The organism is Pseudoruegeria sp. HB172150 (assembly GCF_013184805.1).
Lineage (GTDB): Bacteria > Pseudomonadota > Alphaproteobacteria > Rhodobacterales > Rhodobacteraceae > Psychromarinibacter.
Window position 1 is genome coordinate 54265 of record NZ_JAATNG010000005.1, and the last position, 56129, is coordinate 110393.

General features: G+C 61.1%; 56 protein-coding genes and 1 tRNA gene (2 of these 57 only partly in view). 36 read left to right on the forward strand and 21 right to left on the reverse strand.

The window, feature by feature from the left end; translation table 11 throughout:
- From HCO70_RS18920 to pheT, 4 genes are all read left to right on the forward strand, one after another.
- Positions 1 to 321, forward strand: the 3' portion of a protein-coding gene (locus HCO70_RS18920; protein ID WP_172299109.1) for a DUF2513 domain-containing protein. 42 nt of this gene lie to the left of the window's left edge; the window shows 321 of its 363 coding nt (coding positions 43-363); its start codon lies off the left edge, out of view; its stop codon occupies positions 319 to 321.
- Between the two features lie 145 nt (positions 322 to 466).
- The gene (locus HCO70_RS18925; RefSeq protein ID WP_172299111.1) at positions 467 to 871 is read left to right on the forward strand and encodes a cupin domain-containing protein; all 405 of its coding nucleotides are present in this window, start codon (positions 467 to 469) and stop codon (positions 869 to 871) included.
- A gap of 66 nt (positions 872 to 937) precedes the next feature.
- Positions 938 to 1219, forward strand: a complete 282-nt coding sequence (locus HCO70_RS18930) for a YrhK family protein (protein WP_172299113.1) — start codon at positions 938 to 940, stop codon at positions 1217 to 1219.
- 70 nt (positions 1220 to 1289) lie between these two features.
- A complete protein-coding gene (pheT, locus tag HCO70_RS18935; RefSeq protein ID WP_172299115.1) occupies positions 1290 to 3689 on the forward strand; it encodes a phenylalanine--tRNA ligase subunit beta in 2400 nt (799 codons plus the stop codon).
- A 166-nt stretch (positions 3690 to 3855) separates the two neighbouring features.
- On the opposite strand, the gene HCO70_RS18940 is transcribed toward pheT, so the two are convergent.
- Both HCO70_RS18940 and HCO70_RS18945 read right to left on the reverse strand, forming a co-directional pair.
- Positions 3856 to 5940 (reverse strand): methyl-accepting chemotaxis protein, encoded by a 2085-nt coding sequence (locus HCO70_RS18940; protein ID WP_172299117.1) that lies wholly within the window; start codon positions 5938 to 5940, stop codon positions 3856 to 3858.
- 16 nt (positions 5941 to 5956) lie between these two features.
- Positions 5957 to 6874 carry a hypothetical protein gene (locus HCO70_RS18945; protein ID WP_172299119.1) on the reverse strand — a complete coding sequence of 306 codons (918 nt, stop codon included), beginning with the start codon at positions 6872 to 6874 and terminating at the stop codon, positions 5957 to 5959.
- 634 nt (positions 6875 to 7508) lie between these two features.
- On the opposite strand from HCO70_RS18945, the gene HCO70_RS18950 reads away from it, so the two are divergent.
- Complete coding sequence (locus HCO70_RS18950) at positions 7509 to 7991, forward strand: hypothetical protein (RefSeq protein ID WP_172299121.1); 483 nt, start codon at positions 7509 to 7511, stop codon at positions 7989 to 7991.
- Positions 7992 to 8489: 498 nt separating this feature from the next.
- Here HCO70_RS18950 and HCO70_RS18955 read toward each other — a convergent pair whose 3' ends face one another.
- A complete protein-coding gene (locus HCO70_RS18955; RefSeq protein WP_172299123.1) occupies positions 8490 to 8921 on the reverse strand; it encodes a MucR family transcriptional regulator in 432 nt (143 codons plus the stop codon).
- A 438-nt stretch (positions 8922 to 9359) separates the two neighbouring features.
- Between HCO70_RS18955 and HCO70_RS18960 the strand changes: the two genes are divergently transcribed.
- The 17 genes from HCO70_RS18960 (at position 9360) to HCO70_RS19040 (ending at position 23516) form a co-directional block, all read left to right on the forward strand.
- Positions 9360 to 10004: a phosphoribosyltransferase gene (locus tag HCO70_RS18960; protein ID WP_172299125.1), complete on the forward strand. Its 645-nt coding sequence runs from the start codon at positions 9360 to 9362 to the stop codon at positions 10002 to 10004.
- Between the two features lie 16 nt (positions 10005 to 10020).
- Entirely contained in the window at positions 10021 to 10470 is a 450-nt protein-coding gene (locus tag HCO70_RS18965; RefSeq protein ID WP_172299127.1) for a YtoQ family protein, read from the forward strand.
- A gap of 290 nt (positions 10471 to 10760) precedes the next feature.
- The gene (gene rpsM, locus HCO70_RS18970; protein WP_172299129.1) at positions 10761 to 11129 is read left to right on the forward strand and encodes a 30S ribosomal protein S13; all 369 of its coding nucleotides are present in this window, start codon (positions 10761 to 10763) and stop codon (positions 11127 to 11129) included.
- 15 nt (positions 11130 to 11144) lie between these two features.
- The gene (gene rpsK / locus HCO70_RS18975) at positions 11145 to 11534 is read left to right on the forward strand and encodes a 30S ribosomal protein S11 (protein WP_172299131.1); all 390 of its coding nucleotides are present in this window, start codon (positions 11145 to 11147) and stop codon (positions 11532 to 11534) included.
- 119 nt (positions 11535 to 11653) lie between these two features.
- Positions 11654 to 12670 carry a DNA-directed RNA polymerase subunit alpha gene (locus tag HCO70_RS18980; protein WP_172299133.1) on the forward strand — a complete coding sequence of 339 codons (1017 nt, stop codon included), beginning with the start codon at positions 11654 to 11656 and terminating at the stop codon, positions 12668 to 12670.
- Between the two features lie 156 nt (positions 12671 to 12826).
- Positions 12827 to 13252 carry a 50S ribosomal protein L17 gene (gene rplQ, locus HCO70_RS18985; protein WP_172299135.1) on the forward strand — a complete coding sequence of 142 codons (426 nt, stop codon included), beginning with the start codon at positions 12827 to 12829 and terminating at the stop codon, positions 13250 to 13252.
- Between the two features lie 130 nt (positions 13253 to 13382).
- Positions 13383 to 13787: a DUF3052 domain-containing protein gene (locus tag HCO70_RS18990; protein WP_172299137.1), complete on the forward strand. Its 405-nt coding sequence runs from the start codon at positions 13383 to 13385 to the stop codon at positions 13785 to 13787.
- Positions 13787 to 15100 (forward strand): replication-associated recombination protein A, encoded by a 1314-nt coding sequence (locus tag HCO70_RS18995; RefSeq protein WP_172299138.1) that lies wholly within the window; start codon positions 13787 to 13789, stop codon positions 15098 to 15100. Before HCO70_RS18990 ends, HCO70_RS18995 begins: the two co-directional genes overlap by 1 nt.
- Positions 15101 to 15131: 31 nt before the next feature.
- On the forward strand, positions 15132 to 15509 hold the full coding sequence (crcB, locus tag HCO70_RS19000; protein ID WP_172299140.1) for a fluoride efflux transporter CrcB: 378 nt from the start codon (positions 15132 to 15134) through the stop codon (positions 15507 to 15509).
- The gene (locus HCO70_RS19005) at positions 15506 to 16555 is read left to right on the forward strand and encodes an RluA family pseudouridine synthase (protein WP_172299142.1); all 1050 of its coding nucleotides are present in this window, start codon (positions 15506 to 15508) and stop codon (positions 16553 to 16555) included. The genes crcB and HCO70_RS19005 overlap by 4 nt, the downstream gene beginning before the upstream one ends.
- On the forward strand, positions 16552 to 17232 hold the full coding sequence (locus tag HCO70_RS19010) for an HAD-IA family hydrolase (RefSeq protein WP_371742269.1): 681 nt from the start codon (positions 16552 to 16554) through the stop codon (positions 17230 to 17232). Before HCO70_RS19005 ends, HCO70_RS19010 begins: the two co-directional genes overlap by 4 nt.
- Positions 17229 to 17936, forward strand: coding sequence for an ATP12 family chaperone protein (locus HCO70_RS19015; RefSeq protein WP_172299146.1), 708 nt, complete (start codon positions 17229 to 17231; stop codon positions 17934 to 17936). Before HCO70_RS19010 ends, HCO70_RS19015 begins: the two co-directional genes overlap by 4 nt.
- A 210-nt stretch (positions 17937 to 18146) precedes the next feature.
- Complete coding sequence (locus tag HCO70_RS19020; protein ID WP_172299148.1) at positions 18147 to 19166, forward strand: amino acid ABC transporter substrate-binding protein; 1020 nt, start codon at positions 18147 to 18149, stop codon at positions 19164 to 19166.
- 142 nt (positions 19167 to 19308) lie between these two features.
- A complete protein-coding gene (locus HCO70_RS19025) occupies positions 19309 to 20577 on the forward strand; it encodes an amino acid ABC transporter permease (RefSeq protein WP_172299150.1) in 1269 nt (422 codons plus the stop codon).
- 1 nt (position 20578) lies between these two features.
- Complete coding sequence (locus tag HCO70_RS19030) at positions 20579 to 21895, forward strand: amino acid ABC transporter permease (protein ID WP_172299152.1); 1317 nt, start codon at positions 20579 to 20581, stop codon at positions 21893 to 21895.
- A gap of 12 nt (positions 21896 to 21907) precedes the next feature.
- Positions 21908 to 22711, forward strand: coding sequence for an amino acid ABC transporter ATP-binding protein (locus HCO70_RS19035; RefSeq protein ID WP_172299154.1), 804 nt, complete (start codon positions 21908 to 21910; stop codon positions 22709 to 22711).
- A gap of 370 nt (positions 22712 to 23081) precedes the next feature.
- Entirely contained in the window at positions 23082 to 23516 is a 435-nt protein-coding gene (locus HCO70_RS19040) for a hypothetical protein (protein ID WP_172299156.1), read from the forward strand.
- A gap of 205 nt (positions 23517 to 23721) precedes the next feature.
- Here the strand turns inward: HCO70_RS19040 and HCO70_RS19045 are convergent, their stop codons facing one another.
- The 13 genes from HCO70_RS19045 to HCO70_RS19105 form a co-directional block, all read right to left on the reverse strand.
- The gene (locus tag HCO70_RS19045) at positions 23722 to 24228 is read right to left on the reverse strand and encodes a histidine phosphatase family protein (protein ID WP_172299158.1); all 507 of its coding nucleotides are present in this window, start codon (positions 24226 to 24228) and stop codon (positions 23722 to 23724) included.
- Positions 24225 to 24881, reverse strand: a complete 657-nt coding sequence (locus HCO70_RS19050) for a ferredoxin (protein ID WP_172299160.1) — start codon at positions 24879 to 24881, stop codon at positions 24225 to 24227. The genes HCO70_RS19045 and HCO70_RS19050 overlap by 4 nt, the downstream gene beginning before the upstream one ends.
- 3 nt (positions 24882 to 24884) lie before the next feature.
- Complete coding sequence (gene argB / locus HCO70_RS19055; protein WP_172299162.1) at positions 24885 to 25745, reverse strand: acetylglutamate kinase; 861 nt, start codon at positions 25743 to 25745, stop codon at positions 24885 to 24887.
- Between the two features lie 130 nt (positions 25746 to 25875).
- On the reverse strand, positions 25876 to 27180 hold the full coding sequence (locus tag HCO70_RS19060) for a TRAP transporter large permease (RefSeq protein ID WP_172299164.1): 1305 nt from the start codon (positions 27178 to 27180) through the stop codon (positions 25876 to 25878).
- 1 nt (position 27181) lies between these two features.
- Positions 27182 to 27733: a TRAP transporter small permease gene (locus HCO70_RS19065; RefSeq protein ID WP_172299166.1), complete on the reverse strand. Its 552-nt coding sequence runs from the start codon at positions 27731 to 27733 to the stop codon at positions 27182 to 27184.
- 49 nt (positions 27734 to 27782) lie between these two features.
- Entirely contained in the window at positions 27783 to 28766 is a 984-nt protein-coding gene (locus HCO70_RS19070) for a TRAP transporter substrate-binding protein (RefSeq protein ID WP_253913385.1), read from the reverse strand.
- A gap of 317 nt (positions 28767 to 29083) precedes the next feature.
- Positions 29084 to 30649, reverse strand: coding sequence for a bifunctional UDP-sugar hydrolase/5'-nucleotidase (locus tag HCO70_RS19075; protein WP_172299168.1), 1566 nt, complete (start codon positions 30647 to 30649; stop codon positions 29084 to 29086).
- Positions 30650 to 30762: 113 nt separating this feature from the next.
- Positions 30763 to 31560, reverse strand: a complete 798-nt coding sequence (locus tag HCO70_RS19080; RefSeq protein ID WP_172299170.1) for a class I SAM-dependent methyltransferase — start codon at positions 31558 to 31560, stop codon at positions 30763 to 30765.
- Positions 31561 to 31624: 64 nt separating this feature from the next.
- Positions 31625 to 32731: a GTP-binding protein gene (locus HCO70_RS19085; protein WP_172299172.1), complete on the reverse strand. Its 1107-nt coding sequence runs from the start codon at positions 32729 to 32731 to the stop codon at positions 31625 to 31627.
- A gap of 175 nt (positions 32732 to 32906) precedes the next feature.
- Positions 32907 to 32983 (reverse strand) — tRNA-Arg (locus tag HCO70_RS19090).
- Positions 32984 to 33036: 53 nt separating this feature from the next.
- Complete coding sequence (locus HCO70_RS19095; protein WP_172299174.1) at positions 33037 to 34440, reverse strand: HAMP domain-containing sensor histidine kinase; 1404 nt, start codon at positions 34438 to 34440, stop codon at positions 33037 to 33039.
- Between the two features lie 20 nt (positions 34441 to 34460).
- Positions 34461 to 35876, reverse strand: a complete 1416-nt coding sequence (locus HCO70_RS19100) for an NAD(P)/FAD-dependent oxidoreductase (protein WP_172299176.1) — start codon at positions 35874 to 35876, stop codon at positions 34461 to 34463.
- Positions 35876 to 36610, reverse strand: a complete 735-nt coding sequence (locus HCO70_RS19105) for a TVP38/TMEM64 family protein (RefSeq protein WP_172299178.1) — start codon at positions 36608 to 36610, stop codon at positions 35876 to 35878. Before HCO70_RS19105 ends, HCO70_RS19100 begins: the two co-directional genes overlap by 1 nt.
- A gap of 293 nt (positions 36611 to 36903) precedes the next feature.
- Between HCO70_RS19105 and rpmH the strand changes: the two genes are divergently transcribed.
- Genes rpmH through yidD form a run of 3 tightly spaced genes read left to right on the forward strand, consistent with a single transcriptional unit; the run spans position 36904 to position 37672 of the window.
- Complete coding sequence (gene rpmH, locus HCO70_RS19110; RefSeq protein WP_005980833.1) at positions 36904 to 37038, forward strand: 50S ribosomal protein L34; 135 nt, start codon at positions 36904 to 36906, stop codon at positions 37036 to 37038.
- A gap of 23 nt (positions 37039 to 37061) precedes the next feature.
- Complete coding sequence (gene rnpA / locus HCO70_RS19115) at positions 37062 to 37454, forward strand: ribonuclease P protein component (RefSeq protein WP_172299180.1); 393 nt, start codon at positions 37062 to 37064, stop codon at positions 37452 to 37454.
- A complete protein-coding gene (gene yidD, locus HCO70_RS19120) occupies positions 37451 to 37672 on the forward strand; it encodes a membrane protein insertion efficiency factor YidD (RefSeq protein WP_172299182.1) in 222 nt (73 codons plus the stop codon). Before rnpA ends, yidD begins: the two co-directional genes overlap by 4 nt.
- A 10-nt stretch (positions 37673 to 37682) precedes the next feature.
- Here yidD and yihA read toward each other — a convergent pair whose 3' ends face one another.
- The 3 genes from yihA to yidC are packed head-to-tail and all read right to left on the reverse strand — an operon-like array spanning position 37683 to position 40911.
- Positions 37683 to 38330 carry a ribosome biogenesis GTP-binding protein YihA/YsxC gene (yihA, locus tag HCO70_RS19125; protein ID WP_172299184.1) on the reverse strand — a complete coding sequence of 216 codons (648 nt, stop codon included), beginning with the start codon at positions 38328 to 38330 and terminating at the stop codon, positions 37683 to 37685.
- Complete coding sequence (locus HCO70_RS19130) at positions 38330 to 39073, reverse strand: MOSC domain-containing protein (protein ID WP_172299186.1); 744 nt, start codon at positions 39071 to 39073, stop codon at positions 38330 to 38332. Before HCO70_RS19130 ends, yihA begins: the two co-directional genes overlap by 1 nt.
- Positions 39070 to 40911, reverse strand: a complete 1842-nt coding sequence (yidC, locus tag HCO70_RS19135; protein ID WP_172299188.1) for a membrane protein insertase YidC — start codon at positions 40909 to 40911, stop codon at positions 39070 to 39072. Before yidC ends, HCO70_RS19130 begins: the two co-directional genes overlap by 4 nt.
- A 103-nt stretch (positions 40912 to 41014) precedes the next feature.
- Between yidC and HCO70_RS19140 the strand changes: the two genes are divergently transcribed.
- Positions 41015 to 41164, forward strand: coding sequence for a hypothetical protein (locus HCO70_RS19140; protein ID WP_172299190.1), 150 nt, complete (start codon positions 41015 to 41017; stop codon positions 41162 to 41164).
- On the opposite strand, the gene HCO70_RS19145 is transcribed toward HCO70_RS19140, so the two are convergent.
- Both HCO70_RS19145 and ttcA read right to left on the reverse strand, forming a co-directional pair.
- Positions 41145 to 42680 (reverse strand): putative bifunctional diguanylate cyclase/phosphodiesterase, encoded by a 1536-nt coding sequence (locus HCO70_RS19145; protein WP_371742270.1) that lies wholly within the window; start codon positions 42678 to 42680, stop codon positions 41145 to 41147. The genes HCO70_RS19140 and HCO70_RS19145 overlap by 20 nt on opposite strands.
- Before the next feature lie 123 nt (positions 42681 to 42803).
- Positions 42804 to 43652: a tRNA 2-thiocytidine(32) synthetase TtcA gene (ttcA, locus tag HCO70_RS19150; protein ID WP_172299194.1), complete on the reverse strand. Its 849-nt coding sequence runs from the start codon at positions 43650 to 43652 to the stop codon at positions 42804 to 42806.
- Positions 43653 to 43728: 76 nt separating this feature from the next.
- Between ttcA and HCO70_RS19155 the strand changes: the two genes are divergently transcribed.
- The 10 genes from HCO70_RS19155 to HCO70_RS19200 all read left to right on the forward strand — a co-directional run.
- Entirely contained in the window at positions 43729 to 45453 is a 1725-nt protein-coding gene (locus HCO70_RS19155) for a pentapeptide repeat-containing protein (protein WP_172299196.1), read from the forward strand.
- A gap of 538 nt (positions 45454 to 45991) precedes the next feature.
- Entirely contained in the window at positions 45992 to 47806 is a 1815-nt protein-coding gene (locus tag HCO70_RS19160; RefSeq protein WP_256373021.1) for an ABC transporter ATP-binding protein, read from the forward strand.
- On the forward strand, positions 47803 to 49695 hold the full coding sequence (locus HCO70_RS19165) for an ABC transporter ATP-binding protein (protein WP_172299200.1): 1893 nt from the start codon (positions 47803 to 47805) through the stop codon (positions 49693 to 49695). Before HCO70_RS19160 ends, HCO70_RS19165 begins: the two co-directional genes overlap by 4 nt.
- 300 nt (positions 49696 to 49995) lie before the next feature.
- Entirely contained in the window at positions 49996 to 51147 is a 1152-nt protein-coding gene (locus HCO70_RS19170; RefSeq protein WP_172299202.1) for an isopenicillin N synthase family oxygenase, read from the forward strand.
- A gap of 98 nt (positions 51148 to 51245) precedes the next feature.
- Positions 51246 to 52325, forward strand: a complete 1080-nt coding sequence (locus HCO70_RS19175; protein WP_172299204.1) for a PotD/PotF family extracellular solute-binding protein — start codon at positions 51246 to 51248, stop codon at positions 52323 to 52325.
- Between the two features lie 3 nt (positions 52326 to 52328).
- On the forward strand, positions 52329 to 53438 hold the full coding sequence (locus HCO70_RS19180) for an ATP-binding cassette domain-containing protein (RefSeq protein ID WP_172299206.1): 1110 nt from the start codon (positions 52329 to 52331) through the stop codon (positions 53436 to 53438).
- Positions 53435 to 54412 (forward strand): ABC transporter permease, encoded by a 978-nt coding sequence (locus HCO70_RS19185; protein WP_172299208.1) that lies wholly within the window; start codon positions 53435 to 53437, stop codon positions 54410 to 54412. The genes HCO70_RS19180 and HCO70_RS19185 overlap by 4 nt, the downstream gene beginning before the upstream one ends.
- A complete protein-coding gene (locus HCO70_RS19190; RefSeq protein WP_172299210.1) occupies positions 54409 to 55212 on the forward strand; it encodes an ABC transporter permease in 804 nt (267 codons plus the stop codon). Before HCO70_RS19185 ends, HCO70_RS19190 begins: the two co-directional genes overlap by 4 nt.
- An 8-nt stretch (positions 55213 to 55220) precedes the next feature.
- Positions 55221 to 55835, forward strand: coding sequence for a cysteine hydrolase family protein (locus HCO70_RS19195; protein WP_172299212.1), 615 nt, complete (start codon positions 55221 to 55223; stop codon positions 55833 to 55835).
- On the forward strand, positions 55832 to 56129 hold the start of the coding sequence (locus HCO70_RS19200; protein WP_172299214.1) for a hypothetical protein. It continues 440 nt past the right edge of the window; the window shows 298 of its 738 coding nt (coding positions 1-298); its start codon is at positions 55832 to 55834; its stop codon lies beyond the right edge, outside the window. The genes HCO70_RS19195 and HCO70_RS19200 overlap by 4 nt, the downstream gene beginning before the upstream one ends.

Below are 56129 nucleotides of genomic sequence, written 5' to 3' on the forward strand. Positions count from 1 at the left end.
GTCGAAGCCAAGGACGACGGGAAGGCAAAGCAGTACGACTTCAAACAGTTGGGTCCCGAAAAGGCCCACCATGTAAACTTGTTGATACAGGCCGGGCTACTGAATTGGGTGGGAGCTGTACGCTCTCAAGAGCGGAAAAAGGTTCACCTAACTTGGGAAGGTCACGATTTTCTCGATTCCGTTCGCGATGTCGGAATTTGGGAGAAGACAAAGGAAACGGTTGCAGAGACCGGTGGAAGTGCGGCGATTGAGATCATCAAAGCGGTTGCCATTGGCTTTGCGAAAAAGAAAATCGAACAGCACACCGGGATAGACATCTGACAGGAGTTCATTAGGCCAACTCTTTTCAGGTCCAAGTCCTAGTGTCTCACCTAACAAGACAGCAAGACACCACTTCGGGTCTTACCACTTGACCCCACGTCGCTCTGCCGCGACCCTGCGCCGGCCCCCAAAATCAGGAGCCCCTATGCGCACCGCTTTCTTACTTTCCGCCCTTCTCCTGGCCGGTCCTGCTTTCGCCAAGGACACGTATCCGCCGGTCGAGACGCTGTTGTCCTCAAAGGAAACGGTGATCGGGCAGGATTTCACCTATCCAGAGGGCGACGCCAAGATCACCGCGGCCATCGTCACGATGCAGCCTGGCGCCTCTACCGGCTGGCATGTGCATGACGCGCCGCTTTTCGCCTATATCCTCGAGGGCGAGATCACCGTGGATTATGGGCCGGACGGCAAGAACACCTATCGCGAGGGCGACAGCCTGATCGAGGCGTTCGAGACTCGTCACAACGGCACCAATACCGGCGACGGTATCGTGCGGATCCTGGCGGTCTTTGCCGGGGCGGAGAACACGCCGAACACCGTCTCGGAATGACGCCGCGGTTTGCCTGACGGCGCTGGGCCTCTAGAACGTGGCGCGACGCCACAGAAAGGAGAGCCCATGCGCCTGTTCCGCCACGAGAACCGCGACCGCAACGAAGACACGCGCCGGATCTATGCCGCGTTCGAGCTGGTTCATACCTTCGTCGATTTCTCGGCGGCGGTCTGCTTTACCATCGGCTCGGTGCTGTTCTTCTGGGACAGTACCCAGACGCCCGCGACCTGGCTGTTTCTGATCGGTTCGATCCTGTTCGCCGCCAAACCGTCGCTGCGCCTGGCGCGGGAGATTAAGCTGGCGCGGATGGGAGAGCTGGACAAGCTGGCAAAGCGCGCCGAAGCCTAACCCCTTCCGGTCCCGCGGTCATTGGGCTAGAGAGCCCCGGCGACCGAAGACGAGGCAAAGGGCCAAACCGATGAAATTCACGATGTCCTGGCTGAAGGACCATCTCGACACCGACGCATCGGTGGCCGAGATCGCCGAGACACTGACCGACCTGGGGCTGGAAGTCGAGGAGGTGGTGAACCCGCTCGATTCGCTCAAGGGCTTCACGGTCGGGTTCGTGAAACAGGCGGTGCAGCACCCCGATGCCGACCGCTTGCGCGTCTGCGTGGTCGAGACCGACGAGGGCGACAAGCAGATCATCTGCGGCGCGCCCAATGCCCGGCAGGGTATCCGCGTAGTGGTGGCCAAACCCGGGATGTACGTGCCCGGCATCGATACCACGATCCAGGTCGGCAAGATCCGCGGCGTCGAGAGCCACGGCATGATGTGTTCCGAGCGCGAGATGGAGCTGTCCGAAGAGCATGACGGCATCATCGAATTGCCGGGCGAGCCGCCTGTGGGTATGGAATTCGCCGACTGGCTGGCCACCAACGATCCGGCGAAGGTCGACCCGATGATCGAGATCGCGATCACGCCGAACCGGCAGGATGCGCTGGGCGTGCACGGCATCGCCCGCGACCTTGCGGCGCGCGGTCTGGGGACGCTGAAGCCCTACGTGGTCGAGCCTGTGCCGGGTGCGTTCGAGAGCCCGATCAAGGTGACCATCGCCGACGACGTGAAGGCCAAGGACTGCCCGCATTTCACCGGCAGAGTGATCCGGGGCGTGAAGAACGGGCCGAGCCCCGCCTGGCTGCAGGCGCGGCTGAAGGCGATCGGGCTGCGGCCGATCTCTGCGCTGGTCGATATCACCAACTTCTTCACCTACGACATGAACCGCCCGCTGCACGTCTTTGACGCCGATATCGTCAAGGGTGACCTGACCGTGCGCTATGTCGACGAGCCGACCGAGTACGAGGGACTCGACGACAAGACCTACACCGTCGAACCGGGGATGATGGGCATCTACGACGCCGAAGCGCTGGAAAGCATCGGTGGTTGTCTGGGCGGCGCGCATTCGGGATGTACCGAAGCGACGGTGAACGTCTTCGTCGAAAGCGCCTACTGGGATCCGGTGACTATCGCCGCCACGGGCCGCAAGCTGAAACTGAATTCGGACGCCAAATACCGGTTCGAGCGTGGCGTGGACCCCGAATTCACCCTGCCCGGGCTGGAAGCGGCGACGAAGATGATCCTCGACCTGTGCGGCGGTGAGCCGTCCGAAGTAGTGCAGGACGGTGCGCCGTTGGAATCGGACCGCGCGTACAAGCTCGACACCGACCGTGTGGAGTCGCTCGTCGGCATGGAGATCCCGGCAGAGACGCAGCGCGCGACGCTGGAGGCGCTTGGTTTCCGCCTCGACGGCGACATGGCGCATCCGCCCTCCTGGCGGCCGGACGTGCAAGGCTCGGCGGACCTAGTCGAAGAGGTCGCACGGATCGCCTCGCTGACGAAACTCGAAGGCCGCCCGATGAAGCGCCCGCAGGTCGGTGTGCCGAAACCCATCGCGACGCCGAAGCAGAAGCGCGAGCATGCTGCGCGGCGCACGATGGCGGCGCTGGGTTACAATGAATGCGTGACCTATTCCTTCATCGACGCGGCGTCGGCGGCGCTGTTCGGCGGCGAAGATTCGACGAAGCTGGAAAACCCGATCTCGTCCGAGATGACCCATATGCGACCGTCTTTGCTGCCGGGGCTGCTTCAGGCTGCGGCGCGCAATCAGGCGCGCGGGTTCATGGATCTGGCGTTTTTCGAGTGCGGCTGGGCTTTCCACGGCGCAGAACCGGAAGAGCAGCACCTGCAGGCAACCGGCCTGTTGATCGGCCATAGCGGTCCGCGCGATGTCCACGGCGCGCGCCGCCCGGTCGACGTGTTCGACGTGAAGGCGGATGCCGAGGCCGTGCTGGCCGCAATCGGTGCGCCCGCCAAGGTCCAGATCCTGCGCGGCGCCAAGGGCTGGTGGCACCCCGGACGGCAGGGCAAGATCTGTCTCGGCCCGAAAAAGGTGCTGGGCGTCTTCGGCGAGCTGCACCCCAAGGTGTTACGCGAAATGGACGTGAAGGGACCGGCGATGGCCTTCACCATCTGGCCCGAGGAAGTGCCGGAGAAACGCTCTGGAGCGACGACCCGGATGGCGATGGAAATCAGCGATCTGCAGGCGGTGGAACGCGACTTTGCCTTTGTTGTCGATGCCGATGTCGAGGCGCTGACCCTCGTCAACGCTGCCGCCGGCGCAGACAAGGCGCTGATCGAGGACGTCCGCGTTTTCGACGAGTTCATTGGCGGTGCGCTGGGTGAAGGCAAGAAATCCCTGGCCATCACAGTGCGCCTACAGCCCACCGGCGCGACGCTCACCGACGAGCAGATCGAGGCAGTTGGTGCCAAGATCGTCGATAAAGTGACCAAAGCTACCGGCGGTGTGCTGCGCGGCTAAATTGGCGTCGATTTGGTTTCGCGGGCCGTGACGGACCCGCATGGTCATTGTCCCGGTTCCGGCATTTCCGCCGGGGCGGGTTGTTCTGCGTTTAGTGAGTCCGCTTTAAGGCTGTTTTCCGATTGGACAGATCGGCGAAACAGCCCAAGGTCTGAGAGCCCGACGCTCAAGCGGCGCCGCGATGGGCCTGCTCTATTGTTGGGCCAGGGTCGTCGGCCAGTGCGAATTGGGACACGGCGCCGTTCAGCGTCTCGCATTCCGTTACCAGCAGGCGTGTGGCAGCGGTCGTCTCCTCGAACATCGCCGCATTCTTCTGGGTCAGCTGGTCGAGTTGCCCGACTGCGCTGTTGATCTCGCCCAGTCCCTGTGATTGCTCCACCATCTTGGCGGTGATGGTAGACACCCGTTCGGCCACGAGGCCGACGGTGCTCACGATGCCTTCAAGCGCGCTGCGCACCTCGCCGACCTGGCCGGTCCCGGCCCGGACTTGCTCGTCGCTGCGGGCGATCAGGGTGTTGATGTCATGTGCTGCCTCAGAGGCGCGTTGCGCGAGTGCGCGGACTTCCGAGGCGACGACCGCGAAGCCACGCCCCGCTTCACCGGCGCGGGCGGCCTCTACCCCCGCATTCAGCGCCAACAGGTTGGTCTGAAACGCGATATCGTCGATCAAACTGACGATTTTGCCGGTTTCCTGCGAGGATCTGCTGATGCCCTCGATTGCATCCACCATCAAGGTGACGGCCTCCTGGCTGTGTTCGGCCGAATCGCGGGCTTCGCGTACGAAAGCGTCGACTTCGGCCGAGCTGTCGACCGCGCTCTTCACGGATGTGGTCAGGACCTCCAGCGCCGCCGAGGTTTCCTCGAGCGATGCTGCCTGGCTTTCTGTCCGCTGTGCCAGAGCGTCCGAAGCGCTTGCGATCTGGTCGACTTCGTTGCGGATCGTTTCGGCGGATACGAGAATGTGCCCCATGGTCCTGGTCAGGTTGGCCACCGCTTCGTTGAAATCCACGCGCAGCTTGTCGTAGCCCTCGGCCAGTTCGCGGTCGATGGTCTCCGACAGGTCCCCAGCGGCCAGCCGGCCCAGTGCGTTCGCCAGTTCCGTAACCACCTGGCTCTGCTCTGCCAGCCGTTCCTGGCGCTCGGTCTCCGCGGCCTGCCGGGCCGCCTCCCGGGCTTCCTGTTCTTCCTGTTTGCGCCGCGCGTCCTCGATTTCACGCTGGCGGTCCGCTTCCTGTCGTGCCGCTTCCTCTGCCTGCCGCTCTCGTTCCGTTGCTTTCGCCGCCCGGCGCGCGGTTTCCTCTTCTTCTTCCAGCCGCAGCTTTTCAATCGCGTTGGCGCGGAAGACCTCGACCGAACGCGCCATGGCGCCAAGCTCGTCCCGGCGCTTCGCGTCCGGCAGTTCTGTATCGAGTGCGCCGCCCGCGATGGCCAGCATCTGACCATTCAGGCGCCCAAGCGGCCGGATGACAGATCCGCGCACAGACAGGAACGACCCGCCGCCGGCGACAAGGGCGATGAAGGCTAGGATGACATAGGAGATTTTCTGGCTCCTCACTTCGTCGGCGTGATCTTCCGCCGCGCTCTGGCGGCTCGCTTCGGCCAGCAGCCTGCCGACATCGGCGGTCACTTCGCTGAACTTCAGGCTCGTGCTGTCAAGCTTGTTGCGGATCGCCTCGATGCGGTGCGTCTCCTCGAACAGGAAATTATTGCGCGCGCGCTCGAAATTTCCGTCTCTTGCCATCCGCAACGTGCGGCTGTTCGATACCAGGTAGAGTGACATCAGCCGTTCGATCTGGGCGGCCGTCCTGGTCAGGAAAACGACACTTCGGTCAAGTTCGGGCTGGGATATGCTGCCTTTCCCCAGCACTGCAGATAGCTGCATAATCGCCGAAAAATATGTTCCGATCTCGGTGTCGAGCCTGTCGCGCAACACCACTTCGGGAGCTGGGTCAAAAACCTTTGCGTCGAGGTTCGCCCGGCGCAATGTTTCCATCCCGACAAGCAGGCTGTTGATCTCAAGCAAGGACGAGGTCATCGCGGCGCTGGTCTGGCTAATATCCTCGTTGGTGGCCAGCGCGGCATCATGATGCTCGAGCGACTGTTCGGAACGTCGCGACGCCAGCTCGAGTGTGACGGTGTTGAGAATGGCGAGCACACCAATCGGCACCAGAACCCACACCATGATGCGGGCTCCAATGCCGAATTTGCTGGGCTTCGGCAGTTCGGCCCCTGGCGAAGTGATCTCTTTCATGGTTTGACCTTCCGCCTCAGAACAGGCTGGACTCTTCGCCGGACAGGGCCGCGACGATGATCCGTGACTGCTTGATTACGAAAAACACGTCCGAGGGCGTCCTGCCGCCTTCAGGCGGCGCCAACCGCGTTGGTGTACCGACACCTGCCGCTGTCTTGATCGCGTGGGCATCTGCCATCGCGCGGGACAGCACAAGGATTACATCCGATGGCGTGATCCCCTCTTTCTTCGCTTCTGGCACGGCAATGCCGTCGACGGCGAAACGGCTGTCCTTCTCTGCCAATGCGTACAGGTCCGAGATCAGGCTGATAGCAGCCGAATAGACATTGGCCGGGGTCCGGCCGGATTCCGGCCAGAGCCCCTCGATCTTATAGGACGCGCCCGCCGCGTCCGCGATCTCCTGCAGCGTCAGGCGCAGTGTCATCGCGATCCGGTGCACATCATTGGGGACAGTGGCCGGTACGCCGAGCGCATCGAGCTGTGCCGAGATCCGCAGCAGGTTGCCGTAGACATCCGCCGGTGTCTTGCCGCTGGGCATCGCGGGTACCGCGATCTCCTCTTCGATACCGTAGGCACTGTGCAGTTCCAGCACGTCAGCCTGGATCTGGTCGACAACGTGTTTCACATCCGAGGGCGTCACTTCCTGCGACGGCAACGGCGCCAGGGCCCGTGTGTCAAGACCATTCATGTATCGCAGAAGTTGAAGCTTGCGCCACACATCGCGCGCATTCTGCAATACATGCCGTGGGCGTGTCGGGTCTGCCGGAACCGAGACTTCCGGCACCTCGGAGAAATTGGCCGCGTTCAGCAATTCCAACTCCAGGCGCACGGTCTCGGTTGTCTGGAAGACGTGGTCAGGCGTAGCCTCCTGCGGAATAGCCGGTGCGGCCAGACAGGTTAAAAAGAACATGGATTGGATTAGAATTCTGCGCATCGGCGGACTCCCCAGGGCGAATGTCCGGAGCAGGCCGGGATGACCGCACGGACGGGCAAAAGAGCACCTATCGCGACCGGGTTGATACCGCGTAAACGACCGCTGGTCCTGAGGGGCGGAGCGTGTCCGAAGTCTTCCGACAAGAACCGCGATCGGCGGCGAAAAGGGAAAACAGTGTTCATGGATGCCATGCCGATCTTGAATGGGCATCGGCGCTTAGCACCTGCGCAAACAAACTGGCAGCGTGCGTTCGTACCGTGGCGTTTCATTCGTTGAATGACCCGACTCTTTACGAGTCGCAGCGAAGCGTCCGGCCCTGGTCAAGGAATCACCCGTCTCCGTTCGGCGCCATTCGAACCGAACATGGATATCCCATGCGCCAGATCGACCCAAATGAACTGTCAGACCAGGCGCTCCGGTGGCACACAACGGGAATGGTCGACGTAAGTTTTTAAGCGCGAGAACATATTGATGCGTAAGACAAAGTTCCTTGTTTGTAGCGGATTAAGTGTGGCAATATTTGCGGTCACCTGACAGCAGGCATGTGGTGCCGAAAGCTCGGGGTTTGATATACTTCCGACCGATCACGGATTACAGTAACAGGGCGGTTGCAGGAGGGCGGGGAAACACCTAAATGTCGAATTCCGTGTTGGGTGTGCACGGGCAACACTTGTCCACTAGGGAGAAATCAACCATGAACACCCCCCCTCGAATGCTCGCGGCAGGACTCCTGCTTTTTTCGCTGACCGCGGCCGCCGTCCCGGCCGTAGCTCAGGAGCCGATCACGCCTCCGGAAGAAGGCGATCCCGTAATCGTCTATACCCACAAGTTCAAACCCGCCGAGTTCGAGGCCGGTAAAAAACTGGTCATCGAGGGTTTCAGCGACGCGATTGTCGACCATGGTCATGACAGGCTGACATTCTTCATGGTTGACGAACACGCGACGGAAGTGGTGGTCGTATCGGTCTTTCCGGACGAGGCGACCATGAAGGATTGGCAGGCGGCCGGCGTGCGGCACGAGGTGCTGGAAAAGCTTGAACCCATGCGCAGGCAACCCCTGATCTTTCAGACATTCACGTTGGAATCTCTGCACACCACCATGGATAACGGGCAGTAGTTCCAGGGATCAGAGCCGCGGCAGAACTACGTGACGATCTTCACCTGTGAGGTGGTTTTGTCGGCCGCACCATCGCAATAGAAAAAGCTGGGCCGTTGTTTCATAATCAGCGGCCCACGCTTGGGCGCAGAAAAGCTCTGCGGTCCGGTATATTGCTGCGTTGGCAAGCCGATCCCGATGGAGGGGGGCGAGTAGCCGGTCGCTCAACAACTTCGAGAGCCGCTCGCGGCTTGATGTCCTGCAGCACAAACAACGAAGGCCGCACCTTCCTGAGTGGATCATTGTCACACAGGTCGCCGCCAGATGCTCAGACCGCAAACCGTTATCAGGTCTAACTTCATTGCGATAATTACATAGTGCTGCAGGTAATAGCACGCCGCCGCTCTGATAATCAAAAGTACGCTTGCAATTCGGACGTGATTCTCGTGGCGCCCCAACGAATTAGAGCGCACAGAGAGCGGTCGATCACTTTTTGAAAGGTTCGGAAAAGGGGGCGTACTATGCCGCCTTTTTCCGTCCCAGTCCGATTTTCTTCGCGGTCTTCGAACGCTTGGCAGAGTAGTTCGGTGCGACCATCGGATAGTCTTTGGAAAGACCCCAACGCTCGCGATACTCCTCGGGCGACATGTCATAGGAGGTGCGCAGGTGACGCTTGAGCGTCTTGAAGGGCTTGCCGTTCTCGAGGCAGATGATCGCGTCCGGGGTGACGGAGGCGTCGATCGGAACAGCGGGAACAAGGGGTGCGACAGGCTCTTCCACCAATTCGGGCGCGCCGCCGGCCAAATTAGCGAGAGTTGCATGGACAGATTGGATCATGCCGGACAGTTCGTCGGATGCCATCTGGTTGCGCGAGGCATAGGCAGCGACAATCTCGGTCGTAAGTGAAAGGAGGTCGTCCGTACTTTCAGTGGATTCTATGATGTCTTTCATGGACTTGTTCTCGTCTTTGGGATTCTGCGCGTCTGACTACGCTTGATCACTGTGTTTTACCAGCCCCGCGCCATTCACATTGTAGAAACGGGCGGCAAGTATTTGCCGAACTCCATATCCGAATGTTTTTATTGGAACGTTTTTATTAAGATATGCTTAAGCTCTACTCAGTTTACTTCCAGGTCGGCTTCGAGCTGCAAGGAGCGAGTCAAGAGAGCCACGGCAGTTCGTCTTTCGCTCCGGGTCCAATTGCGGGGAAGCACGGCGTCAAGCCAGCGCCGGACCGCGTCACCACCCGCAGAGTCGAACCATGGCCCAACAAGGATCAGCAGGCCCATAAATCTACCGGCTGCCGCAAATATCCAACCGCATGTCAACAAGACTGGTGCTTTGACATACGCTGCCGGTCCGGGAAATCTGGCCCGGCAGGAGGATCTCATGCAGCGATTCCGCAACCGCACCGACGCGGGCGAGACGCTGGCCGAGCGCGTTGCGGCGCTGGGTCTGGCGGACCCGGTCGTGCTGGCTCTGCCGCGCGGTGGTGTCCCCGTCGCCGCACCGGTTGCGAAAAAGCTGAACGCGCCGCTCGATCTTATCCTTGTTCGCAAGATTGGCGCGCCCGGAAATCCCGAATTCGCCGCCGGTGCCGTCGCCGACGGACCGAAGCCGCAGGTGGTCTGGAATGACAGCGTCCTTAACGGTCTCGGCATTGGAGAAGATGACCTGCAGGAGACTTACGAACACGAGCTGGAAACCCTTAAGACCCGCCGCGAGATCTATCTCAAGGGCCGCGCCCGCGTGCCACTGGCCGGGCGGGACGTGGTGGTGGTCGACGACGGTATCGCTACCGGCGCCACGTTGCGTGCGGCGTTACAGGCGGTCTCGGTTCAGGGGCCACGGCAGGTCGTCCTGGCGGTCCCCATCGCGCCGCAGGACGCAGAGCCGCGCTTTGCCCAGATGGTCGACCGTTTCGTCTGTCTCAGTACACCGGCGGTTTTCTACGCGGTCGGTCAGGGCTATGACGACTTTGCGCAGACCAGCGACGCCGAGGTGATTGCCTGTCTCGACGCGAACCGGAACTGAGAAAAGGGCAGGGGATATGGGGCTGAAGGTCTATCTCTCGGGAGAGATCCACACCGACTGGCGCGAGCAGATCATCGACGGGTCCAGAGGGCTCGACGTGGAATTCAGCTCCCCCGTCACGGATCACGCCGCCAGCGACGATTGCGGGGTAGAGATCCTTGGCGCGGAGCCGAACAAGTTCTGGCACGACCACAAGGGCGCCAAGGTCAATGCGATCCGAACCCGCAAGGGTATCGCCGATGCCGATGTCGTGGTCGTACGCTTCGGCGAGAAGTACAGGCAGTGGAATGCGGCGTTCGATGCAGGCTATGCGGCGGCTCTTGGAAAGTCGCTGATCGTGCTTCACGGGCCGGATCACCAGCACGCCCTGAAGGAGGTCGACGCGGCGGCACTTGCCGTCGCCGATGAGCCGGACCAGGTGGTCGATATCCTGCGCTACGTGCTGACCGGAAAGCTGTCGCGCTGACGAAAAGTCACCTTTCCGGCAAGGGGCTTGCCAGCATGCATGCGGTCGGGATACGGTTTTTTAGGATTTGTGCCCCAGTCGGGGCACGAATCATGTGGGCGTACTCTTGACCTTCCCGGGTCAAGACCTTATTCCGCAACCTCTCGACAGAGAATCGGCTGCAGTAAGGGGTCGCGCCCCACCTTCAGTTAGAGACATACCAATTTGGCCCGTCGGCATGAAAGCCTTCGGGCTTCCGTTGTGAAAAAAGGTTCTGGAGCTACGGAACCGCAACCGAAAAGGACATATACGTGGCCCGTATATCCGGTGTTAACATCCCTACAGGCAAGCGCGTTCCGATCGCGCTGACCTATATCCACGGAATCGGCCCTGCGACGGCCAAGACCATCTGCGCCGCCGTCGGCATCGAAGAGACCCGCCGGGTCAACGAGCTGTCTGACGCCGAAGTGCTGCAGATCCGTGAGCACATCGACGCCAACCTGACTGTCGAAGGCGACCTGCGCCGCGAAGTTCAGATGAACATCAAGCGTCTGATGGACCTTGGCTGCTACCGTGGCCTGCGCCATCGCCGCAACCTGCCCGTGCGCGGTCAGCGCACCCATACCAACGCCCGTACCCGCAAGGGCCCGGCGAAGCCGATTGCCGGCAAGAAGAAGTAAGGAAGGGCAGCACAGATGGCACGTGATCGTCGCGCTCCGAAGCGCAAGGTTTCCAAGAACATCGCCGCTGGCGTTGCTCATGTGAACTCGTCGTTCAACAACACCAAGATCCTGATCTCGGACGTGCAGGGCAACGCGATTGCCTGGTCGTCCGCCGGCACCATGGGCTTCAAGGGTTCGCGCAAATCGACTCCCTACGCCGCCCAGATGGCTGCCGAAGATGCCGGCAAGAAGGCGCAGGAACACGGCGTGAAAACGCTGGAAGTCGAGGTTCAGGGTCCGGGTTCGGGCCGTGAATCCGCGCTGCGCGCCCTGGCCGCCGTGGGCTTCAACATCACGTCGATCCGCGACGTGACGCCGATCGCTCATAACGGCTGCCGCCCGCCGAAGCGCCGCCGCGTCTGACCAAGGATCGTATCTTCGACGGGCTGCGCCGACCCCCCGCGCGGCCCGTTCAGCCATTGATTACCTCGGGAGTTCCCCGCCTCGGGTCCGGCAGGGAACATGAATGGAGGCCATAGAGCATGATCCACAAGAACTGGCAGGAACTGATCAAGCCAACCCAGCTGGAGATCAAGCCGGGTAACGATCCCGCGCGTCAGGCGACCGTCGTCGCCGAGCCGCTGGAGCGTGGCTTCGGCCTGACGCTGGGCAACGCGCTGCGCCGCGTGCTGCTGTCCTCGCTGCAGGGTGCGGCGATCACCAGCGTTCAGATCGACAACGTCCTGCACGAATTTTCGTCCATCGCCGGTGTCCGCGAGGACGTGACCGACGTGGTATTGAACCTCAAGGGCGTCGCGATCCGCATGGAAGTCGAAGGGCCGAAGCGCCTGTCGATTTCGGCCAAGGGTCCGATGGTCGTCACCGCCGGTGACATCTCTGAATCGGCTGGCATCGAGATCCTGAACAAGGATCACGTGATCTGCCACCTCGACGAGGGCGCGAACCTGTTCATGGAACTGACCGTGAACACCGGAAAGGGCTATGTCTCGGCCGACAAGAACCGCCCCGAAGACGCGCCCATCGGCCTGATGCCGATCGACGCGATCTACTCGCCGGTCAAGAAAGTGTCCTACGACGTGCAGCCCACCCGCGAGGGCCAGGTGCTGGACTACGACAAGCTGACGCTGAAGATGGAAACTGACGGGTCGGTCAGCCCGGATGACGCGGTGGCATTCGCCGCCCGCATCCTGCAGGACCAGCTGTCGATCTTCGTCAACTTCGACGAACCGGAAAGCGCCAGCCGCGCCGACGAGGACGAGGGGTTGGAGTTCAACCCGCTCCTTCTCAAGAAGGTGGACGAACTGGAACTGTCGGTCCGCTCGGCGAACTGCCTGAAGAACGACAACATCGTCTATATCGGCGACCTGATCCAGAAGACCGAAGCCGAGATGCTGCGCACCCCGAACTTCGGCCGCAAGTCGCTGAACGAGATCAAGGAAGTGCTGTCCGGAATGGGCCTGCACCTCGGCATGGATGTCGAGGAATGGCCGCCGGAAAACATCGAGGACCTGGCCAAGAAGTTCGAGGACCAGTTCTAAGACGGTTAAGCTCGGGCCGTGCACGAACGTGTACGGCCTGTGCGCACGCGGTGTACGCCGCGACATCGGGCGCAATGCCCCAAGGAGAGCCGGTGACACGCATCGCCGGCCAGACAAAGCAAAACCGCCCGTAGAGGGCAAAATAGGAGTAAGAAAATGCGTCACGCCCGCGGATACCGCCGCCTGAATCGCACTCACGAGCACCGCAAGGCGCTCTTTTCGAACATGGCCGGCTCGCTGATCGAGCACGAGCAGATCAAGACGACCCTGCCGAAAGCCAAGGAACTAAAGCGGATTGCCGACAAGCTGATCACGCTCGCCAAGCGTGGCGGCGACGACCTGCACGCCCGTCGCCAGGCCGCATCGCAGCTTAAGCAGGACGCCTACGTCGCCAAGCTGTTCGACGTTCTGGGCCCGCGTTATGCCGAACGTAACGGCGGCTACACGCGCGTCCTCAAAGCCGGCTTCCGCTATGGCGACATGGCCCCGATGGCGATCATCGAGTTCGTTGACCGCGACCCCGACGCCAAAGGCGCTGCCGACAAGGCCCGCGTTGCGGCCGAGGAAGCTCTGGAAGATTAAGGGCTTAGCCGTCTTCCGTGTGGGGAGGCGGAATGGGGTTTCAAGGAAACTCCGGAAAGTCATGTGTGATCGCAAGGGCCGCCCGTTCGGGTGGCCTTTCGCTTTTTCCGCGATGGATTAGATTGAGGAAATGTCGACCACCGCAGGATATTCCGGAACGCCGCTGCTGAAGAAACTCGGCTTCAAGCCGGGCTGGAACGTGCTAGTCCTGCACGCCCCCGCCGGATATGTCGACCTCCTCGACGGGGCGGAGGAGGTGACGTTCACAGAAGACGCGGAGGCGACCGGCCTAGAAGCTATCCACCTTTTTTTGCATGAGTTTGACGAGCTGAACGACGTATCCGCGCTGCTGAAGCGCCTCACGCCCGGCGGCATGCTCTGGCTGAGCTGGGCAAAGAAGTCGTCGAAGCTGCATGCCGGAATTACCGAGGACGACCTGCGCGCGGCGGTTCTGCCGTTGGGCTGGGTGGATGTGAAGGTCTGTGCTGTCGACGCGGATTGGTCCGGGCTGAAATTCCTCAAGAGGAAAGCCTGATGGCCGATCTCTTCGACACAAGTCCTGATACCCCCCACAAGGAGGCGCCACGTCCGCTCGCCGACAGGTTGCGGCCGCAGAGCCTCGACGAGGTGATCGGGCAGGAACAGGTGCTCGGCCCGGACGCTCCGCTGGGCGTTATGCTCGCCTCCGGCGCGCTGTCGTCGCTGATCTTCTGGGGGCCGCCGGGGGTGGGTAAGACCACCATTGCGCGGCTGCTGGCGCGCGATACGGACCTGCATTTCGTGCAGATCAGCGCGATCTTCACTGGTGTTGCAGATCTGAAAAAGGTCTTTGAGGAAGCGAAACTGCGCCGGCGGACCGGGCAGGGGACGCTGCTTTTTGTCGACGAGATCCACCGTTTCAACAAGGCGCAGCAGGACGGATTCCTGCCACATATGGAAGACGGGACGATCCTGCTGGTGGGGGCGACCACCGAGAACCCGTCCTTCGAACTGAATGCGGCGCTTCTGTCCCGGTCGCAGGTGCTGGTGCTGGAACGGCTGTCGCTGGCCGATCTGGAGCGTCTGGCGCAGCGGGCGGAAAAGGAACTGAGCAAAACCCTGCCCCTGACCGGCGCAGCGCGTGAGCAGTTGCTGGAAATGGCGGACGGCGACGGTCGCGCACTGCTGAATCTGATTGAGCAGATTTCAGCTTGGAAGGTAGACGTTTCACTGGATTCGAAAGCGCTGACGGCACGGCTGCAGAAGCGGGCGGCGCAATATGACAAGTCGGGGGATGCGCATTACAACCTGATATCAGCGCTGCATAAATCCGTGCGCGGCAGCGATCCGGACGCGGCGCTCTACTGGCTGACGAGAATGCTGGAAGGCGGTGAGGACCCGCGCTTCCTCGCCCGGCGCATCACCCGGATGTCGGTCGAGGATATCGGGCTTGCCGATCCGCAGGCACAGCGGGTGTGCCTGGATGCCTGGGAAACCTACGAGCGGCTGGGGTCGCCCGAGGGAGAGCTGGCGCTGGCGCAGGCGATTATTTACCTGGCGCTCGCGCCGAAATCGAATGCAGGTTATGCGGCCTACAAGAATGCAAGCGCCGCCGCCCGGAAGACCGGCAGTGAGCCACCGCCGAAGCATATCCTGAACGCGCCGACCAGGCTGATGAAGGAACAGGGATATGGCGAAGGCTATGCCTATGATCATGACGCGGAGGATGCCTTCTCCGGGCAGGACTATTTCCCGGAGGAGGTGAAGCGCGGGGTCTATTACCAGCCGGTGGAACGAGGCTTCGAGCGGGAACTGAAGAAGCGGCTCGACTATTTCGTGAAACTCCGCGGCAAGCGTCAGGGCGGTTGACATCGCGGCCCGCAGGATCAAGAGAACCTCCATGTTTTACACGCTGATCCAAGTCGCGCTGGGCGGAGCCATCGGCGCCAGCGGCCGGTACCTGACCGGCGTCGCGACCGTGCGCATATTCGGTCATGGCTTTCCGTGGGGAACGCTGACGGTGAACGTCATCGGCTCTTTCATCATGGGGGTGATCGTCGTGCTGCTCGGCGAGTTCAGCGCCAACCGCTTAGCCCCTTTCCTGATGACCGGCGTTCTGGGCGGTTTCACAACGTTCTCTGCTTTTTCACTCGATGCGATGACATTGTATGAACGCGGCGATGTGGGCCTCGCACTGGGTTACATCGCTGTCTCGGTGATGGTTTCGCTGGCGGCGATTGCCGTCGGCGTGCTTGCGACACGGGCCATGTTCGCATGAGCGGGGTTCAGACACTGACCGTCGGTGCGGACGAGGGCGAACAGCGTCTCGACCGCTGGTTCCGCCGGCACTTCCCTCATGTGCCTCAGGGCCGGATCGAGAAGATGTGCCGCAAGGGAGAGATCCGCGTGGACGGCGGCCGGGTTAAGGCCGCCTCTCGCATCGCGCCGGGCATGCAGGTGCGTGTGCCGCCATTGCCCGACTCGGAAGACGAGGCGCCCGCAAGGCCGCAGCGTCCGGCCGTCCCCGACAAGGATGCGGCGATGATGATGGATGCGGTGATCTATCGCGACGACCACATCATCGCGATCAACAAGCCTCCGGGGTTGCCAACCCAGGGTGGCAGCGGGCAGACGCGGCATGTCGATGGGCTGAGCGAGGCGTTGCGGTTCGGCTATGACGACAAGCCGAGGCTTGTGCACCGGCTCGACAAGGACACGTCCGGCGTTCTGCTGCTGGCGCGGACGCGGGCGGTTGCACAGGACCTGACTGCAGCCATTAGGCACCGGCAGACACGCAAGATCTACTGGGCTTTGGTGGCGGGTGTTCCAACGCCATATCTCGGCGAGATCAAGTACGGGCTGGTGAAGGCGGGTGGCCACGGCAAGGGCGGCGAGGGCGAGAAGATGCGCGCCATCCATCCGCGGGAGATAGATTCCACTCCCGGAGCGAAACGGGCCGATACCCTCTACGCTACGCTGTACAGGGTGGCCGGACGGGCGAGCTGGGTCGCGATGGAACCGATCACCGGACGGACGCACCAGCTGCGCGCGCATATGGCGGCGATCGGGCATCCGATCATCGGCGACGGCAAGTACGGTGGTTCCGGCCAGGAGAACATGGGTGACGGCTGGGGCGCGCAGCTGGGCGGCATCATCTCGAAAAAGCTGCACCTGCATGCACGGTCGATGACCTTCGAGCATTCGGTCACGCGGAAGACCGTCACCGTGACTGCGCCGTTGCCGGAACACATGGCGCAAAGCTGGGAAACCTTCGGATGGAGCGAGGACTTGGCGGCGGACGATCCGTTCGAGGAATTGATGTGAGCGGAGAACTGAAGCTCGTCATCTTCGACGTGGACGGCACGCTGGTGGACAGCGAGGCTGATATCTGGCTGGCGATGGTGCGGGCCTTCGAGTCGGCAGGTCTGCAGCCGCCGCCTCGCGAAGCGGTTGCCGCGATCATCGGGATGTCGGTGGACGTGGCCGTTGCACGGCTTGTGCCTGAGGACGATGACGCTCTGCATAGGGCGCTGGCTTGCGGTTACCGCAACGCCTATCGCGACCTGCGGCTGCGTAAAGGCTCGGCGGCGATGAGCCCGCTGTTTCCGGGGGCGCGAGAAATGCTGGCACGTTTCAAGGCCGATCCGTGGACCTTGCTGGGAATCGCCACAGGCAAATCGCGGCGCGGGTTGAACTCGCTGATCGAAGCGCATGAGTTGGAGGGGATGTTCGTCACCACACAGGTGGCCGACGATCATCCGTCGAAACCACATCCTTCGATGATCGAAGCCTGCCTTGCCGAGACTGGGGCGTCGAGGGAGCGGACTGTCATGATCGGCGACACGAGCTTCGATATGGAGATGGCGCGGGCGGCAGGTGTCCGGTCGATTGGCGTGTCCTGGGGCATACACGCCGCGCAGTCGCTGCGGGCGGACATTCTGGTTGACCGGATGGAAGATCTGCCGGCCGCGGTGGATGCACTGATGAGGATCGACGCATGAGCGGGTGGAAAGCGCGGCGCTTCTGGACGTCGGTACAGATCGAGGATCACCCGCAGGGTTTTGCCGTGAGGCTTGACGGCCGGCCGGTGAAAACTCCGGGCAAGCTTGAACTGGCGGTACCGACGGAGGCGCTTGCAAAGGAGATCGCTCGGGAATGGGAGGCGCAGGAGGGAGTGATCGACCCGCGCTCGATGCCCTATACCCGCGCGGCCAATTCGGCCATCGAGAAGGTGACGCCGCAACGCGCCGAGGTGGCGGAGATGCTGGCCGCCTATGGTGACAGCGACCTGACCTGTTACCGTGCGGACTTGCCCGAGGCACTGGCGCAGCGCCAATCGGAAGCCTGGGATCCGCTGCTCGACTGGGCGGCGGAAACTTTTGGTGCACGCCTCATCCCAGTTCAAGGCGTCATGCATCAGCCGCAGCCGCCCGCGGCGCTTGCAGCATTGGCCGCACCTGTGCATGCGATGATCCCGTGGGAGCTGACCGGCTTTCACGACTTGGTGGCGCTGTCGGGATCCCTGGTCATAGGGTTGGCAGCCGTGCGAAATCATCTGTCGCCCCGGGAGCTATGGGATCGTTCGCGCATCGACGAGACCTGGCAGGAAGAACAATGGGGCGCCGATGACGAGGCGACTGCGATGGCAGACGCCAAACGGGCGGACTTCTTTCAGGCGCACCGCTTCTTTCAGCTACTCACTTAATATGAGTCCCAATTCACAGGCATTGTGAAAACCCGGCGCCTAACAAAGCGCCCGTTTCTTCCACAGCAGCCTTGACCTTCTGTTGAAGATTCGCCCACACTCATCGCCGTTGAGGGGGGGACTCCTGCCTTCACGTGATCTGAAAAAAACCGGTCAAGGGGCCGGCAATGCGTCCTGCGGGAAGGGACGCCAACTCAGGAAGAGGTAAACATGAAGAAATCCGTTTTTCTTGGCGCGCTGACCGTCGCCGGACTTGCCGCTGGTGCGGCTGCGGCGGCCACGGTTGACGACGTCAAGTCTCGCGGCAAGCTTAACTGCGGCGTGTCGACCGGCGTGCCAGGTTTTGCGGCGCCCGACGCAAACGGCGAATGGCAGGGCTTTGATGTGGCCGTTTGCCGCGCTGTTGCCGCCGCCGTCCTGGGCGACCCGACTGCCGTCGAGTTCGTACCGACTACCGGTAAAACTCGCTTCACCGCGCTTGCCTCGGGTGAAATCGACATGCTGGCCCGGAACACCACCTGGACCTTCAGCCGCGATGCCGACCTGAAATTCACCTTTGTCGGCGTTAACTACTACGACGGTCAGGGCTTCATGGTTCCTAAAGAGCTGGGCGTGACCTCGGCCAAGGAACTGGACGGAGCCACCGTCTGCATCCAGACCGGCACGACCACCGAGTTGAACCTGGCTGACTATTTCCGGGTGAACAACATCAGCTACGAGCCGGTTCCGATCGAAACCAACGCCGAAGCGCAGCAGCAGTACCTGGCTGGCGCCTGCGACGTTTACACCACCGACGCATCCGGCCTTGCCGCAACCCGCGCAACCTTCGAAGCCCCGGGCGATCATGTGATCCTGCCGGAAATCATCTCGAAGGAACCGCTTGGTCCGCTCGTGCGCCATGGCGACGACGAGTGGGGCGACATCGTCCGCTGGACTCTGAACGCCCTGATCGCGGCGGAAGAGTACGGCGTCACCTCCGCGAACTTGGCCGACCTGTCCAGCGCCCCGACCGACAATCCGGAAATCAACCGGCTGCTCGGAACCGAAGGCAACCTGGGCGAGATGATCGGCCTTGATGGCGACTGGGCGCTGAAGGCTATCGGCGTCGCCGGCAACTACGGCGAGATCTTCGAGAAGAACATTGGCGAGTCGACGCCAATCGGTCTGGCCCGGGGGCTGAACGCCCAGTGGACCAACGGTGGTCTGATCTACTCGCCGCCATTCCGCTAAGGATACCAAGGCGAAGGGCGCGGATCACTCCGCGCCCTTCTGCTTTCTGACTATCGGAAAAAAAACGTACTGCATCTGGACCCATGAGCGCGAAGAAATCGTGCCGGGAGGAGAGGTTCCAGAGCATACAGGGGACCAATAAATGACGACACTGACGGACCCTCCGAAGGAGACGTTCCGGCTCAGCATGCTTATCTACGACACGCGGTATCGTTCGATCACGATCCAGGTTGTCGCGATGATAGGCTTCATGCTGTTTGCCGCATGGCTGATCAGCAATACGGCCGAGAACCTGGCGACCCTGGGAAAACCCATCGACTTCGGGTTCTTCAGCGAGCCCGCCGGCTATGACATCAACCAGATGCTCATCGAGTATCAGAACCAGGATACACATCTGCGTGCGGCCTTTGTGGGCCTCCTGAACACCCTACTCGTGGCTGTTCTCGGATGTGTGACAGCAACGGTCATTGGTGTTCTTGTCGGTGTGCTTCGACTATCGCCGAACTGGCTGATCGCGCGGATCATGACGGTCTACGTCGAAATGTTCCGGAACGTTCCGGTGTTGTTGTGGATCGTGCTGGCCATGGCGATCCTGATCGAGAGCCTGCCGGCGCCAAGCGCTTTCCGCGGTGACGAGCCGGAAGCGACTATGAAACTTTTCGGTTCCGTCGCCCTGACCAATCGCGGCGTCTATGTACCCGAACCGCTGTTTTCCCGCAGCCTGGGCAATATGCATCTGTTCGGAGAATCCGGTCTGCGGTTCGACGTGTCGCTGGATCTTATCGCGTTCCTTCTGGTGCTGGGGCTGAGCATATTTGCGGCCCGCAAGATCAGCGCCCGAGCCAACGCGATTCAAGAGGATACGGGGGTTCGACCGAAGACCTGGCATATCAATCTGGGCGTGATCGTTCTGCCCACGTTGATCCTGCTGGTCCTGCTCGGGTTTCATCTGGGCTATCCCGAGTTGAAGGGTTTCAACTTTCAGGGCGGCACACATCTCAGGAACTCGCTGATCGCCCTGTGGTTGGCACTGTCGCTCTACACGGCGGCATTCATTGCCGAAATCGTGCGCGGTGGGATCATGGCGATCTCGGCGGGCCAGACCGAGGCGGCAGGTGCGTTGGGACTGCGCCCACGCCGGATCATGAGTCTGGTGGTTCTGCCGCAGGCGCTGCGGGTGATCATCCCGCCGCTAATCTCCAACTATCTGAACCTGACCAAGAACTCGTCGCTGGCGATCGCCGTAGGTTACATGGACATCACCGGCACGCTTGGCGGGATCACCATGAACCAGACCGGGCGCGAGCTGGAATGCGTACTGCTTCTGATGCTCGTATACCTCTGCATCTCGCTGACGATCTCGGCCGTGATGAACTGGTACAACAACCGTGTGAAGCTGGTGGAGCGGTGACATGAGCGATACCCATGAAGAAACCATCCGCTTCGTCCGCGACTCGATGCTGCCGCAGCAGGAGCCACCGGCAACATCGACGGGCGTGATTGGCTGGGGTCGGAAGAACCTGTTCTCCACCCCGCTGAACGCTGTGGTGACGGTGCTGTCACTTGCGCTCATTTACTATGTGCTTTCGGGCATATTGCCGTGGGTCTTTCAGTCGGTCTGGGTTGCAGATTCGCTGGCCGAGTGCCGCGAGATCTTTCTGGAACGCTGGGGTTCGACCGAGGGCCACGCCTGCTGGGCGGTGATCAACGAGCGATGGCTTCAGCTTTTGTTCGGGTTCTATCCGTCAGAGCTCTACTGGCGGCCTATCCTGGCATTTATCCTTTTGCTGGTCGCTGTCGCGCCGGTCCTATTCCCTTGGGCCTCGAACAAGCTGCTTGTGGTAACGGCTGTCTTTCCTTTCGTGATGCCCTGGCTGCTCTGGGGCGGAACGATCTGGACGCCATTGCTGGTCGCCGCCGGTTTTGCCTTCCTGTATTTCGGGCCCAAGCACGGATCTGAAGCCGTAGGATCGCTGGCCGCGGTCATCATTTCGGTGGTGGCCGCCCTGATCTGGTGGATGTTCATCGTAGGACCGCTGTCAGGTTTGCTTTCCGGCATCGTGCCTATCGGTCTGGAACCGGTGGACAGCCGCAACTTCGGCGGCTTCATGCTGTCGATTCTGATTGGTGTGGTGGCTATCGGCTGCTCGCTGCCTATCGGGGTCGTTCTAGCGCTGGGGCGGCAGTCGGACCTGTTGATAGTCAAGGCAATCTGCGTCGGTTTCATCGAGTTCATCCGGGGCGTTCCGCTGATCACGCTGCTGTTCGTGGCTTCGACCCTGCTGAACATCTTCATGCCGCCGGGCACCAATTTCGACATCATCCTGCGGGTGATGATCATGGTGACGCTGTTCGCGTCGGCCTACATGGCCGAGGTGATCCGCGGCGGCCTCGCGGCGCTGCCAAAGGGCCAGTACGAGGGTGCCGACTCGCTCGGTCTCGACTACTGGCAGGCGCAGCGGCTGGTGATCATGCCGCAGGCCCTGAAGATCTCGATCCCCGGGATCGTGTCGACCTTCATTGGCGTGTTCAAAGACACAACGCTCGTCTCGATCATCGGTCTGCTCGACCCGATCGGGCTGACCAACTCTATCCGCGCCGATGCGGCATGGAACGGCATCTACTGGGAGCTGTTCGCCTTCATCGCGCTTCTGTTCTTCATCTTCTGTTTTTCGATGTCGCGCTACTCGATGTATCTCGAGCGCCGGCTGAAAACGGACCATCGGTAAGGAGACACCAAGATGGCCGAAGCTACGCATGAAACTGTCGTCGAACGCGAAATCGACCGGAGCCAAATGCAGATCTCCGACGAGGTCGCAATTCAGATCACGGAAATGAACAAGTGGTACGGGACCTTTCACGTCCTGCGCGACATCAACCTGACCGTCTATCGCGGTGAACGGATCGTGATCTGCGGGCCGTCGGGCTCGGGCAAGTCGACCCTGATCCGCTGTATCAACAGGCTTGAGGAACACCAGGCTGGCAAGATCGTGGTGGATGGAACCGAGCTGACCTCGGACCTCAAGAACATCGACAAGATCCGGTCGGAGGTCGGCATGTGCTTCCAGCACTTCAACCTGTTCCCGCATCTGACGATACTGGAGAACTGCACGCTCGCCCCAATTTGGGTTCGAAAGATCCCGAAGAAGGAGGCGGAAGAGACGGCAATGCACTTCCTGACCAAGGTGAAGATCCCGGATCAGGCCAAGAAGTATCCCGGCCAGCTTTCGGGCGGTCAGCAGCAACGGGTGGCTATCGCCCGCTCGCTGTGCATGAAGCCACGGATCATGTTGTTCGACGAGCCGACCTCGGCGCTGGACCCCGAGATGATCAAAGAGGTGCTCGACACCATGATCGAACTGGCCGAGGAGGGCATGACGATGCTCTGCGTGACGCACGAGATGGGTTTTGCCCGTCAGGTGGCGAACCGCGTGATCTTCATGGACCAAGGCCAGATCGTGGAACAGAATGAGCCGGAGGAGTTCTTCGGTAACCCGCAGAGCGACCGGACCAAGCTGTTCCTCAGCCAGATCCTGGGTCACTAGCCGAGCCTTCTTTTCGACCGATTACAGGAACGGCGCGGATGCTTTTCCGCGCCGTTTTTCTTTGAGAATGACTGTTAAATATTGATACCGAAAAGGTGAGCTTTGCCAATGGGTTCCGGTGGACCGGTCGCCGATGGCGCCCTTCGTTCGAGGAATACGGACGTGCGGCGAATTACAACGGTGGAAGATGTCCTTTACCACCGGCCTGACAACGGTGGTGACAATGGCGGCGGTGGAAACAGCGCCTCGCACCGGCGGATTGCGAGCGGCTGAAGAGGTTTTTTTGAAGGCCCGGCCCTCGCTCTGCCGGTGCAACCATCAATAACAGGTCCAAGAGGACCAACTTCGAACCAAAAGGAACTTCATTTCAATGAAGATTGCAGCACTGATTGCCGCTACTGCCCTGACCCTTTCCGCGGGCGCTACCCTCGCCGCCGGTTACGGCAGCAACAACGGCTACGGCCAGAACAACGGTGGATACACCCAGAAACAGACCACCTATGTCGCCCCGGCGCCGGTTATCAAGATTCTCGTCGATGAAAGCGGCCGCACCCTCTACAACTTCGACAACGACAATTACGGCGTCAGCAATTGCTATGGCGGCTGCGCGAATGATTGGCCCCCGTACTACGCTCCGGCCAACGCTACACCCTATGGCAATTACACGGTCATCCAGCGCAATGACGGGCAGTATCAGTGGGCCTACAAGGGCCAGCCTCTGTACTATTGGGCAGGCGACGTAAATCCGGGCGACCGCAACGGTGATGGCATCGGTGGCGTCTGGCACGTGGTGGTCATCAAGTAATCAGCTGAAACTCAGAATTTCCAGCTCCGCCCGGTAGGGGCAGAGCGATGCTCACTGTCCCGATGCGATCGGGACAGTGTCCACAATCCATTACGTAGTGTGTGTGCCAGTCATATTTGCGAGCCCATTTCCAGACAGCGATTTTCAGATAATCATTCAAGCGTCGTCGCCCGGAATCATGCCCCGATTCCGGGCGGCATCGTAGTCAGTCCGTCAGGTCTCTCGGGACTACAAAGTCGACCACGGTCGCTGATCCCGGTGTGATTTCCGGCCAGGCGGCTGCATCGAAATCGGCAATCAGCGTTGCTCCGGTGGGGTAATCGGAAAACCGTCCATGGCTGGGCGGCACTGCAACGATGGCGGAGGCAAAGTGTGCGATGCCCGGGTTGTGACCCAATATGGCTACGTTGCCGGTATCGCCTGCAGTACGTAGCATTTTCAGCATCGCGCCCGGTCCGGCAAGGTAGAGGGCCGGTTCCCAACGGGTTATCGGTGACCTCAATCCAGGGGCCATCAACGCCCAGGTTTCCCGAGTACGGACTGAATCCGAGGATAGAACGAGGTCGGGAAGATACTCCCTTTCTGCCAGCCATTCGCCTATTGCTTGGGCCGAGCGCCTCCCGCGCGCGCTGAGCGGGCGCTCGTGGTCGTCCAAGCCCGGTTCGTCCCAGCTTGATTTCGCATGACGGATCAGGATCAGCCGCAGGGTCATGGATGGAACGCCCTCATGTGGAAACCGGATTGATCTGGGAGCCTGCCATAACTCTGCGATACCGGACAGAGCCTGCGCACGCGGCAGCCATCCGTCAGGCAATCGTCACCTACTGGCGTGTCCAGGAAGGCGTGGCAGGAATTGAGGTCATAGCCGGCGGATGTGAGTGCAACGACCGGGCAGGCTGTAAGACAGGGACGGGTGGCGCAGGTGTCACAAGGACAGGGTGGCGTTTCGGGCAGGTCGAGCCGCCACGGCAGGGCAAGCGCGCCACGGTAGGAGACCATCAGCCCTGCGCGGTCGTGAACGAGTAGCGCCACCGGCGACTGCCAGGCGCGGCCCGATTTCAGCGCCCAGGTAAAGAACGGCAGATACGGGGGCCTGCCAAAGGGGAATAGCGGCGTGGCGCCCAGCGCTTCGGCTATGTCGGTGATTGCGCGGGCGGACCAGCGATCCAAAGGATCCGGGCCACCATCCGCGAATTCCGGCGAAGTGGTCACGTGCGTCCAGAATCCGGGTTCGGCGGGGCCCAGCAGTAGCAAGGTTTTCGTGTCTTCCGGCACCCGGTCATCCGGGGCCGGGTGAAAGGCACCGAACACTTCCAGATGCTCCGGGGCGAGCCACTTTGCGATCTCGTCCAGCCCCGGTGGCATCTTCTAGCCCTTGATCAGAGATCCGGCGCCATGCTCGGTGAACAGCTCGAGCAGGCAGGCATTCGGGGCGCGGCCGTCGAGGATGACCACGGCCCGGACACCGGCAGCCATGGCGGCAAGCGCTGTCTCGGTCTTGGGGATCATGCCGCCAGATATGACGCCGCTATCCGTCAGTTCACGGACCTCGGCCTGGGTGAGCTGAGTCAGGACATTGCCCTCGCCGTCCTTCACACCGGCGACGTCGGTCAGGAGCAGCAGGCGATCTGCCTTAAGCGCGCCGGCGATGGCACCGGCGGCGGTATCGCCGTTGATATTGTAGGTCTCCCCCTCGCGGCCTGTGCCAATCGGGGCGATGACGGGGATGATGTTGGATCCGTGCAGCTGGCGGATCACCGATGGATCGACCTCGACCGGATCACCGACAAAGCCGAGCGCCGGGTCGGCGGGATCGCAGACGATCATGTTGGCATCCTTGCCGGACAGGCCGATTGCCCGGCCGCCCGCGTCGTTGATCGCCTGCACGATGCGCTTGTTGACTAGGCCGGAGAGGACCATTTCAACCACCTCGACAGTGGCGGCATCGGTGACGCGTTTCCCGCGGACGAATTCGGACTTGATGTCGAGACGGGCGAGCAGGTCGTTGATCATCGGGCCGCCGCCGTGCACTACGACGGGGAGAACGCCGACCTGCTGCATAAGGACGATGTCTCGGGCGAAGGATGCCATCTGCTCAGCGTCGCCCATGGCGTTCCCGCCAAATTTGATGACGACGGTGGCGCCGGAATAACGCTGTAAGTAGGGCAGGGCCTCGTTCAGGGTCCGGGCAGAGGCGATCCAGTCGCGGTTCATCGGGCGGGCTCTCATCGGCGGCGTCCTTCGGGTTCCGACCTTTGTTAAGGGGTCCGAGAGGAGGGCTCAAGGGGCTAACAATGAGCGAGTCTGGCGAGCTCCGCTCTCATTATACATGCGGGCCGGACTGGCCGTCGCTTGCCTGCTACCTCGATAGCATTGTCCCTGGGAGCCACAGCACGATCTGCGGAACGACAGACAGGATCGCGACCGCAACTACCAGCAGCAGGAAGAAGGGCAGCGCGTCGCGGGCGATGGAGAAGATGTCGCGCCCGGTGATGTTCTGCAGCACGAACAGATTGAAGCCGACCGGTGGCGTGATCTGGCTCATCTCGACCACGAGGACAAGGAAGACGCCGAACCAGATCGGGTCGATGCCCGCCTGAATGACCATTGGCAGGATGATGGAGACGGTCAGGACCACGATTGAGATCCCGTCGAGGAACATCCCCATGACGATGAAGAACACGGTCAGTGCCGCCAGCAGCGCGAAGGGCGACAGGTTCATCTCGGCGATCCAGCGCGCCAGTTCGCGCGGTATGCCGGTATAGCCCATGGCCACGGTCAGGAATGCCGCACCGGCAAGGATGAAGCCGATCATGCAGGTGGTAACAGTGGCGGAGCGCAGGGCATCGACAAAGGCTGTGCGGCTCATTGCGCCGGTCGCGCCGGCGAGGATCAGGGCGCCGAGCACGCCGATTACGGCAGCTTCGGTTGGGCTGGCTATGCCGGCGTAGATCGAGCCGATCACGGCAATGATAAGCCCGACGACTGGGAACAGGCGCAGGGCCGCGCCAAAGGCGCGCTTACCGTCGACGGGCGGTTCGGCAGCGGGCATGCGTGCGGGGTTCAGCAGCGACCAGACAATCACGTACCCCGAGAAGAGCGCGGCAAGCATGATCCCCGGCAGAACGCCGGCGAGGAACAGGCGGGCAATGGATTGCTCGGTGGCAGCACCATAGACAATCAGGATAATCGATGGCGGGATCAGGAAGCCGAACGTGCCCGATCCTGCCAGCGTTCCGGTGGCCATGCGCTCATCGTAGCCACGCGCCTTTAGCTCGGTGATCGACATGCGGCCGATTGTGGCGGTGGTCGCGGCAGAAGAGCCGGAGACTGCGGCGAACAACGCGCAGCCGAAGATGTTGACGTGCAGGAGACGTCCGGGCAGGCGGGCTGTGAACGGCGCGAGCCCCTCGAACATGTCGGATGACAGGCGGGACCGGACAAGAATTTCTCCCATCCAGATGAACATCGGCAGCGCCGTCAGGTCCCACACGGTCAGTCCGCCCCAGACCTTTGTGGCAAACACCAGTGTGACGGGCGCGTTCGAGGCCGCGACCATCGCGACAAGACCCACGGCGATCAGCGCGAAGCCGACCCAGAGGCCGAGGGCGAGGGAGCCGAACAGGACAAAGAGCAGGAGAGGGGCGAGGCTTGCGATCTCCATTTCAGTGCCCCGCTTCCCGGTCCGCCTCGGCCTGCAGATGCGGAGGGATGCCGCCTTTGAACTGGGTAATTGCGGCATCAATCACCGCGACCGTCAGTAGTGCGAGGCCCAGCGTCATGAAACCCTGCGGCAGCCACAGCGGCACCTTGACCATACCGTAGCTGACCGAACCGAAAGCCCAGCTGTCCCAGGCCTGGATCGCGCTGGACCATGTGGCGAAAACCGCTATTCCGGTGGCGCCAAGCGAGACGAGTGTGCTGGTCCAGCGGGCGGGGCCATCCGGCAGCTTGCGTGTCAGTAGCGTGACACGCACGTGGCCACCGGCGGTGAGCGTTCCGGCGAGGCCCATGAAGACCGCGGACAGGAACAGGAAACCGCCGATCTCTGCCAGCGAAGGCACGGTGAAACCCGGCGGCGCCGCGCCGATCCAGCGGGCAAAGCGGTCGGTCAGACGGCCCAGGATCTGGGCCAGAACCAGCAGTGCGATGCAGGCGAAGGCGACCGCTGAAAGCATCAGCGAAGCGGAATAGAGCCGGTCGAGGAAGGTGCGCATGCTTGGGCCGGGACAATGGCGAGGCGGGGGCGGCCCCGCCTCGGCCGGATCACTGCATGGAGGGTTTGTAGGCTTCGACCACGGCGGCGCCTTCGTCGCCGGCGGCGTCGAGCCATTCCTCGGTCATCGTCGCACCGATTTCGGCAAGTTCACCGCCGAGTGTCTCCGAAGGTTCTGCGACTGCCATGCCGTTTTCCTTGAGCGTTGCGATCTTTTCGTCGGTCTCGGCCATGGACATTTCCCAACCACGGGTTTCAGCCGTGGCCGCCGCTTCCATCACGGCGGCTTTCACCTCTTCGGGCAGGGCGTCGAAAGCGGCAGTGTTCACGATCACCATGTTCTTCGGCAGCCAGGCCTGGGTGTCGGTGTAGTTCGACGTAAAGTCCCACGCCTGGCTAGAGACGCCGGTGGAAGGCGATGTGATCATCGCGGCGACGCGGCCGGTGGCGAAGGCGGTCGGAATATCACCAGTCTCGATCTGCGTCGGAACGGCACCCATCAGAGTGGCGAGACGCTCGGTTGCCGTGTTGTAGGCGCGGAATGCTGCACCCTCGAGATCGGCAGTCGATTCAACTGGCTCCTTCGTGTAGATGCTCTGCCCCGGCCAAGGCACGGCGAACAGCAGCGTCAGGCCCTGATCGGCAAGTTTGGCCTCGACCAACGGACGAGAGGCGTCCCAGAGCGCCTTGGCCTCGTCGTAGCTGGAAGCAAGGAAGGGGATCGAGTCGACTTCGAATATCGGGTCTTCATTGGCCAGGCGCGACATCAGGAGTTCGCCGATGGGGGCCAGGCCGCGACGGACGGCATCCTTGATTTCGGGGTGACCGAAGAGCGAGCCGGCAGAATGTACGGTGATCTCAAGCTCGCCACCGGTGGCTTCGGCGACATCCTCGGCAAACTGCATGATGTTCATGGTATGGAACACGCTGTCGCCATATGGCGTGGGCATGTCCCAGGATTCCGCGTTTGCAGGGAGCGCGAAAGTCGCGGCGGTTAGAAGGGCGGCGAGCGGATTCGCAAAATGATAGGTCATATGGTTCCCCTGTTGTTATGTGGGCGGACAATGGCAACACCGGGACGGCCACCCTCGCCCCGATTGGGAACCAGAGTGGCGGGAGATCGGGCGTTTGTCACCTCCGAAGGGATTGGGCACTGGCAGGGGACAGATTCAATGACACTCTTGCAGGCAGGGCTGCCCGTGTTCTGAACATCGTTGGCAGGTGCAGTACGGGCCGTCGGTGGAAGGTGGCATTCTACCTTGAACGAATGCGCGCCGTTTGCAGATTGTAGAGGAACGGTAAGTTCTCCCGCTCCTCCAATTAGATCGTAGTGTTGCGGTCGACCGTCAGCCTATTCGGCGGCGTTGATCCGGTCGTCCGTGTAGGGTTTGTACGGTGTGTGTTCTGCCAGGTATTCAGCGACAACATCGGCGAGGTCGGGACCGTAGTCATAGGCATTCGCCGCATCGACAAACATCGAATAGCCGTCGCCGCCATTGCGGACGTAGTTATTTGATACGGCCAAGTAGGTCGCCTCGGGATCGATGGGATTTCCATCGACAGTCACGTCGGAGATCCTGCTGCCGGGTTCGGCGTCAACGTCGAAGGTGAAAGTCATACCGGCAACCTGTGGAAAGCGACCCGCGCCGTCGGCGATCTGACTGACACCGTTTTCCAGTGCCTCTAGCAATGTCTGGCCGGTTACCTCGAATGTCGAAAGCGTGTTCTGGAAGGGCAGGACGGTCAAAACCTCTCCCATCGTCACCTCGCCAGCGTCGATCGAGGCACGCAACCCGCCACCGTTCTGGATTGCAACGACGACACCCTGATCGGCAACACGGTCCAACATCGCATCGGCAACGAGGTTGCCCATTTCGCACTCCATGGCGCGGCACGCTTCGCGAGAGCCTTCGATGGTGGCGTCGGTCTCCGCGACGACCAGGTTGCGCAGTTCTTCGAGCGGCGCCGCCAGTTCCTCTACTCGTGCGACGGTTGCCTCATCCTCGGCGACGGACGCATCCAACAGGATCGGCTCGCCACTGATTTCGGTTACAGTACCTTCATCGTCGAACGTCACCTCGATTTCACCCAGGTATTTGCCATAGGCGTACGCGGTGAAGACCGGCACGTCATTTACGACCGTCGGGTAAGCGCCAACAGCGTTTTCGTCGTCGTTTGACAGCAGCGTATGGCTATGCCCGCCGATGATCAGATCGACGCCGGTCAGCGCATCGGCAAGGTTTTGATCTTCGGCAAAGCCGACATGGGTCAGAAGGATGATGTTGTTGACTCCGTTCTCAGTCAACTGATCGATCTCGGCTTGGGCGGCGTCGACTGCAGATGAGAAGACTACCGTATTGCCGGGAGACGAGGTTTCCGGCGTGTCCTCGGCCAGCACCGACACGATGCCGATCCGTTCGCCATCTACCTCGAGGACGGCTGACTTTTTCACCCGGCCGGCAAGCAACTCGTTCTGACTGACATCGATATTCGCGGACAGAACCGGGAAGTCGACCATGTCGAGAAATTCAGCCAAGCCTTCAGGCCCGTTATCGAACTCATGGTTACCTACGGCCATGGCATCGTATTCGAGTTGCGACATGAACTCCCCGGCAAGTTTTCCGCCGTACTGGTTGAAGAACAGCGAACCCTGAAACTGATCGCCCGCATCCAGCAAAAGCACATTGTTGCCAGCGCGTTCGCGGGCCTCGCTGACAGCAGTAACCATGCGGGCGATGCCGCCGAAGCACTCGCCGGCGGCGTTGTCTTCGGCCGAGCAAGTGGAGTCGTACTTGCTGATCGGCTCGAACCGGTCATGGAAATCGTTGGTAAAAAGAATCGTCACGGAAAGGTCGGCCTGTGCCGTACCTGCCATTAGCGCAATGACGGCGGCAGCTGTGTGCAAACGGTAGTTCATGTATCGCTCTCCTGTGGTCAGACTTGTCTTTGGCTCGGCCCGACCGGGCCGGTCGGGATTGTCTTTCGACCGCGCCGCGGAAGGGGGCAGGCCATTTCTAAGTGTTGCCCGGATCACGCTGCATCCGTGGTGTGCCTTTGCTGCGCCTGGCTTGGGCGACGCGCTATCATCATGAATCGACCGCGCGCGTAGGACAGGAGAGACAACCGCTCCGCCCACGTTGCGCGGCTGATTTGGGCCAGTGTGACCGGCTTGACCGGCACGAACTGCGGTTCCTTAAAACCGGCTGCGATAAGACGCGGCCGAAGCTCCGCCGGGCCGAGGCCATCGCGGAACGGCAACTGACCGAGGATCTCGGTGAAGTCAGGTAGGTCGGTTTCGACCTTTCTACCTAGCAGTATGGCCATGCGACGTAACAACCGCGACACGCCATCAGGACGCATCCAATTGCCTTCGAAAGCAACGACCGTCCCGCCGGGGCGCAATACGCGGAACCATTCTGCAAACGCCAAATCGGGGTCCGTCAGCGTCCACAGCAGGTTGCGGCAGACGACACCGTCAAAACGGGCGTCTGCCATCAACAGGTGCTCTGCGTCACCTTGGAAGAATCGAACTGCATTATCGTTCACGTGTTTCAATTGCGCGCGGGCAACCATCTTGGCGGATAAATCGATCCCAGTAACGTCGCAGCCGAGCCTGCGCAGCAGACGTGTCACTTCGCCGGTTCCGCTGGCAGCATCGAGCACTTCTGCGCCGACGATCCCGGGCGCGTGCCTTTCGATTAGTTGCTCGTATGCCGCGAACTCACGGGGTGTGCGAATCCGGTGACCCGGAGAGTTGTCGAAAGTTGCGGCCCTTGCGCTCCAGTAGGCACGAACCTGTTCCTTTAGGTCAAAGTTCGAGCGCGTCATCCATTGCCCCGGCAGGCGCCGTCACGAGCTTTAGTCGGGCGAATTTGAAGGGTAAGAGAGTACATCACATCGGCCCCAAGAGAGACCCGGCGTCGGTCTTGGATGGAGATGCCGTCGGCCGCATGCGAAGCGTGTTCAACTGCTCCTTCAGCGACCCTTTGTCGAGGTCACGCGCAATAACGACGACACGACTTGTCGTGTCACCTTTAGACCAAGACGTCAGCGGCACCGGTTCGTCGAAGATGTGCTGGACCCCGTGGAAGACGAAGGGGTGTTCGGCTTCTTCTATATGCACAATGCCCTTCACGCGCAGGATGTCACTTCCGCTCATCCCGATAAGAGTGTCGAGCCAATGATCAAAGATATCGGCCGGAATCGGTTCTTTAACCTCAATAACCGCGGAAGAAATGCGGGCATCGTGCGATAAGCTGTCAGCCGGCAATGCGCCGCTGCCTGCCTGTTTCAATAGACCTGTCAGGTTGGCAAGAGGGTCGAGTCGGAGATCTTTGCCGTCCAGCCAGGTGCTGATCCCTTTGGGGTCGACATCCAGGCGCATCGCCGAAAGATTGAACAGCGCTCCGGAGGGCAAGCGTCCAAAATCGGCGCGCACGATGCGCGCATGTTCGTTCAGGCCACGAAGACGCGCCATAAAGCTTCCAAGTTGCGTTGGTGGCACTAGATCCGCCTTTGTTACGACCACCATGTCCGCAACTGCGATCTGGCTTACCGCTTCGAACTGCGTGTTCAGAGTATTTGACCCGGTTGCGGCATCCGCCATTGCGACGATACCGTCCAATCGAAAGGCCGTAGCCAAAGCGCGGTCGACGGTAAGTATCCGAATAATCGGTGCGGGATCGGCCAGCCCGGTGGTTTCGATCACCAAGCGGTCAAAGTCCAACTGGCCACGGTTCCGTCGCACAAGCAGGGATAGCATTGTCTGCGCAAGGTCGCCGCGAAGTGTGCAGCACAGACAACCGGACTCCATCAGGACGGTTTCTTCCGTCGCGGCCTCGATCAGGTCGTGGTCAAGTCCAGCCTGGCCGAATTCATTCATGATGACAGCAATCCGACCCGCTGCCGGATCACGGATGAGGTGGTCCAGTGCGGTGGTCTTTCCTGAACCGAGAAAGCCAGTCAGTAGCGTTACGGGTAATCTGTTCTCGATGCTCATTGACGATGCCCGTATCGCAGATCCTTGATGCTGTCGGTTAAGTTATATGATAACATCACACATACGATCAACCGGATACGAGCCATGAGTGCGCGAACGGGCATCGCAATTCTGACGTCAGGATTCTCTGACCCGGACGGGTTATGCGAGTGGGTCAGTCAAGTTAAGGATGGAGTGGCGCGCTGGGGAGGATTCGAACCCCCGACCCCTTGATTCGTAGTCAAGTACTCTATCCAACTGAGCTACCAGCGCGCGGGGTGTGGGGGATGTAGCGATACCGCCCGGGCAATGCAAGGGCGTTTTCGTTATTCCGCCGCCGCGTCGAGGTGCACAACCACTTTAGGCAAATGTATCGCAAATGACGTGCCATTTGGCCCAGTCGCTTCCAGCATCAGCCGCCCGCCGTGACCGCGCACGAGTTCCGAGGCGATCGCAAGCCCCAGGCCGAAGCCGCCCTTGCGTGCGCCGCCCTGGAACGGCTGATACAAGTGCTCTCTAGCCTTTTCCGGCAAGCCGGGTCCGGTGTCGCGGATGCGGATCACCCATTCGCTCTCGGTTTCTTCTGCCTGGACCGCGATCTCGCCGGGTTCGCCGCTGGCGATGATGGCTTGCCGGGCGTTGCGGGCGAGGTTGCCGATCACGCGATAAAGCTGTTCCGGATCTGCCCGCAACACCAGGCCGCCTGGAACGTCCTCCGAAAAGCTCAGGTCGTGTTCTCCCGACGCCAGACGTTCCGCCTCGATCACGTCGCAAACGATATCGGCTAGGCGCACCCGGTCCAGCGTTGGCGGCGGTTCTTCGGCCTTGCCGAAGGCGAGGGTCGATTCGCAGAGGTTCACGGCGCGGGCGATCGAGTTAACCAGTTTCGGCGCGGCGCGTTTCACCGCGGGATCCTCGGATCGTTCAAGCCGGTCGCCGAAGAGCTGGGCCGTGGTCAGGATGTTGCGTAGGTCGTGGCTGATCTTCGCCACAGCGCCGCCGAGTTGGGCCAGACGCTCCTTCTGCCTGAGCGCACCCGAGAGCTGGCGCTGCATCGCGGCCAGGGCCGTTTCGGCATCGCGCAGTTCGGTGACGCTTGCCGAGGGCTCGATGATCCGCCGGGCATCCTCGGGCGCTTCGGCGTAGGACATCATAGCCTCGACCACGCGCTTGATCGGGCGCACCAGGAACCGTCGCACGGCGAGGAACAGGAGTAGCGCGGTGACCACGGAGATCACCGCCGACAGCACCAGGATCCGAAGGCCGTAATCGATCATCTCGGCGCGCAGCGGGCCGGTTTCAGTCGTTACCTCGATCAGCAGACCGGCCTCGCGCACCGGGTTGCCGATGACGCGGATGATCTGGCTGCCCGGCGTGATGAGCACGTTCAGCGCGTCGCGGATCAGTTCCAGCGCGCCGGGATCGCGCAGGTCGTAGGTGGCCATGACCGGCGAGGGGATCTCGGAAGACAGCATGAGCTGACGCACCTCGTCGCGGCGCAGCACGACGTTGTAGACGCCGGCGTTTTCCAGAAGCTCGCGTTCGAGGTCGGAATCGATCATGTCGTCGGCCAGAAGCGCCAGTGACGCGATCTGTGCCTTTTCCAGTTTCAGCAGCAGATAGTCCTGGCGGAACCGGGCAACGGAGGGCACGAAAATCAGCACCTCCGCCAGCATGACGAAGACGGTGGTGAGGATCAGGAATCTACCGGAAAGCGAGTTTACCGACATTCACCGTTCCCTGCGGCTGCTTATGGCAACCAACGTTGCACAAACCCGACGACGCGCTTCACGGCGGGGTTTTCGAAGAGTCTGGGGCTAAAATAGGCTCCCGCCGCCCGCTTGTTAAGTTCCCCGAGCGTCGGGTAAGGCGCGACCATCGCTGCGATGGCGCTCATTTTCAGGCGGTTGGCGATGGCGAGCGACCACAGGGACACCAGATCGCCCGCCTGTGCGCCGACGATGGTGGCCCCCACGGGACGGCCGCCGGCGACCATGACCTTGATGAAACCTTCGGTCTGCCTCTCTGCCACGGCACGGTCGTTTCCGGCATAATCGAAGCGGGCGACTTCCAGCCGCCCGCCGTATTCATGGCGTGCCTGTGCCTCCGTCAGTCCGACCTGCGCCAGCTCCGGGTCGGTGTATGTCGCCCAGGGGATATGCGCGGTTCCGGCCTTGGCGGGTAAACCGAAGCAGAGCGCCCGTACCACGACGCCGCCGTGATACCCGGCAACATGGGTGAACTGCGGGCCGCCGGCCGCGTCGCCGATTGCATAGACCCGCTTGTTCGAGGTTCTGAGCCGCGCGTCGACCTCGACCACCTTGCCGTATTTTACGCCGGCCCTGCGCAGGTCCAGACGTTCCAGATTGACTTTTCGGCCCACCGCCAGCAGCAGGTGCGTCCCTTCGTAACGGCCCGCGCCGGTCTCGACCGCTACTGCGCCCGGCTTGCCGGACACCTGCTCGACCTGTGCGCCCTCGACGATCTCCACGCCTTCCGCGCGCAGGCGTTTCAGGACCAGCGCCGACGCCTCTGGGTCGTCCTTGCCGAGCGCCTTTGCGCCTTCGATTACCGTCACCTTGCAGCCGAGGCGTACATGGGCCTGCGCCATCTCTATCCCGATGGGGCCGCCGCCCACAATCAGCAGTTGGTCCGGCTTTTCCTGCAAGTCCCAGAGCGTCTCGTTGGTCAGGTAGGGCAGATCGTCAAGCCCCGGAATCGGAGGGATCAGGGGCGACGAACCGGTCGCGATGACGAAGCGCCGCGCTTCGACGACGGTGTCGCCGGCCTGAACCTCGCGATTAGAGATGAAGCTCGCCCAGTCACGCAAGACGGTGCAGCCGAGTTTCTCGAAGCGTTCCTGGCTGTCTACCGGTGCGATCGCTTCAATCGACGCGCGGACATGCGCCATAGCGGCTAGGTAATCCACTTGGGGCGTTGCCTCTGCCACGCCGAACGGCGGGCCCTCGCGAAGGGCATGCGCGTGTTTGCCTGCCGCAAGCAGCGCCTTAGAAGGCACACAACCGTAGTTCAGACAGTCGCCGCCCATGAGGTGGCCTTCGATGATCACCACCTTGGCGCCCATCTGTATTGCACCCGCCGCGACGCTCAGCCCGCCGGAGCCCGCGCCAATCATGCAGATGTCCGTCTTGATCCGACCCGCCATCAAAGTCCCTTCTTTCCGCGCAGGGCCTTCAGCAGGATCGGCAGTGCCGCCAAAACGCAGAGGCCCAGTATGGGCAACAAAATATGCGGCTCGAACAGAATGCCCAGGTCGGGGGTCTCTCCCATTGCGAAGACCTCGCCCAGCCCGGCGCCGACAGAGGTATAGACGAACGCTCCCGGGATGATGCCGAAGAAGGTGGAGATGACGAAGCGCCAGACCGGCACCTGTACGAAGGCGGGCACAAGGTTGGCGACGAAGAACGGGACCGCGGGGATCAGCCGGATCAGGAACAGCATCGACCATTGGTTCTCGTCGATGCCGTCCTTGATCTTCTTCACCGTCCCTTCGCTGCCTTCCAGCTTGGCGCCTAGCCGGTCGCCCAGTCCCCAGCGGGCAGCGAGAAAGATGCAGGTCGCGCCGATGGTGGCGGCGACGATGTTGAAGAGCGCCCCGGGAAACACGCCGAACATGAACCCGCCCGTCAGAGTTGCGATGGTGGCGCCGGGCAGGGAGAAGGCGACGATGATCACATAGGCCGCCATGAACAGCAGAACCGTCATCGCGAAATGCGCGTCGCGATAGGCGAGTAGTGCCTCGTGGTACCTGCTGAGCGTTTCGAAGCTGAGAAAATCGCGCAGGGTGAAGAACCCGGCGACGGCCACCACCGCTATCGCGATCAGCGGCAGACTGCGCGTAAGGCCGCTTTGTCGGGTCTCGGTCATCTGGTCGTTCATCTTCCCCTGGCGCGGCCGTTTTGCTTGACCGGCAAGATGCCGGGCCGGTCGCCACAAATACAGCCCCCTCACGCCGCGTTGAAACCTGGTGAGCCGTTGCGGCCGGTTTCGTTCATGGCCAGCGCGGGCAATGAAACAAACGACCAAGGTTTCTGTAACATTTCACCCGCTTTTCCCGCGGGCTTTCAATTGACAAGCCCTGCACCACCCCCTAAAGACCGGGCTTCGAACATGACGCGGCCCCGAATCCGTGGTTCTTACCATGCGGGGGCCGGCCAGACGGAGAGTTAGCGATGAAGCGCACCTACCAACCTTCGAACCTGGTCCGCAAACGGCGGCATGGCTTCCGTGCGCGCATGGCCACCAAGGCCGGCCGCAAGATCCTCAACGCGCGTCGCGCGCGGGGCCGGAAGTCGCTGAGCGCCTGATCCACGGACCCACAGGTTCCGACATGACACCGCCGGCGGCATCACCCGAAACGATGCCGTCGGCGGTGCCTTTTCGGCTATCCGTGTTGCGCAAACGCGCGGATTTCTTGCGAGCCGCCCGTGCCCGGCGTCAGGCGCTTCCGGCCTTTGTAGTGCAGGCCCGCGAGCGGGCGCCCGATGAGCCTGCCGAAGCGCCGGTTCGCGTCGGTTTCACCTGCTCCAAGAAGGTTGGGAATGCCGTTGCCCGCAATCGCGCCAAGCGCCGCTTGCGCGAAGCCGCGCGCCTGGTGCTGCCGGTTGAAGGGCAGCCCGGCTGGGATTATGTGCTGATCGGGCGCGCAGGGGTTGCTGCGGAGCGTCCCTTTGCCGCCCTTCTGGACGATCTGCGTGCCGCGCTGCATAAGGTTCACAAATGACCCCGCTTGCCCATATCGCCGCGCTGCCTGTCCGGGCCTATCGCCTGTTCCTGTCGCCGTGGCTTGGGACAAGCTGTCGTTTCCACCCGACCTGTTCGGCCTATGCCCTTGAAGCGCTGGAAAAGCACGGCGCGTTTAAGGGAAGCTGGCTTGCCATCCGCCGCATCGCGCGGTGTCACCCGTTGGGCGGGTCCGGGATCGACAACGTTCCCGATTGACTGTTGGTCGCTATCCGATCCCCGCGATGACCGCGCGCAGGGTTCCGATGCCGTCACCCTTTTCCGACGAGGTCGTTACGAGTCCCGGGAATGCGGCGGGGTGTTTTGCCAGCGCTGCCCGGACCTGATCCAGAACCTTCTCCAACTCGGCGGCCTTCACCTTGTCGGTCTTGGTCATCACCACCTGGAAGGTCACCGCGGCGCGGTCGAGTTCCTTCATTATCTCTTCGTCCGGTGCCTTCACGCCGTGCCGGGAATCGACCAGCACGAAGGCGCGGCGCAGGGTCTGCCGCCCGGTGAGATAGGCGCGCAGCAGGCGCTGCCATTTTTCGACCACCGGCACCGGCGCCTTGGCGAAACCGTAGCCCGGCAGATCTACCAGGTAATGGCTGTCGCCCAGCGTGAAGAAGTTGATTTCCTGCGTCCGTCCCGGGGTGTTCGAGGTTCGCGCCAGCGCCCTGCGGCCGGTCAGCGCGTTGATCAGAGAGGATTTCCCGACGTTGGAGCGCCCGGCGAAGCAGACTTCAATCCGGTCCGCCGGTGGTAGGCCGTCCATCGCTACGACGCCCTTCAGGAAGTCGATCTTGCCATTGAACAGCCGCGTTCCGGTGCTCGCCTCGTGTTCGGATACCTCGACCAGGGGAAACACCGGTTCCATTACAGGACCTCCACCGCGTCGCCGGTTGCGACGGCGCCGCCATGGGTCACCTCTGCCTGAACCGAAAAATCGCGGTGACCCCAGCTGTCCAGTGTTCCCAGCGTGTCGGCGTCGCGTTCGCCGGTTTCGGGGTTCGCTGTTGTTGCCAGGCAGCGTTCGGTCCGCTCGACGACCCGGAAGGTGGCCTCGCCGATACGCAGATCTTTCCCGATCCAGTCGAATTCGGCCCAAGGTTCCAGGCCGTCGATCCAGACGTTGCCGCGCCAGCGGTGGATCGAGAGCTTTTGCCCGATCCGCGCCTCGACCTGGCGATGCGACGCCATGCTGCAAAGGGTCACCGATGGGAAGGACGCGTCGGTCATGCCGCGGCCGGGAACACGCACGATCCGGGCCGGCATGGCGCGGCCATCCGGCATCAGGGGCGTGACCCAGTCGAGGAATGCCTGCGCCTCGCTGTCCGGCTGAAAGGTCAGATCCGGGCGGTCCGGATGGCGCAGAGTCACTGCCCCGCGCGTTTCGTCCAGGTCCGCCGTGATCGCCGCGAGCTTTGGCGCGCCGGCCACGCGGGTGAACGCCGCGCACGGCGACCACTCTTCGATCCCAGCCCTTGACTGTTCATGTGCCACGGCCCAGGCCCGGTCCCATGGCAGGCACTCGCCTGACCGGAACGTGACCTGCTCCAGCGCCTCTCGCCCGTGACTCTTGATCGGGAACCGCCAGAGCCCAGTGACTTGCACTGTCATTTCTTCGGGGCGTCATTCCCGCCCTTTGCAACAGCCGGCTTCTTTCGCTTGAAGCTCGATCTGATGTTACCGAACACGTCTGGCCGGTGCCCGTGCGAGCGCATGATGATATACTGCTGGGTAAAGGTAATCGTGTTGTTGGTGATCCAGTACACAACCAGTCCGCTGGCAAAACCGCCGAGCATGAACATAAAGACCCATGGCATCCAGGCAAAGATCATCTGCTGCGTCGGATCGGCCGGTGCCGGGTTCAGCTTCTGTTGCAGCCACATTGAGATGCCAAGAAGCAGCGGCAAGATTCCGATGAAGATGAGCGCAAGCATCGTGCCTGGTTCGGGCGCGGCCCAGGGAAGCAGACCGAACAGGTTGTAGAGTGATGTCGGGTCCGGTGCCGAAAGATCCTGGAACGGCCCGAACCATGCGGCATGCCGCAGCTCGATGGTGACGAAGATCACCTTATATAGTGAGAAGAATATTGGGATCTGCAGCAGGATCGGCAGACAGCCTGAGGCAGGGTTCACCTTCTCCTTCTTGTATAGCTCCATCATTCCCTGCTGAAGCTTCTGGCGGTCGTCGCCGGCCCGTTCTTTGAGCTTCTCCATCTCCGGCTGAAGCTCCTTCATCTTCGCCATCGAGACGTAGGACTTGTAGGCCAGTGGGAACAGGATCGCCTTGATCATCAGCGTCAGTGCCAGGATCGACCAGCCCATATTGCCAATCAGACCATGCAGAAAGTGCAGTGCGCGGAAGATCGGCTTGGTCAGGAAAAAGAACCATCCCCAGTCAATGGAATCGACAAAGTTCTTGATGCCGAGGTTGGTTTCATAATCCCGGATCGTTTCCCATTCCTTCGCACCCGCAAACAACATCGTTGCCGTTTCGGCGCTGTTGCCGGGTTCCACGGTCATCGTCGGGTGACGTGTCTCAATCTGGTAGATGCTGGCACTGTCGACGTATTTCGCGACCGAGGTGAAGGGCTGACCTGGCTCGGGGATCAGCGTGGTCATCCAGTACTTGTCGGTGAACCCGGTCCAGCCGTTCTCCGCGACCTCGACGATGTCTGCCCGCGCGCCTTCACGCTCGACAATGTCCATGTCAGGCATGTCAGAATAGTCGATTTCTTCCAATTCGTTGTCGTTTTGACGGACTATCCCTTCATGCAGGATGAAAAAGCCCGTAACATCGGGCTCTCCGTGCCGCGCGACGATACCATAAGGTGCCAGCCGCAGCGGCGCGTCGGTGGTGTTCTCGACACTCTGGGTGACTGAGAACATGAAGTTTTCGTCGATCTCCAGCTTGCGGCGGAAAATTGCGCCCTTGCCGTTGTCCCAGACCAGGACGACTGGGTTCTCAGGCGTCAGAACCTCACCGTTTTCGATCGACCATTCGGTATTTGCGCCGGGCACGTCGTCGAAACTCAGGTCGCCACCGGGTGTCCAACCGTATAGCGCGTAATAGGCGCTGCTGCTGCCGACCGGCGACAACAACTTCACGTTCGGGCTGTCGGGTTCAATGGTCTCCTGATAGTCGAGGAGTTCCAGCGTGTCGATCCGCCCGCCCTGCAGCGAGATAGATCCCTCGACCCGCGGCGTTTCGATCCGCAACCGTGCGGCTTCGACGGCTGCTTTGGGTGCAGTGGTTGGCGTGGCAGATACGTTACCGCCACCGGTGACAGCAGGAGGCGGAGTTGCTGTGTCGGGCGTGGATTCTGTCGTCTCGACCGTTGCGGATTCAGGCTCGACCGGTGGCTCCTCGGGGGGGAAAAGAAGGAACCACGCCAGGATCACCGCAAAAGACAGAGCGGTAGCCAGAATGAGGTTCTTGTTCTGGTCGTCCATGAACCATACGCCATTTCACTGAATTCAGGTCGGGGCAGGTTCAACTATCCAAGGGGCAAAAGGTCAAGCGGAATCCACGTAACGTTCCGGAGCACGCGGGCCGATGCCGGATATTGTGAACAACAGTAAGGAAAACGGGTGGGCTGCGAAACTGGGAGCCGCCGGGCGGGGCGAGGTGCTGCGTCGGGTGGCCCTGATCCAGAAGATTCATGCGTTTTGGCGACAAGACATTGTCAGCCAGCTTCTCGCCTGATTTTCGGCCGGTCGGCAACGCGGCGCTGGTGCCCCTGCATCCAGTCCAATGTCGCCGCGAAAGGCATTGGTCGAGCGATCGAAAAGCCCTGCACATAGCCGCAGCCAAGCTGCGCCAAGAGTGCGTGCTCCCCGACCGTTTCCACACCTTCGGCAAGTGTTTCGATCCCCAACCGCTCGGCCATTTCCAGGATGGCGGTCAAGAGAGCCTGCTGATCGCGGTCGCTATCAATCCGTGTCACGAAGGACCGGTCGATCTTGATCCGGCTGACGGAAAAGCGCCGGATATTCGCAATCGAGGCGTGGCCCGTGCCGAAATCGTCCAGATCGATTCCGCAGCCCAACTCCTGTAGTTGCGTCACGTTTCGGGTGATGGTGTCGTTGTCCGAACGCGAGATCACCGTCTCGAGGATTTCCACGACCAGCCGATCCGGTGTTAGGTCGAAACGGTCGAGTTCCCACCGAACCCGGTCGCACAAGGTCGGATCCGCGAGTTCTTCATGGCTGAAATTGACCGCTACATTGGGGACACGAATATCCACTTTCTGCCAATCCTGCAGCGCCGTAAGGCTGTGAAACAGGATAACCTCTCCCAACCGCTGGCTAAGTCCGGACGCGGATATCGCCGGCAGGAATGCCCCCGGCAGGATCACGCCGCGATCCGGATGTTCCCAGCGCGCAAGCGCTTCCATACCGGAAATCTCTCCCGTATCGGTGCTGATCTGTGGCTGAAACCAGGGGCGGATATTTCCGGCCTCCAATGCTTCCGAGACTTCCTCGGCCAGTCCGGCGCGTTTCACTCGCTTCCGGGGCTGCTGGGCGGAAAATGCTCGGATTGCACCGTTGCCGCTTGCCTGCGCCTCGCGCAATGCCGCCTCCGCAGCATCGAAGCAGCCTTGGGCGGACCGTTCGCTCGCGCGCCGCGGCAAGCAGAAACCGATTGAGGCTGACAAGAACAGCCGCATTCCGCCAAGAACGACCGGCGCACCAATGGCCTGCTGCGCTCGCGCTGCTAGTTGGATCATCGCCTCCAAATCAAGCCGCCGCACCGGGGCCAGGGCCACGGCAAGCATAGCACCATCCATGCGGCAAGCGAGATCGCCTTCGCGCAGCGTCGATTCCAGCCGCTCAGCCATCACTGCCAGCACGTGGTCTCCGGCCTCGGGCCCGTAAGTGCCGCAGAAATTGTCGAAGTCGTCGATTTCAAGGATCAGCACACCGGTGCGTACGCCTTGCTTTGGTTCTTTCAGAAACGACTCTTCCAACGTCGCCATCAGTGCAGGCTTTAGCGCCAGCCCTGTAACCGGATCTGCGTTCTTGCGTGGCCGCGGTGGTAGCGCCTGGACCGGTACGAACAGCCCGACCAACCCCATCAGAGCCGGCACAAAAATGGCCATGAACATAAGCAGGCCTTCGCCGCCAAACCAATAGCCGCCCAGTGTCGCAGCAGGGACGAAGGCCAGGATCTGTGGCCCGAAGAAAGCAGTTTTCGCCGTGCTCGCCAGGAAATGCCCCACCTGCCTGAAAACTCTCCACATAACGGCTGGCCCCTGCTCGGTACGGGGCAGACCGATGCGCCCCGCATGCGAGCAGCAGCTTAGGAAACCGGTGTCTTTGCTAGGTTAACAGGAAATGGAAAACTAGTTCGTATTTTCCCCAGTTCCCGCGGGAAGCACCAGCCCGAGAAAGTCGAACAGTTTCGGGTCCAGCAAATGCGAGGGCCGTGCATTCATCAGCGCCCGGAACATTTTTTGGCGCCGACCGGGATGGTTCTTTTCCCACTGATCCAACAGCGATTTCACCTGCATCCGTTGCAGTCCGTCCTGACTGCCGCAAAGGTCGCATGGGATGATCGGGTAGTTCATCGCCTTTGCGAACCGCGCACAATCGGCTTCGGCCACGTGGGCGAGAGGGCGGTAGACGAATAAGTCACCCTCTTCATTGACCAACTTCGGCGGCATCGTCGCAAGCCGCGAGCCATGGAACAGGTTCATGAAAAAGGTTTCGAGGATGTCGTCCCGGTGATGGCCAAGCACGACCGCCGAACAGCCCTCTTCACGTGCGATGCGGTACAGATTTCCGCGCCTTAGCCGCGAGCACAATGCGCAGTAGGTCCGACCTTCAGGCACCTTGTCCATCACGATCGAATAGGTGTCTCGGTACTCTATCCGATGCGGAACGCCAATCCCCTCAAGGAAGTTCGGAAGTATCGTTGCCGGAAAGCCCGGCTGCCCCTGGTTGAGATTGCAGGCAAGCAAGTCAACCGGCAGCAATCCACGCCACTGCAACTCGTGCAAGACGGCAAGCAACGTATAACTGTCCTTGCCGCCCGACAGGCAGACTAGCCACCGCGCGCCTCGCTCCACCATCCCGTACTGCTCGATTGCTTCGCGGGTATCGCGCACGATCCGTTTGCGCAGCTTTTTGAACTCGGTACTCGATGGTGCGCCGTGAAACAGCGGATGAATTTCGTCGCTTTCGTCCAGCATTCGCGATGCTCCGGGAGGGTCGGACTTGCCATAGCCCGGCTGCTTTGCAATCGTCAATGACACTAGGGGGCGTGGGATGTCGGACACCAGCGGGGAGTCGGAAGATTTAGAGCGGTCGGGTTGGTTCCCGAGGCGTCGCTCTTATTCCGCTTCGCTTGGCCTCCTGATCTTTAGTTTCGGTACCGCAGCGGGTTTCCTGTTGGCCTTTGCAGGTCTCGGTGTAGTCGAGGAATCCGTTGGCATCCTGCTGTTGGTTTTCCTGTGCATCCTCATGTTTATCGCGGCATTCGGACTGATGATCTACGTTTTCCGAAAGCCGCTGTTGAAACGAGTCTTCGGCTTTGCCGAAACCCAGCTCGAGCTGTTTGCAACGCCATTGTCCAACGTCGCACGTGGAGCTGTCGACCGCGACTCGAAGAGGGCCGTCGATGCCGCGCAGGAACTCGTCCACCTGGCTCTCGCCCGTTACGCATGGCTGTCGACCCGCCGCTGGGTGATAGGCTCGCTTACCGCGTTAATCGCGGCAATGGCAGCGCTGGCCGGCACCGCGATGCTGTTTCGTCAGAACGAACTTCTCAAGGATCAGACGGCGACATTGATCGTCCAGAACGAAATGTTCCGCGAACAGACCGACACACTGACTGCGCAGTCGACCAAGATTGACACGCAGATTGCGCTCGCCGACCTTTCTGTGCAGTTGGCCGAGGCTGCCAGAAACGCAGAGCTTGCCGCCTCGATCGTCGAGATCACCGGCGAATTGGCCCGAGAGGTCTCTGACGCCAGTGCGGTTTATCTGCAAGACTCCGTCGCGGCACCGGAGGACAATGTTGCCCTGCTCGATCCGGAGAAAGACATCGATCTTGGACTTGTCGTCCGCATTGTCTCCGCCAGCCAGGCCGCCAAGCCATATCGCTACCTTGACCTTGGTGTGCGCGAACAGGACGCCTCCGCGATGTTGTGGCAAGCGGCTGAACGTAGGTCTGAAGAGCTTCCGAGCTTCTGGTCGAACGTAAAGGACTGGCACGCCGTCTCCGCCAAGCCGGAACTGATCGACCGCCCCGCCAGTCCGGAGCGAGGCCAGTTGCTAATGTCTATGGTCGCAGCGGGTATCCACGACTTCGAACGCTTCAATGCGCTGCAGTTGGACCTGTCCTTCGCTTCCGCCCGCGGTGTGCGGCTCTTCCTGTGTTCCCTCCAGGTTGCTCAACTTCGTTTTGCGGACCTGTCCTATGCCACGATCCGGGAGACTGATTTTGGTGGCGCGTATCTGGAGAATACGCGATTTCGAAAGGCCGTGATCAGAGAAACAAGCTTCGCCCGCGTCTCGGAGGACGCGCTTTCCCCTTACTTCCTAGTGGATGGCGCCGCCTTTCCAACATCTCTCGCAGGTGCCGACTTCAGCGGCGCTTTCCTGCGAGCGATCGACTATCAGGGAGCTGAGTCCATGCTGGCGGTATTCGACCAAGGCGCACTGATCGACATAGACTTCAAGGGTGCCGCGCTCAGTGGCTCCACTTTCCGCGGAGCTGTGCTAATTGGAACAAGTTTCGATGACGCGCAACTCTTCAAGACCGACTTCGACGGGGCCATTGTCGCCGGTGAAGATTTCCTCGAAATCGTCGCAACCGATGCCTATCCAGGCAGCTTCGACCCTGCCCACTACGCGATGGAGCCCGTGGACCTGGACTCTGCCATGCAAGTAGAAGCCTTCGGGTTACAGGTCGATCCGGCCGAAATAGAGGCTCACATCGAGGGGAAAGGGTTTTTTCGTCTCCAGCGCGTTGCGCCACTGGAAGACTAACTTCGTCACGGCTTAATCCATCAGATTGAATCGAGCTGGATATCCCGCAGAGTCCCATACTGAAATTTTTTGCTGAAATGTCATTCAACAGTTCAACCATGCCGATCTAATTTGGGTTGCGATTTAGCCGTGGCACGGTCGATCGATTTTCATGTTGCCAAGTTGCATCACACGGCTCGTGTTTTCGTTTGTACTGCTTTTCGCGCCGGGTTCTCGCGCAAGGTGTGGAGTGCTTTCAAGGAATTTTCCGAACATTCACGAGCTGGTCTAAACTTCGCGAAATTGGTGTTTTGCCTCGGCTGAAGAACAATTTTGCCTCTGGGATCGACCTTCCTTTCGCATTGATCTACGATCCAACGAGACGGCCAAGTGCCGCTCGCATCGCCGTTTTCCGCGACAGTCACTGTTCATCGCCTCGAGATGCGGCATAACGTGAGCGTCGGGAGGAGACTCCGGCATAATGCCAAACAGGAGAAAGTCGTGACCGGTTGGTCATGGCAATTATCGCATGACGACACAGACCGAGCTATCCGACCGCATGTTTCGCCGCACGGGGGGTGTGGATCGCCAGCAGGGGCTTGGGGCAATAACACGGATCACGAAGATGGCGTTCCGCTATCCTGGGCGTGCGATCCTGGCGATGGTGGCGACCATCGCGGCCGTCGCGATGCAGCTGTCGATCCCGGTGCTTCTTGGACGTGCAGTTGATCTGACACAGGCGATTGCTGCCGAGGCAGCCGATCCCGGCCCCCTGATCACAGTAGCGCTGACGCTCCTCGGCGTGAGCGTACTGCGAGGGCTCTTCACCCTGGCGCAGAACTATTCGGCGGAATCTGTTGGTCATGCCCTGGCCCGAGATCTGCGAGGCGCGATTTACGACAAGATCCAGAGGCTGCCATTCTCCTTTCACGACAGAACCCATTCGGGCGATCTGATTACGGTTGGTATGCTCGATCTGGAAGGCGTCCGGATGTACTTCTCGACAGCGCTGGTGCGGACAGTGCTGCTGGCGCTGCTAATCGGATTCGGCGCTTGGCAGTTGATCTCTACAGACCCCTTGATGGGAGTGCTGGCGCTGTCCTTCGTGCCTTTCGCGGCTTGGCGCAGTTCCGTCATGCAACTGACTCTCCGCCGTACCTGGCTTGTCCTGCAGGAGAAGCTGGGCGTCCTTAGCCAGGTGATGGAAGAGAACCTGGCCGGTATCCGGGTGGTTAGGGCTTTTGCTGCGGCAAACCATGAAATGGACAAGTTCGATCGCGCCTCGAAGATGGCACTGGATCTGAGCCATGAGCGAGTCGATGTGCGCGTAAAAAGCACGTCCGCGATGACGCTGGCCTTCTTCACCGCAATGGGGCTGGTCCTGCTTGTCGGCGGGCGTCGCGTGGCCGCCGGCGAAATCACAGTCGGCACGCTGGCGGAGTTCCTGACCTTTATGACGATCCTGCAAATGCCGGTTCGGCAATTGGGGCTCATGGTCAATGCCTATGCCCGCGCCTCGACCTGTGGAGCGCGGCTCTTCCTTTTGCTCGACATGCCGGTAGAGATTGACGACGCGCCTGATGCCAAGCCGCTGGAGATCACAGAAGGAACATTGAAGCTGGAGAATGTTGGCTTCGCATATCCCGGTACCGGGGAACAAAAGGCGGTGGCAGGCATCGGTTTCGAGGCGCGCAGGGGGGAAACCATTGGCATTGTCGGCCCACCAGGGTCCGGTAAAACGACACTGATGCATTTGATCCCGCGCTATTATGATGCGAGCGATGGTGCAATCAGTATCGACGGGCAGGATATACGTGAGGTGACGCTGTCCTCGGTCCGGCAGGCTGTTGCCGTGGTACAGCAGGACAGTTTCCTGTTCACGACATCGATCGAGAACAACATTGCCTATGCACATCCGCGCACGGATGCCCGGCGCATCCGTGGCGTTTCCGAGTCGGCCCAACTGCACGACTATGTTCTTGGTCTGCCGCGGCAATATTCCACCATTGTGGGCGAACGCGGCGTGTCGCTTTCCGGGGGGCAGCGGCAGCGTTTGTCCATTGCGCGAACGTTGATGATGGAGCCGGCTGTGCTGATTTTCGACGATTCCACCGCGGCGATTGACGCGGGTACAGAGAGCCGGATCCGCGCGGCGCTTCGGAAGTACGCCTCTTCGCGCGTGACGCTGATCGTGGCGCACCGGCTGGCGAGCCTGATGCATGCGGATCGGATCGTTTTTCTTGAGAACGGTCGGATCGTCGAACAGGGAAACCACGAGGAACTGCTGGCGCTCGGTGGGCGATACAAAGCTCTGCACGATCTGCAAATGCGACCTGATGGTGACGTGCTGGACGAAATGGAGGATGCAAGATGAGTCCGACACGAGCAGGCGAACCGCGTGATCCGCACGACGACGGCCGCCCGAGACTGCGCGCTGTCGTCGGGTCGGACCGTATCGAGGAAGAAATCTTCGGCCGCGCCTTCGACGGCAAGGTCGTGCGGCGGATATGGGCGTTCGTGGAGCCGTACCGGCGGCAAGTGATGATCGCGGTTGCCGCAGTGATAACCTTCACGCTGGCCCAACTCACAATCCCACTACTGATCCGCTATGCCATCGACCATGGCATGGCACCGGACGCGGATCCGCGAATCTTGTCGGGTATCGTGGCGATTTTCGCGGTGGTGATAGCAGTCAACTATGTTGCGTCCCGGGTGCAAGAAGGCGTCACCGGGCGCATGGCGGAGAACGTGTTGTTCGACATCCGTCGCAAGATGTTCGCACATCTGCAGCGAGTTTCGTTGTCCTTCATGGACAAAACCGAAGTCGGACGGTTGATGTCGCGGCTTCAGGGTGACGTGAACTCGATGCAGGAATTCCTGGAAACGTCGGTTCTCTCAGTCGGCGATGTCATGCTGCTGGTAGGTATCGTCGGCGTAATGCTGTGGCTCGACTGGCAGCTTGCGCTGTTGGTGTTGGCCGTTATGCCGATCCTTTTCGGCGTTCGTGTGCTGTGGATCGCCAAAGCCCGCGCCGCCTTTATGGCAGCGCATGAGGCGAATTCGATTACCAACGGGGCGCTGGCAGAGGCGATCCACGGGGTACGTGCTGTGCAGGCAATGGACCGTGCAGCGCTAAATGCCGAACTTTACGGCGAACTTGTCGACCGGAACTACGAGGCGCATCTACGCGCTTCGCGACTGGCGCAGATCATGGTGCCGATCGTGGACAGCCTGACGGGTATCGCGATGGCGGTTGTCGTTGTCGCTGGCGGGCAAATGGTGGTTTCCGGCCGCATCGACGTGGGTGTGATGGTCGCGTTCCTTTTCTACATCCAACGTTTCTTTGACCCGATCCGGTCGTTGACAATGCAGTATTCTGTGATGCAGCGTGCCATGGCTTCGGGTCATCGGCTGACCGAGGTGCTGGACGTCGAGGTGAGTGTCGAGGACGCGCCAGATGCCGTGCCGCTAGGGCCGGATGATGACGGCTCGGTCGAATTCAGGGATGTCACCTTCGGCTATAACCCGAAACACCCTGTTCTGAAGGACGTTTCGTTCAAGGTGAACTCCGGCGAGACCGTGGCTCTGGTCGGGCCGACCGGTTCCGGCAAATCCAGCTCGATGGCGCTTGTCCACCGGTTCTACGATGTGCAGGACGGTGCGGTACTTGTCGGCGGCAAGGACGTGCGCACCGTGACGCAGGAAAGCCTTGGCCGCCACATCGCCATGGTGCTGCAAGAACCATACCTGTTTACCGGAACGGTGATGGAGAACATCCGCTATTCCTCTCATTGGGCCTCGGACGAGGAAGTGGTTGAGGCAGCAAAAGCCGTTGGTGCGCACAGTTTCATTGAGGTGCTGCCTCAGGGCTACGAGACGATGCTGGAAGAGCGCGGCGGCAACCTGAGCCTTGGCCAGCGGCAGCTTCTGAGCTTCGCTCGGGCACTTGTGGCGGATGCAAAGATCCTGGTGCTGGACGAAGCCACGGCGAACATCGACAGCTATACCGAAATGCTGATCCAGAAGGCGCTGCGGCGGTTGCTGGAGGGGAGGACCGGTTTGGTCATCGCGCACCGCCTGGCAACCATCCGAAATGCGGATCGTATCGTTGTGTTGCAGCAGGGGCGGCTGATCGAGGAAGGCAACCACGATGCGCTAATCGCAAAGAACGGCCTCTATTCGAAACTTTACAACCTCAACTACGCCAGCTTCGACGATATTCCGGAGGAATTGACAGAAGCGGACCGGGAAGTGGCGACCTGACAGGTGCAGAGGCGATACCGTGGTACTCGGTTCGGTCTTTCGGCTGACATCAAATACAGGTCGCTGTTTGCGCGGACGTCCCTTTGTGATTCGCAATTCGGCGACCAGCTGCTGTAGCATCGGATCGACCAATCCCTGTGCATTCGGGGCAGGCAAAGGGACATAAAACGGTCATCTTTGCGTCGCCCCACATACTATCGTGACAACACCCGAGACGCCCGTAGCGGGGGGCTGCTTTCATGTGGAATTGAAAGCGATGGCCGGGGACGACCCCGGAATTTGCCTCAAGCAACCATCTAGATGAACGGGGACGACCCCACGACTCGAGAGGAGCATGAGGACGTGTCCCGTGATCTGAAAGAGAAGACCGAGGCGCCCCGCGAAATTGCCGAAGACCAGAAAGCGTTGAGCATCGACGGCGCGGCGTTGCCGGTGATCGACCTCGGTCAGTTGGCGGAGGGAACCGAGGAAGGCCGCACGAAGGTTGCCGCTGCTCTGGGCAAGGCTGCGCGTGAGTCCGGGTTTTTCTACATCATCAACCATGGCGTCCCGCAGGAGCAGATCGACGGCATGTTCGCCGCGTCGAAGCAATTCCATGAGATGCCGCGCAGCTTCAAGATGAAGTGGTGGTCCGGTTTCACTACGCATCACCGTGGCTATGTACCGTTCGAAGAAAACGGCCACGATTTCCCTAAGACCATCAACTTCAACGAAGCGTGGGACATGTCCTACGAAGCGCCGGCCGATCATCCGGATTATCTGGCGGGCTGGCGGATGACGGGGCCGAATGTCTGGCCCGACATTCCGGGTTGGAAGGACACCGTATCGGCCTATTACGATTCAGTTTTTGCGCTGGGTGTTCAGTTGCTTGAGACGCTGGCGCTGGAACTGGACGTCGATGCCGACGAACTGAAGCGTCAAATCACCTATCCCTGCTCGCAATTGCGGCTGCTGCGCTACGTGCCGAACGAAATGCCGGCGACCAAGGAGTTGATGGGCATCGGTGCGCATTCGGATTTTGAGTGCTTCACCATCCTCGCCACAGGCGGGCCGGGTCTGCAGGTAATGAATGCCGAGGATGTCTGGATCGAGGCGCCACCGATCCCAGGCGCTTTCGTCGTGAACATTGGCGACATCTTCGAGACCTGGTCTGGCGGCCAGTTCAAGTCGACCCAGCATCGGGTGACCAATTCCGGCAAGGAACGCTATTCGATGCCGCTGTTCTTTGGGCTGGACTATCACGCCGTAGTGGAACCGCTGGAACAGTTTCGCACCCCCGAGACGCTGGCAAAGTACCCGCCGATGCGTGCGGGCGAGCACCTGATGCGGATGACCGCCAAGGGCTTCAGATATATCGCCGATGCGCGGGAGAAGGGCGTCTTCACGCCGGACTACGAGATCCCCGACGAGAACCCTTTCAAACGCGAGGCTAAGCAACCTGCCAAGGGATGATAGGGTTCATTCGATAACAGTTTCCGGGTCCGCGCTGGGTTTTGCGGGCCATTCGGCAAGACAGGGCGATCAGCCCGAAAACCAACAGGGAAAAGAAGATGACCGGTACCATCAACATGAACCGACGTACGCTGCTGAAGAGCGGGGCAACCTTTGCCGCCGCATCCACCCTTGCTGCACCGCTGATTGCCCAGGAACGCAGCCTGAAAATTGGCTCCTACGGCGGCTATTTCGAGAACAGCTTCAAGGAACATGTCTACCCGGGCTTCACTGAGGCAACGGGCATTGTCGTGGAATCCGTGACACAGCCGAATTCGGCGGACTGGCTGATCTCGATGGCGCAGGCGGCACAGGCCGGGAACGTGCCAGCGGACCTGTCGCTATACGGCCGGGACACGCTGATCAAGGCGAGCCGTGAAGAAGGGCTGCTGGCGCCGCTGGATATGTCAATGATTTCGGCGGCAGGTGCATTGGACCCATACTTTATCTTTGAGGCCGCACCGGGAGTTCTGGGTGTCGGCGCGATGTCGTGGTTCTCGTCCATGGTGATCAATCCTGATGAGATCGAGCCGCCGGAAAGCTGGGCGGACTTTTGGGACACCTCCGTATTTGAACAGTCCCTGGGCGTCGTGCGCCGGTTCAACGGTGGCATGATGGACATCATCGCGGCGACCTTCTTTGACGGGGAGGCGACGTTCGAGACCGAGGATGGCATTCAGGCCATCGTCGCGAAGGCCGCGGAGCTGAAGCCGAACGTGGCGCTCTGGTGGTCGGCGGAAAGCCAGATGGAACAGGCGATGAAGAACCTTGACGTTGTGGCGGGCACCTATTACCACGACGTGGCGGGTATCATGGCAGCCGATGGCTTTCCGATCCTGTCGATGTTCCCGAAAGAAGGCTGCGTGCAGGACTACGGTTCCTGGTGCCTCTCGGGCTTGTCCGACAAGGGCGCTGAAGCGGCGGAGTTCGTCAACTTTTCCTCCACGCCGGAAGTGCAGGCGATCATGTCGCGCATGATCGGCACCGCACCGCTCTTGCCGCAGGAAGCGACCGACCTGACAGACGAAGAGTTCGCTGCTGTGTCAGGCACGCCGTCGATCCGGCCCGCCTACAGCGCTTATCTCGACAGGGAAACCTACATTCAGGAAAACTGGGACGCGATGCTGGCGGGGAGCTGACCCGTGGCCGACCTGGTCCTGAAATCCATCCGCAAGGACTTTGGTTCCTTCCGCGCTGTGGATAAGGTGGATCTAACTTTCCCGCATGGGAAGCTGACGGCCCTTCTGGGGCCGTCAGGCTGTGGAAAGACCACGCTTTTGCGAATGATCGCTGGGCTGGAGGCGCCGTCTTGGGGACAGATCCTGCTGGGCGACGAGGATATCACCGACCGGCCGGCGTATGAGCGCAAGTTCGGGATGGTGTTCCAGAGTTTCGCGCTGTTCCCGCACCTGACCGTGGCCGAGAACATCGCTTATTCCCTGGCGATCGAGGGCGTGGACAAGCGCAAGCGCCGGGCGCGGGCCGACGAGTTGCTGGATCTGGTGCAGATGGGCGGTTACGGCGACCGGCGGATCGGAGAGCTGTCCGGCGGGCAGCGGCAACGGGTGGCGATTGCGCGCGCGCTGGCGCAGGAACCGTCGGTTTTCCTTCTGGACGAGCCGATGTCGGCGCTGGACGCCAAGCTGCGCGAGGACATGCAGGTGGAACTGCGCTTATTGCAGCAGCGGGTGGGGATCACGACCATCGTAGTCACTCATGACCAGCGAGAGGCCATGACCATGGCCGACCAGATCGTGGTGATGAGCAAGGGCTATACCGAGCAGGTAGGTACGCCAAAGGAGATCTATTCGAAGCCTGGGAATTCCTTCGTTGCGTCGTTCATCGGGAAGGCGAATTTTCTGTCCGGTGAAGCGACGGACGGAAAGTACCGTGTGGGGGAGTATCTCTTCGAGGCGCCGAAAGCGCGGGGGTTCACGGCGGGGTCGCCGGTGACGTTGGCGGTGCGGCCCGAGAATGCGGTGATCAACGATACTTGTGCCTGTCTCGGCGAGGAATGGGCGAAGACGCCTCCGGAGGAGCGCGCCAAGAACGTCCTTCCCGCTGAAGTCACGTTCGTCCGCGATGTAGGCTCGACACGGGATATCTACGTGAAGACGCCGGTTGGCGACCTGATCGTAGAATACGGCGCGGGCGAAAGCCTCCCGACGCTCACGATCGGTGAGAAAGTCAGCCTGCGGCTTCCGCCGGACGAGTTGCACGTGTTTCCGCGCGATGCGGAGGCGGCTGAGTGAGTGTGAGCACGGCGGAAGGCATGGCGCCGGACGGCGTGAAAGAGACGGAAGGGCGGGAGCCGGCGCTGGCTTTCAAGATCGCGCTGGTCATTCTTCTGGGCATTTTGTGCCTTGTGCCATTCTTGTTCGTGCTGGCCATCTCGGTCGGTCACAAGATTGAGGGCGCGGGCTGGGCGTTCGGGTTTGAACTGACGCATTACAAGCGTTTTCTGCTGGGCGCGACCTGGCCGGAAACGTTCCAGATACTGTACCTGCAGAAGCTCGGCTACTCGTTGATGTTCGCGGCAATCGGTGCCGTCATCGCCGTGGCGCTGGCCTTTCCGTTTACCTATTTCCTGACGCGCCTGACCCGGAGGGGGCAGACGGTGTGGCTGGTCCTGCTCTTGAGCTCCCTGTCACTGTCCGAAGTGTTCATCGTTATGGGCTGGGATATCTTGCTGTCCGCCCGATCCGGGTTGCCGGCGCTGCTGGACTGGGTCGGTTTCACCGATTTGATGAAGGACTGGGGGTGGTTTCAGTGGTTCCGCGACATCGGGCTGGCGAGCCCTCGGGCATTCAAGTTCAAGACGTCCGGGCTCGCAACGGTGCTGTGCATGTCCTACCTTGTCTGGCCCTACGCAGTGATCCTGCTGTATCCGGCGCTGTCGCGGTTGGAGCCGTCGCTAATGGAGGCTGCGCGGACCATGGGCGCACGGCCATCTGTCGTGATGCGAACCGTCGTACTGCCCTCGGTGAAGCTGCCGCTCTTCGGATCGACGCTTCTGCTCTTCGTGTTCCTGCTGGGAACCTATGTGACCGTCACGGTCTTTGCCGATCCGTCGCAGCACACGCTGGCCGTTTCGATCTATGACAGTGTGCGCGGTTCGACATTGAACGCGCCGTTCGGGGCAGCGCAGTCGGTGATCCTGCTGATCACGGCCGCGGTGTTCCTGTTCGCTGGGCAGAAGCTGTCGAATGCGGGGGACCGCGCATGAGGCTGTCGAAGTTCGGTTTCATTTTCATGGCTTTGAGCGGCGTGGTTTTGTTCCTGCCGATCCTTGTCGTTTCTGCTTCGGCGCTGAACGGCGGGCGCAGCATGCTGTTCCCGCCGCAGGACCCGACGCTTGCGCGGTTCGGCGAGTTCTTCATCTCGGAACCGATCTGGCGTAATGCGCTGAAGAACTCAGTGATCATTTCGCTGAGTTCTGCGGCCCTGTCGGTGCTGTTCGCCTGGCCCGCCGCCTATTTCATCTGGAAGCGATCCACCGCGCTGAGCCGTGTTATCGCCGGGCTGATGGCAATGCCATTCGCAGTTCCGCCGATCGTGTTCGGCGTCGGGCTGGGGTTCATGTGGGCGTTCAGCGGCGGGTTGGGCACGATCTGGGCGGGTATCCTGTCGTTGGGCGCACTGTTCGCGGCACTGCCGCTGGTGACGATTTCCATCGGGTTGCAAAGCATCGACGACGCGCATCTGGATGCCGCCGCGACGATGGGGGCGACCGAGGCAACGGCATTCCGGACCATCGTGCTGCCGCAGACGATCCCCTACACGATTTCGGGTTTCTTCTTTGCCATGGTGCTGAGCTTCAACGAGTTCATCGTGATGTTCTTTGTGTCCAGTTCCGCCTATTCGACCGTGACGCTGCAGATCTTCAACAGCTTGCGGAATGGGTTCACCCCCACGATGGCGGTGGCCGCGATCACCTTCATCGTGGTCTCGCTCGTCGTGTTTTCATTGGTCGCCCGCTTTGGCGACCTGCCGCGTCTGATGGGCGCGGATCAGTCTCGCAGATAAGGTAAGTGATGCCGCGCCAACCCACAATCGTAGGTAATGCCGTTCTTCTTGTCATCGACATCCAGGCCTCGGCCTTCATGGATGTGAAGGCAGGTATCCCGGTGATGCCAGGCTATCGCGACAACATGGAGAGGGCGTTGAAAGTGATCGCCGCTGCACGGGAGGCCGGGCTGCCGACCGTCTACGTGCAGGAGATCCACCGGCGTGACATGGTGGATTACGGGCGGGAGCTGGACGGTTCCGAGGGTGTCCACTGCATGGACGGCGAGCCTGGAACACGGCTGCCGGACGAGATCACGGGGCAGCGAGCCGAGGATTACTTTGTGCCGAAGCGGCGGTATTCAGCCTTCTTCGGCACGGATCTGGAGATCTTGCTGAAAGGGCTGAACGCCGAGACGCTGATCCTGATCGGCGGAATGACGGATGTTTGCGTGCATTACACCTTCGTCGACGGGCACCAGCACGACTATTACTGCCGGGTGGTGGGCGACAGCGTTGGCGGGACCTCTCCGGCGGCGCATCAGGCCTCGCTGAACGCGATGGAGTACCTGCAGGAAGGCGCGATCATCGATACTGAAGCGGCCATTGCGCAGATCCTGAAGCTGAAGCGCGAGGCGGCTTGAACCCTTTTCGGATCGGCGGCCACTGGCGACGCGAAAGCATCGCCGCGCCGGGGATGGAGGACCGCACAACGCGGGTCCACTGGCTGCAGGCAGAGGTGGGATTCTGCGATATCCGGATACCGCTGACGCGGCCTGATGTGGCGGGTGGGGAGTCTTTGTCTGAACTGCCGGTGGAGGCACTGCTTGGGCTGATGAACAGCTTCGGTTTCGCAGGCGAGACCGAGCTGCATGTCGACTGCTGCATCTGGCACCGGCAGATATCCTTTCACGGATCGCCACCGGGTGCCTCGCAGG

Coding starts and splice junctions, on each gene's coding strand:
- HCO70_RS19170 (WP_172299202.1), top strand. CDS start 49,996: ATGAACGGGGACGACCCCACGACTCGAGAGGAGCATGAGGACGTGTCC.
- HCO70_RS19140 (WP_172299190.1), top strand. CDS start 41,015: ATGCCGGATATTGTGAACAACAGTAAGGAAAACGGGTGGGCTGCGAAA.
- HCO70_RS18990 (WP_172299137.1), top strand. CDS start 13,383: ATGTCGACCACCGCAGGATATTCCGGAACGCCGCTGCTGAAGAAACTC.
- HCO70_RS19025 (WP_172299150.1), top strand. CDS start 19,309: ATGACGACACTGACGGACCCTCCGAAGGAGACGTTCCGGCTCAGCATG.
- HCO70_RS19060 (WP_172299164.1), bottom strand. CDS start 27,180: ATGGAGATCGCAAGCCTCGCCCCTCTCCTGCTCTTTGTCCTGTTCGGC.
- HCO70_RS19195 (WP_172299212.1), top strand. CDS start 55,221: ATGCCGCGCCAACCCACAATCGTAGGTAATGCCGTTCTTCTTGTCATC.
- HCO70_RS19020 (WP_172299148.1), top strand. CDS start 18,147: ATGAAGAAATCCGTTTTTCTTGGCGCGCTGACCGTCGCCGGACTTGCC.
- HCO70_RS19050 (WP_172299160.1), bottom strand. CDS start 24,881: ATGCCACCGGGGCTGGACGAGATCGCAAAGTGGCTCGCCCCGGAGCAT.
- HCO70_RS19015 (WP_172299146.1), top strand. CDS start 17,229: ATGAGCGGGTGGAAAGCGCGGCGCTTCTGGACGTCGGTACAGATCGAG.
- HCO70_RS18925 (WP_172299111.1), top strand. CDS start 467: ATGCGCACCGCTTTCTTACTTTCCGCCCTTCTCCTGGCCGGTCCTGCT.
- HCO70_RS19095 (WP_172299174.1), bottom strand. CDS start 34,440: ATGTCGGTAAACTCGCTTTCCGGTAGATTCCTGATCCTCACCACCGTC.
- HCO70_RS18940 (WP_172299117.1), bottom strand. CDS start 5,940: ATGAAAGAGATCACTTCGCCAGGGGCCGAACTGCCGAAGCCCAGCAAA.
- yidD (WP_172299182.1), top strand. CDS start 37,451: ATGACCCCGCTTGCCCATATCGCCGCGCTGCCTGTCCGGGCCTATCGC.
- HCO70_RS19085 (WP_172299172.1), bottom strand. CDS start 32,731: ATGAGCATCGAGAACAGATTACCCGTAACGCTACTGACTGGCTTTCTC.
- HCO70_RS18950 (WP_172299121.1), top strand. CDS start 7,509: ATGTCGAATTCCGTGTTGGGTGTGCACGGGCAACACTTGTCCACTAGG.
- yidC (WP_172299188.1), bottom strand. CDS start 40,911: ATGGACGACCAGAACAAGAACCTCATTCTGGCTACCGCTCTGTCTTTT.
- HCO70_RS18945 (WP_172299119.1), bottom strand. CDS start 6,874: ATGCGCAGAATTCTAATCCAATCCATGTTCTTTTTAACCTGTCTGGCC.
- HCO70_RS18980 (WP_172299133.1), top strand. CDS start 11,654: ATGATCCACAAGAACTGGCAGGAACTGATCAAGCCAACCCAGCTGGAG.
- HCO70_RS18995 (WP_172299138.1), top strand. CDS start 13,787: ATGGCCGATCTCTTCGACACAAGTCCTGATACCCCCCACAAGGAGGCG.
- HCO70_RS19040 (WP_172299156.1), top strand. CDS start 23,082: ATGAAGATTGCAGCACTGATTGCCGCTACTGCCCTGACCCTTTCCGCG.
- HCO70_RS19130 (WP_172299186.1), bottom strand. CDS start 39,073: ATGACAGTGCAAGTCACTGGGCTCTGGCGGTTCCCGATCAAGAGTCAC.
- HCO70_RS19065 (WP_172299166.1), bottom strand. CDS start 27,733: ATGCGCACCTTCCTCGACCGGCTCTATTCCGCTTCGCTGATGCTTTCA.
- rplQ (WP_172299135.1), top strand. CDS start 12,827: ATGCGTCACGCCCGCGGATACCGCCGCCTGAATCGCACTCACGAGCAC.
- HCO70_RS19005 (WP_172299142.1), top strand. CDS start 15,506: ATGAGCGGGGTTCAGACACTGACCGTCGGTGCGGACGAGGGCGAACAG.
- HCO70_RS19045 (WP_172299158.1), bottom strand. CDS start 24,228: ATGACCCTGCGGCTGATCCTGATCCGTCATGCGAAATCAAGCTGGGAC.
- HCO70_RS18965 (WP_172299127.1), top strand. CDS start 10,021: ATGGGGCTGAAGGTCTATCTCTCGGGAGAGATCCACACCGACTGGCGC.
- HCO70_RS19075 (WP_172299168.1), bottom strand. CDS start 30,649: ATGAACTACCGTTTGCACACAGCTGCCGCCGTCATTGCGCTAATGGCA.
- HCO70_RS18960 (WP_172299125.1), top strand. CDS start 9,360: ATGCAGCGATTCCGCAACCGCACCGACGCGGGCGAGACGCTGGCCGAG.
- pheT (WP_172299115.1), top strand. CDS start 1,290: ATGAAATTCACGATGTCCTGGCTGAAGGACCATCTCGACACCGACGCA.
- HCO70_RS18955 (WP_172299123.1), bottom strand. CDS start 8,921: ATGAAAGACATCATAGAATCCACTGAAAGTACGGACGACCTCCTTTCA.
- argB (WP_172299162.1), bottom strand. CDS start 25,745: ATGAGAGCCCGCCCGATGAACCGCGACTGGATCGCCTCTGCCCGGACC.
- HCO70_RS19155 (WP_172299196.1), top strand. CDS start 43,729: ATGTCGGACACCAGCGGGGAGTCGGAAGATTTAGAGCGGTCGGGTTGG.
- HCO70_RS19035 (WP_172299154.1), top strand. CDS start 21,908: ATGGCCGAAGCTACGCATGAAACTGTCGTCGAACGCGAAATCGACCGG.
- rpmH (WP_005980833.1), top strand. CDS start 36,904: ATGAAGCGCACCTACCAACCTTCGAACCTGGTCCGCAAACGGCGGCAT.
- HCO70_RS19080 (WP_172299170.1), bottom strand. CDS start 31,560: ATGACGCGCTCGAACTTTGACCTAAAGGAACAGGTTCGTGCCTACTGG.
- HCO70_RS19105 (WP_172299178.1), bottom strand. CDS start 36,610: ATGAACGACCAGATGACCGAGACCCGACAAAGCGGCCTTACGCGCAGT.
- crcB (WP_172299140.1), top strand. CDS start 15,132: ATGTTTTACACGCTGATCCAAGTCGCGCTGGGCGGAGCCATCGGCGCC.
- HCO70_RS19100 (WP_172299176.1), bottom strand. CDS start 35,876: ATGGCGGGTCGGATCAAGACGGACATCTGCATGATTGGCGCGGGCTCC.
- HCO70_RS19030 (WP_172299152.1), top strand. CDS start 20,579: ATGAGCGATACCCATGAAGAAACCATCCGCTTCGTCCGCGACTCGATG.
- rnpA (WP_172299180.1), top strand. CDS start 37,062: ATGACACCGCCGGCGGCATCACCCGAAACGATGCCGTCGGCGGTGCCT.
- HCO70_RS19190 (WP_172299210.1), top strand. CDS start 54,409: ATGAGGCTGTCGAAGTTCGGTTTCATTTTCATGGCTTTGAGCGGCGTG.
- rpsK (WP_172299131.1), top strand. CDS start 11,145: ATGGCACGTGATCGTCGCGCTCCGAAGCGCAAGGTTTCCAAGAACATC.
- ttcA (WP_172299194.1), bottom strand. CDS start 43,652: ATGCTGGACGAAAGCGACGAAATTCATCCGCTGTTTCACGGCGCACCA.
- HCO70_RS19175 (WP_172299204.1), top strand. CDS start 51,246: ATGACCGGTACCATCAACATGAACCGACGTACGCTGCTGAAGAGCGGG.
- HCO70_RS19165 (WP_172299200.1), top strand. CDS start 47,803: ATGAGTCCGACACGAGCAGGCGAACCGCGTGATCCGCACGACGACGGC.
- HCO70_RS19160 (WP_256373021.1), top strand. CDS start 45,992: ATGTTTCGCCGCACGGGGGGTGTGGATCGCCAGCAGGGGCTTGGGGCA.
- HCO70_RS19070 (WP_253913385.1), bottom strand. CDS start 28,766: ATGACCTATCATTTTGCGAATCCGCTCGCCGCCCTTCTAACCGCCGCG.
- yihA (WP_172299184.1), bottom strand. CDS start 38,330: ATGGAACCGGTGTTTCCCCTGGTCGAGGTATCCGAACACGAGGCGAGC.
- HCO70_RS18930 (WP_172299113.1), top strand. CDS start 938: ATGCGCCTGTTCCGCCACGAGAACCGCGACCGCAACGAAGACACGCGC.